The organism is Nocardia niigatensis NBRC 100131 (genome assembly GCF_000308655.1).
GTDB classification, from domain to species: Bacteria; Actinomycetota; Actinomycetes; order Mycobacteriales; family Mycobacteriaceae; genus Nocardia; species Nocardia niigatensis.
This window is the reverse complement of record NZ_BAGC01000009.1, coordinates 115,344-164,808: the sequence shown is the minus strand read 5'-3', so window position 1 is coordinate 164,808 and position 49,465 is coordinate 115,344. Positions and strand designations below refer to the sequence as shown.

Sequence of the window (49,465 nt, the reverse complement as noted above, 5' to 3'; positions counted from 1 at the left end):
CGCGCCCTTGCGCATTCGGATGAATGCACAAGGGCGCGAGAACAGGGTCTCCGCTCAGCCGCGGACGTTCAAACCGACCTTCTGGAACTCTTTCAGGTCGCTGTAACCGGTCTTGGCCATCGAACGACGCAGGCCGCCAACCAGATTCAGCGAACCGAACGGGTCGTTCGACGGACCGTTGAGCACCTGATCCAGCGGAACCCGCTCCTCGTCGACCGCGTACGGCAGCACCGCGCCCCGCGGCACCGAGGGGTGCGCGGCAGCCGACGGCCAGTACCAGCCGTTGCCCGGGGTCTCCCGCGCCATGGCCAGTGGCACACCCAGCATGACCGCGTCCGCGCCACAGGCGATGGCCTTGGCGATGTGACCGGAGGTCAGCGTCTCACCGTCGGCGATGACGTGCACGTAGCGGCCGCCGGTCTCGTCCAGGTAGTCGCGGCGCGCGGCCGCGGCGTCGGCGATGGCGGTCGCCATCGGCACCCCGATGCCGAGCACCTCACCGGTGGTGGTGGCGCCCTGCATGGAGCCGTAGCCGACGATGACGCCCGCCGCGCCCGTACGCATCAGGTGCAGCGCGGTGCGGTGATCGGACACGCCACCCGCCACCACCGGCACATCCAGCTCGGCGATGAAGGTCTTGAGGTTCAACGGCTCGCCGTCGCCCACGTGCTCGGCGGAGATGATGGTGCCGTGCACCACCAGCAGGTCGATGCCCGCCTGCACCAGCGCCGGGGTCAGCGCCCGCGCGTTCTGCGGGCTCACCCGCACCGCGGTGGTGACACCCGCGGCACGCACCTGCGCGACCGCGGCGGCCAGCAGATCGGGCTGCATGGGCGCGGCGTGCAGCTCCTGCAGCATCGCCACCGCGGCCTCGGTGCCCTGCTTCTCGCCGACCTCTGTCAGCTGCTGGATCTTCGCCGCCACATCGGCGTGCCGGGCCCACAGGCCCTCACCGTTGATGACGCCCAGACCGCCGGCCTTGCCCAGCTCGATGGCGAACTCCGGCGACACCAGCGCGTCGGTGGGGTGCGCCAGGAACGGGATCTCGAAGCGGTACGCGTCCAGCTGCCACGACAGCGACACCTGCTTGGACGAACGGGTCCGCCGGGACGGAACGATGTCGATATCGTCCAGTTCGTAGGTGCGCCGGGCGGTCCGGCCCATGCCGATCTCGACCATATCGCGCATCGTCAGTCCTCCTGTGTCTGATATGCCCGCCGCGTCGCTCCGGGCGGGCTCGCGGCGCTGGAGGTCTGGCTCTTCCTCCCTCCGCTCCTCCGCTTCGCTCGCCCGCTCCACTCAGTCCAGAACGAGACGCGCCGCGAACCCTGTGGGCGTTGGTATTTGCCGGTTATGTCCGGCTATGAACGGGTGGTGTAGTTGGGAGCCTCGACGGTCATGGTGATGTCGTGCGGGTGCGACTCCTTCAGGCCCGCCGCCGTGATCTGGACGAACTGCGCCGCCTGCAGATCGGTGATGCTCTGCGAACCGGTGTAGCCCATGGCCGCGCGCAGACCGCCCACCAGCTGGTGGATGACCTGATCCAGCGGGCCGCGGAAGGGCACCCGGCCCTCGATGCCCTCGGGCACCAGCTTCTTCTCCGACAGCACGTCGTCCTGGAAGTAGCGGTCCTTGGAGTACGACTTGGCCTCGCCGCGACCCTGCATGGCGCCCAGCGAACCCATACCGCGATAGCTCTTGAACTGCTTGCCGCCCACCAGAATCAGATCGCCCGGCGACTCGGCCGTACCGGCCAGCAGCGAACCCAGCATGACGGTCGACGCGCCGGCCGCGATGGCCTTGGCGATGTCACCGGAGTACTGCACACCGCCGTCGGCGATGACCGGCACACCATGCGGCTTGCAGGCCGCGACCGCCTCGAGGATCGCGGTGATCTGCGGCGCGCCGACACCGGCGACCACGCGGGTGGTGCAGATGGAGCCGGGGCCCACACCCACCTTCACCGCGTCCACGCCCGCCTCGACCAGCGCCAGCGCGCCGGCGCGGGTCGCGATATTGCCGCCGACGATCTGGACCCGGTCACCGACCTCGGCCTTGACCTTGGACACCATCTGCAGCACGCCCGACTGGTGACCGTGCGCGGTGTCCACGACGAGCACGTCCACACCGACCTCGGCCAGCGTCATGGCGCGCGCCCACGCGTCCTCGCCGACACCGACGGCCGCGCCGACGAGAAGTCGGCCGTCGCGGTCCTTGGTGGCGTTCGGGTACTGCTCGGTCTTGACGAAGTCCTTGACCGTGATGAGGCCGCGCAGCTTGCCGCTGCCGTCCACGATCGGGAGCTTCTCGATCTTGTGGCGGCGCAGCAGGCCCAGCGCGGCCTCGGCGGTGACGCCCTCCTGTGCGGTGATCAGCGGCGCCTTGGTCATCACCTCGGCGACCTTGCGATCCTGATCCACCTCGAACCGCATATCGCGGTTGGTGATGATGCCGACCAGCATGCCGCGCTCATCCACCACCGGCAGACCGGAGATGCGGAAGCGGGCACACATGGCGTCGACCTCGGCCAGCGTGTCATCGGGGCGGCAGGTCACCGGATCGGTCACCATGCCCGCCTCGGACCGCTTCACCGTCTCGGCCTGCGCGGCCTGCGCCTCCACCGACAGATTGCGGTGCAGCACGCCCATACCGCCCGCACGCGCCATGGCGATGGCCATGCGCGCCTCGGTGACGGTGTCCATGGCCGAACTCACCAGCGGGGTGCGCAGCGAGATGTCACGGGTCAGCTTGCTCGAAGTGTCGACCGAACTCGGGATCAGATCCGACGCGGCGGGCAACAACAGCACGTCGTCGAAGGTGAGGCCGAGCATGGCGATCTTGTTGGGATCGTCGCCGCCCGTATGGGGGCGGCCAGCGTTTCGTTCGCCCGTCACGGGACTGCTCATTCGGATCGACCCCTCCTGGACCTCGGCAACATCCACCGGACCGGGCACCGGTGGACGCGTGGATGAATGGCAATGCCGGCGATTGCTACCCGGCCTTTGGTCAACCATGGTATCGGTCCGCGAATTCCGGACCGCACCCGCGCCCGACCCGCCGTCAGCGGGGCTTACGGCCGGGTCTCCCGGGCCACGACCGCGGTGTCCGCACGGCCACAACGGCTGCGATTTGCCCGCCGTGCCATTACTGTGACGGCAGCCACGACATCCCCCGCGCCCGGTTCCGGCAACACCGTGACCGCTTGCGACAAGACTGTGCGCCGCACCACCAGCGAAGTGAGGGCAAATACCCTTCAGCGCTGGCGCACAGGGGGTGGTTCTGCGTACCGTGGGACTGTGCGTGACCATCTACCACCTGGCTTGCCGCCGGATCCGTTCGCCGGAGACCCCTCCGACCCGTCGGCCGCGCTCGATGCCATCGAGCCGGGGGAGCCGCTGGATCCTCATGAGCGCCTAGCGGTCGAAGAGGATCTCGCCGACCTCGCGGTCTACGAGGCGCTGCTGGCCCACCGCGGCATCCGCGGTCTCGTGGTCAGCTGCGAGGACTGCCGGCAGGATCATTACCACGACTGGGACATGTTGCGCGCCAACCTCCTCCAACTGCTGGTGGACGGCACGGTGCGACCGCACGAGCCCGCCTACGACCCGACGCCCGAGGCCTACGTCACCTGGGACTACTGCCGCGGTTACGCGGACGCTTCCATGAACGAGGCATTGCACGGCGACGGATTCGACGGGTTCGACGTCTGATTCATCGAAAAGGGCCTGCATCCCAAGGATGCAGGCCCTTTTCGCATGTGCCGTGAACGCTCGGTCCGCCCCGCGGACGTGAAAACCCGACCGGCGCACGACGATCGGGTGAAGCGGGGTGTGCTAGTGCGTTCCTGGCGCCGGGGCCGGCGGCACGACGGGGCCGCCGGTCGGCAGGATCGTCGGGATGACAGGCACCACGGCCGAGGGCTTTTCGGCCGTCGGCTGCTGGGTCGGCTGCACGCCACCACCAGTCGTGCCGCCACCGGTATTGCCTCCGGTCGGAACGGCCACGCTCGTGTTCCCGCCGCCACCGGTCGGGGGCACGACCGGCGATTCGGTTTCCTGCGGCAGGGACGGCAGCGTGGTCACCGGCGGAATGACCGGCACGGTCGAAACACCGCCTCCGGTGCCCGGATTCGGGCTGGGCGGAGTCTCGGCCGACCGCGGATCGAAGGTCGTCGACGGCGTGCCGTCCGCCTTGGTCGGCGGAACCACCGGCGGCACCGGCGCATTCGACGTGGCCGTCACGACCGGCACCTTGGTGGTGGTGCTGGCCGGGGCGATCGACGCCAAGGAGTTGGCGACCTCGGGAGCCTTCTGCTGCAGCACCGCGTACAGCTGCTGCCAGCGGTCGGTCAGACTGTCCTTCTTGCCGGAGTCGTTGACCTGGGACGCGTTATCGGCCGCACGCTCCATCAGCGGCTTGGCCTCCTCGGCCTTGCCCTGCGCGATGAGCTGCTGCGCCTGCTCCAGATCGTTGTCCGCACGCGAGACAACCGTGGACTGGGCCTGCTCGCTGAACACGACCTCCTTGACCCGCCACAGCGGATCACCGGGACTCGCATTGTAGGAGAACGCCGTCAGACCTCCGATGACCAATGCCATGGCCGCCGCCGCACCCAGAATGGGCCGGACGAGCCGCAGTCGCCCACGATTCGACGCGCCGATTCTCGCTTGGCGCGCGCCGATCTCCTGGTTGACCGCGGCGACAATGACATCCAGGTCCGGTCCGGCCGGCAACGGCTCGGCCATGATCTCCGCGCGCCAGTCCGCCAGCAAGGCGGCGAGCTGATACTCCTCCGAAGTGCCCGTCTGTACGGGACCATCGCCGGAGATGGCGTCGATCAGGGCATCGTCGCGTCGCACCGCGGCGATGTCCACCGGCCCGGTTTCACCGGACGCCTCGGCGTAGGGACCGCTGTTCTGCGATCCAGGTCGCGCCTTCCAGTCGCCCCGACCGCGCTCGCCATCCCTAGCCATACATTTCACCTGCCCTCGCCACTTGAGACTTGAGTTTCGCGAGTGCCCGGTGCTGGGCGACTCGTATAGCACCCGCCGTACTGCCCACGGCGACTGCAGTTTCTTCAGCCGACAGACCCATGACCAGGCGAAGGATCAGGATTTCTCGATGCTTCTCCGGCAATGTCGCCAACAGAGCGTTCATCTGTCGGCTCGTTTCGGATTCGAGAGCTCGCTGCTCCGGTCCCTGGTCGGTGGATATGACATCCGGTACTTCGGCCATGGCGTCCGCCTTGTTACGGGCGGAATTTCTGTGGGCGTCCGCGACCTTGTGCGAGGCGATGCCGTAGACGAAAGCCATGAACGGCCGACCCTGATCCTGGTACCTGGGGAGGGCGGTCATGACGGCCAGGCAAACCTCCTGCGCGACGTCGTCAGCGGAGAGTTGGCCGCGTTCGGCCGATCCGATGCGCGCACGGCAATACCGCACCACGAGGGGGCGGATGCTCACCAGTACCTGGGAAAGGGCCGCCCGGTCGCCCTGCGCTGCGGCAGCGACGACTGCGGGATCCAACTCCTCACCCGTTGTGTTCATCGTCAGAGCTGTTCCTGGCGTTTACGAGAGTGGCACGGCGGCGGGAGAGCCGGTGCTTCCGCGGAGGGGCGGAACGGTCCAACAATAGCGGCTGACGCATTCATGCCAGGCGTTACGGGGTCGTTCTCGGGGACGACTCAGGGAAGTCCCGGGGGGCGCTCAGGGATGACCGAGAAGGCCGCTGGCCGAACGCAATCGCCCACCGCGAGCAGCCAGCAACCGCGCGCACTCGGCGGCCACGATCGCGCCGTCACCACCGGGTTCGACGCCGGAGCGGAGCATGGCGCAGGCCCAGCGCAACGGCAGCAGCTCGTGTTCGACGCAGGCGCGATCGACTTCGGTTGCGAGAGCCCGGGATCGATCGAGGTCGCCCGCGGCGGCGCTGGCGGCGGCCAGAAGTAGCCGGGATTTCACTCGATGCCGCAGCGAGGGCGAGTTTTCCGCCAGCGCGAGAGCGGCCTCGGCGTGCGCCAGAGCGGGATCGGCCGGGGCCGGGCGAGCGCCGGCGGCGAAGTCCGCCCCGGGGACGGAGATCAAACCGGAGCCGGGAGCCGACAGCGCCGTCTCGGCAGCCACCCAGTGCAGCCGGACACGCGGGCGCCACGCGGTCGCGGCATCTGTCAGATGAACGTCGAGATATTTGCGGCAACGATCCAGCAGCCGGGCGGCAAGCGCCGGGCGGAGGGTGCCGAGAGCGTCGGCGGCGAGTCCGGTCAACGCATCGCAAACCGCTTCGGCGCGCCGGATTTCCGCCGGGGTGCGGGCGGGAACGGAGACCGCGCCGCGCGAATGCGAGGGATCGGCGGCGACCGCGGGCAGGGCGAGGGCGGCCGCGCGGCCGTCGGCGACCGAGGCGTCGCCGTGCCAGCCGAGCTGGCGCAGCAGGGAGGCCTCGGTGCTGTGGGTGAGCGAGAGCAGAGCGGGGTCGGCGGTCCAACGGCGGGCGCGCCGGAGCTCGACGCGCGCGGCGGCATAGTGCCCGATTCCACTGAGCGAGACTGATCGCAGCCAGGATTCGGCGGCATCGGTGGCGGCGGGCAACCCGGTGGCAGCGCGTTCGGGGGTGGAACCGAAGGCGGCGTCGGCGAGTTCGGAGTTCACTTCGAGCACAGGCACAGCCGCACTGTAACCAGTGCCGGGACGAGTGCGGGCAGCTGCCATACCACAGCGAGTCAGCTACCTATCAGCATTCACCAGCGCCATTGTGTTTCCACTCCGTAAATCTGTTCTCGCTATCGCCTAGCACGCCCGTAAAGAATTCGTATGGCGTTTCCCGCTATTAACCAGATCGCCGCGAGGCGGCCATCTGTACCCTACTCAGGGTGAGATGTCCAATGGCTGAGATCACTCTGATCGAGAGGCTTGCATAGATCGGGCGACGGGCGCCGATCCCCGAAAAGCCGCTGCTACCTGGTGTTTTATCCAGTCCGATGGGCTATCACAGGTTGGTCACGATGCTGGGCAACCGATCAGTATCACCACAGGCAGGGGGCTTTGTAAATAGCGAGGATGTTAATTCTCTAATGTGCAGGTATTCGGCTCGAGTCGAATGAAGCTATTGACTCGAATTCGTTGTCCGACCTAACGTACGTCATCGCCGTCGTTGGCGTCGTGTTGAATTGCGGAGCCTACGAAGTGCGATCGCCGGGCCACGGCGATGCGGCCACCTGTTTGCCACCAGCACCGCTCGACAATGCCGACGAGCTCGCACCATGAGGAGTTCACCTTGCCTATGCCGACCCACCTCCCAGGTCCGAACGCCGATGTCTGGGATTGGCAGATGCGCGGATCCTGCCGCGGCCAGGACTCCGCGGTGTTCTTCCACCCCGACGGCGAACGCGGCCGTGCCCGGGCGCAACGCGAGCTACGCGCCAAGGAGATCTGCAAGTCCTGCCCGGTGCTGCTGCAGTGCCGGTCGCACGCCCTGAAGGTCAGCGAGCCGTACGGCATCTGGGGCGGAATGTCCGAGACCGAGCGCGAGCTACACGCGCGTCGCAATCGCCGGCGGATCGTCGCCTGATCCACCTCTTCCGCGTTCCGGGCAAACTCGCGTGACTGGTGCTCACCAGCGGTGTCACTGAGGCGAGCGACTGGGCGGGCTCGAGATTCCTCCCATCCGACCGCGATGGCGTGCCGAATGTCTAGCAAACACCCGGCACCGTTCCGGGGGTCAACTGGAACCGGCACGTCATGGCATGTCTCGCATGTCGCGAATGCGACGTTTCGGTCAAACTGGAAAGCCCCTGTGCCACAGTCTCTTTGCCGATACCCCCACGCGAGAGGAGGTTATAGCGGCACGCTACCCTCGTGGCCGATGACACAGAACGGAGCGTTGTGACAACGCGGCCGCCTGCCGCAGAGGGCGACTCGTTCCAGAGTTCGAGGGACGGACGGGCGGATACGCCCAGCGTGGACTCTGCGGTGACGGCGCGCGCAGCCGAAAGTCTCGAACTCGCCGCACTTCTCGAGCGTTGCGGGCAGTCGGATCAGCAGGCGTTCGCCGAGCTGTACGACCGCACCAGCGCACGAGTGTTCGGCCTCGTCCTACGCGTGCTCCATGATCCGGGCTACGCGGAGGAGACCACGCAGGAGGTCTACCTCCAGATCTGGCGTACGGCAGCCAACTTCGATCCCGCCAAGGGTTCGGCCGTCACCTGGTTGATGACGCTGGCCCATCGGCGCGCGGTCGACCGGGTTCGCGCCGAGCAGGCTCATGCCCTGCGCGAAGTCGCTTACGGGACCAGCACGCTCGGCAACGAGTTCGACGAGGTCACCGAGGAGGTCGGGCGGCGGCTGGAACAGCAGGCGGTGCTCGCCGGCTTGGCGACGTTGACGGAGACGCAACGGGAAGCCATCTCCCTCGCGTACTTCGGCGGACGGACGTATGCCGAGGTCGCGGCCCATTTGGGCGTAGGGCTACCTACCGTTAAGTCCCGTATACGGGATGGATTGACACGACTCAAGAAAAGTTTGGGAGTGACGTGAGATGAACGAAAGCCAGATCGATCTCGCGCACACTGTCGCGCTCGGATCGATCGGCGACGAAGATCAGCGCGCAGTGGCGGACCTTTTGGCTACCGACAACCCCGTACTGCGCGCCGCCTTCACCCAGGAAGTGCAGCAGACCCGAGAAGCTCTCACGCTGGCTGCGTCCGCGGTGGCCGTACCGCCACCGCCCGCGCTCCGCGATCGTCTTCTCGCCGCGATAGCCACGGACCAGGCAACGCCGAACACGATTCACCGCTCCCACCCCGATCTCCACCACGGAAACGACCTCTCCGCCAGTCCGATTCACGACTGAGAGCTCATTTCCCGAGGTAAGAGTCCAGAACCCGTCACGCCCGCGAGACCTCGTCGCCTGGCACCTTTTCAGGTCGCCCGACCGGTTTCGGTTGCACGCTTTGCCGGTAAGGACCGATTCGAATGCGATTCCTCAGCATCCTCGTCCGCCCTTACCTGCGAGGAGTCCTCGCGGGCCTGGCCGCCATCACCCTGGTGATCGCGGGCCTCTACGTCTTCGCCGACTCCCGCACCGGCGACCTCCGGGACCTCTCCCCCGCGACCCCGCTCCCGCCGGTCTCCGGCCCGCTCGGCCCGAACTGGCTGACGCCGTCACCGGCCGACCCCTACCTCGCGCCCACGGCGACCATCTCCCCGTCGCGCTGACCCGCGCCCGAAAACCGGTGCGGCCCCGGATGTCCGGGCTGATACGGTGCGACGGACGGATTCGGTTCGGGGGACGGAACTTTCATGGAAATGCGGGCATTGCGCGAATTCGCGCGGGGGCTGACGACTGCCGCGGAGGTCGAGTCGTTCACCTCCGGTGACGGCGTGTGGCTGCCACCCGAGGTGCGGGCCGAGATCGCCGAGGTGCAATCCGGGACAACGCCTTCGGACCTGACCGCGGGCGTGGTGTCACTCCGCAATCTGATGCCGGGCGGGGATCTCTTCCACAGCGGGCTGCTGGCGCTGCTGTGCGGCACCATGGTCGAGCGTGGGGCCGATCCCGGCGCGGCCATCGACGCCACGCTGGAACTGCTGATCCGGCAACTGGACGCGCTCGCGGCCGAGCCGGACGAATCGACGCGCGCCGCAGCCCAATTGACCATCCCCGCCGCCATGACCATGCTGGCCCGCTCCAAGGAGACCCGGAAACGCTGGCATGCCCGGCCGGAGCTGATGGACCGGCTCGATCGGCTCGAGGCGGACGACCTCGTCCCCGGCTGGCTGCGCGAGGTCTTCACCCTGCACGACGATCAGCCCCTGCTGGTCCTGGACCCGAAGACCCGGCGCGCCTTCGAATTCCGGCTGACCGGCGTCCGCGATGTCCTCTACCACGTCTACGCGCTGCTGCAGGACGCCCTGCTGCGGCACACGGGCCCCGGCTATCTCGACGCCGAACCCGTGGACCCGCTGGCGGTCCGCTACGCCCGCAACGACCGGCTCGGGCCCGAGGACTACGCGGTCGCCGCCGCCCTCGGCGACCATCAGCGCTTCGGCTTCGGGTATCCCGGCGTCGCCTACATGCCCGGCTCCGGCTGCCTGGACGAGCTGCCCACCCTGGACGGCGTCCCGCTGCTCACCGTGGCCCCCAAGGGAATCCACGTCGGATGGCGGCCGTCGAACATGTACGGCGTCATTCACGAGGCCCTCACCTCCTCGGTGGACCTGACCCGCGAACTGCCCACCCCGGAAGCCGCGAGCCTGCTCGCCCGCTGCGGTCTCGGCTGATCCGCGGCGGGTCCGCGTGGCCCGAAAAGGACAGCGGCGCAATGCGGTCCGGCCGGAGAAACGACTCGGAGAAACGGCAGGCCCCCGGACACCTGGTGTCCGGGGGCCTGATCCGACGTCAGCGAAGCTGGGTCAGTGGGCGTGGCCGTGGTGCGCGTCGGCCGGCTCCTCGACGGGCTTCTCGACGATCGCGGACTCGGTGGTGAGCACCATCCGCGCCACCGAGGTGGCGTTCTCCACCGCGGAGCGGGTGACCTTCACCGGGTCGATGACGCCCTCGGCGACCAGGTCGCCGTAGGTGAGGGTGGCGGCGTTGAAGCCGTCCTTGCCATCGGACACCTTGGACACGACGACCGCGCCGTCGACGCCGGCGTTGCTGGCGATCCAGAACAGCGGCGACAGCAGGGCCTGACGCACGACCTCGACGCCGACCGCCTCGTCACCGGAGAGCGAGTCGCGCAGAGCGGGCAACGTGGCCGCAGCCTGCACCAGGGCGGTGCCGCCGCCGGGGACGATGCCCTCGGCGACCGCGGCCTTGGCCGAGGCGACCGCGTCCTCGACGCGGTACTTGCGCTCCTTGAGCTCGGTCTCGGTGGCAGCGCCGACCCTGATGACGGCGACGCCGCCGGCCAGCTTGGCCAGGCGCTCTTCCAGCTTCTCGCGGTCCCAGTCGGAGTCGGTGTTCTCGATCTCCTTGCGCAGCTGCGCAACCCGGCCGTCGATGTCGGCCTGTGAGCCGGCGCCCTCGACGATGGTGGTCTCGTCCTTGGTGACCACGATGCGGCGGGCCTTGCCCAGCACGTCCAGGCCGGCGTCACGCAGGGTGATGCCCAGGTCCGGGTTGACCACGGTGCCGCCGGTGACGATGGCCAGGTCGTCCAGGAACGCCTTGCGGCGATCACCGAAGAACGGGGCCTTCACGGCGACGACCTTGAGGGTCTTGCGGATCGCGTTGACCACCAGGGTGGACAGCGCCTCGCCGTCGACGTCCTCGGCGATGATGACGACCGGCTTGCCCGACTCGGCGATCTTCTCCAGCAGCGGCAGCAGGTCCGGCAGGGAGCTGATCTTCTCGCGGTTCAGCAGGATCCACACGTCCTCGTAGACCGCCTGCATGGTCTCCGGGTCGGTGACGAAATACGGGGACAGGTAGCCCTTGTCGAACTGCACGCCCTCGGTGATGGCGACCTCGGTCTGCAGACCCGAGGACTCCTCGATGGTGACGACGCCGTCCTTGCCGACCTTGGTCAGCGCCTCGGCGACCAGCGCGCCGATCTCCTCGTCGCGCGAGGACACGGTGGCGACCTGCGCGATGGACTTCTCGCCGGACACCGGGGTGGCGGCGGCGTGCAGGGCGGCGGCGACCGCGTCGGCGGCCTTGCTCATACCCCTGCCCAGGGTCATCGGGTTGGCGCCCGCTGCGATGTTCTTCAGGCCGCCCTTGATGAGGGCCTGCGCCAGCACGGTGGCGGTGGTGGTGCCGTCACCGGCGACATCGTTGGTCTTGGTGGCGACGCTCTTGACCAGCTGCGCACCGAGGTTCTCGAACGGGTCCTCGAGGTCGATGTCGCGGGCGATGGTCACGCCGTCGTTGGTGACGGTCGGGCCGCCGAAGGCCTTGGCCAGCACCACGTGCCGGCCGCGCGGGCCGAGGGTGACCTTGACGGCGTCGGCGAGCTTGTCGACGCCGCGCTCCATCGCGCGACGTGCCCTCTCGTCGAATTCGATCTGCTTTGCCATGTACCTACTCCTGTGAAGGTCCGGGGCGAACGCACTCCGCCCCGGGTCGGTTGCTGTTGTTCGCAGCGGCGACGCCGGGGCGGAAAAGCGTTGGCCTGTCGACTACTTGGTGACGACGGCCAGCAGGTCGCGCGCCGAGAGGATCAGGTACTCGGCGCCGTTGTACTTGATCTCGGTGCCGCCGTACTTGCTGTAGATGACGACGTCGCCTTCCTTGACGTCCAGCGGAATCCGCTTCTCGCCGTCCTCGTCCCAGCGACCCGGGCCCACGGCGATGACGGTGCCCTCCTGGGGCTTCTCCTTCGCCGTGTCGGGGATGACCAGGCCGGAGGCGGTCGTCGTCTCGGCCTCGTTGGCCTGGACGAGGATCTTGTCCTCGAGCGGCTTGATGTTCACGCTCGCCACGTTGAGCCCTCCACTTTCAGGGGATTCTTCGCGCCCGGGGCTGTTCCCCGGACTCACGGTTTCGGTCATGTGTGACCCTGCGCAATCAGCCCCGTCGTCGCGGGTGCCGGGACCCCTGCGTAGTAGTCGAAACTGGCACCTGAACACGCACAGTGCCAACTAGCACTCTATACATGGGAGTGCCAGCGCTCAAGGCAAGGGGCTGCTACAAGACCACCCGTGTTCGCGGCCCGCCTCGGCCTGGACCGACGGAGTGGGGAGCGAAGCGGAGGAGCGGAGCCTGGAAGGCCGCGGTACCGGCTCCATCGACCTGCATCTTTGGCCGCGAACCCGCCCGGAGCGAAGGTGCGGGCGAACCGAACACGACTCGCCGACGCGACGGCCCGGGAATCTGAGGGCTTCCAAAGAAATCCGAAAATCTGTAACGTTCGGATAACGGATTGTGACACCATTGACGACGGCCACGCGGCGAGACCGAATCGGACCCGTCACGCGCCCCGTCGAGAGTTTCATAACTGCTTCACCCCACTAACCGTGCGGCAACCAGTGCGCGCGGGCTCGAGAAGAGAGCAAGACCCCAAGTGATCAGTGGCAGGTCCGGATGCCCCATCGGACAAGGGCCCGCCGCGATCCGTAGCTCGGAGACGTCCGCTACCCATTGGGCGCGTCCGGAGTCCGTTCGAGATGGTCGTCTCCACCCGGACCATCCGCTCGAAGGGAGGTGAACATGCGAACATCCCTCGGTATCTCCGCCGGGAGCGAGGTGGTGTGCTCGGCGACGGTCGCCACCGCGCCCAATGGCGCCCAGCACTTCGACTACCGCGTCGTCACGGCCGACACCGCCCACTCCGACCTCGGTGATCTGGTGGCGTCCTCGATCGAATTGATGACCACCCAGATTCCGCGCGACAGCGTACATCCGGTCGGCGCCCATCCGGTCGCCCGCACCAACGGCCACCGCGAGCCCGACTCGACGCCGCCCGGTGACATCGCAGTCGCCTACCGGGACCGGGAGCAGGCCCAGATCATCCGCTCGGCCATCGGCCGCCAGCGGCACGGCGTGCAGCTCATCCCGGAGAGCATCGCGGCCCTGGCCTATCTGCGGCACACGGGCCTGCTGGACCGCTGGAACACGATCGCCGTCATCGACATCGGGGCCACCGGCACCACGGTCACCGTGGCCGACCACGCCGACGACTCGGTGCTGCGCAGCGAGCGCACCACCGCCATCAGCGGCAACGCCATCGACGAACTGATCCTGCAGCACCTGCTGGACTGCCACCTGTCCCGCCGCGGCATCCGCCCCAACCGGGGCATCCTGCTCAACCGCAGCCGGGCCGCCAAGGAGCACCTGTCGGTGGTCCCGGCGGTCACCATCGACCATGTGGCCGGGCAGCCGCTCAAGTTGACCCGGGTGGACTTCGAGGAGATCGTCGCCGACCTGCTGCACGAGCTGGCGGTGTTCTCCCGCGCGGTGTTCGCGCGCGCCCCGAAGTTCCCGGAAGCGGTCGCCGTGATCGGTGGCGGCGCCAATGTGCCGATCATGGTGGTCGGGCTGGAACGCCAGCTCGACGTGCCGGTCGTCACCGTGCCGGAACCGGAGGCCGCGATCGCGAAAGGCGCGGCGCTGGTGGCGGATTCGACCACGTCGAGCAGTGCCTTCCCGGTGATCGGCCTGGGCTCGGACGCGCCGATCGGCACCTTCACCAAGCTGGCCGGCACCCTCGCCGGCGCGATCGTGGTGGTCGGCCTGATCGTCGGGTACGGGGTCAAGGAGTTCGTGATCCCGGAGCCGCAGCAGACGCACTACTCGCCCTCCACCACCGGCCCACAGCAGCCGAGCACTACAGCCACCATGCCGCCGGGCACCTCCAAGGGCTCGCTCAGCCCGACACCCGGGCAGACCAGCCGCACCACGGCCGCCGCGCCGCCGGCCCAGAGCGGTTCGGCCACCGGCGCTCCCGCGGTGCCGGGCAGCAGTATCGCGCCGCCGCCGCTGCGTCCCGATCCGGACCTACCCCAGATCCCGTTCCCGGCGGATTTCCCCCGCCTGCTCGGCCCGCTGCTCGGCACCTCCCTGCCGACGGTGGAAGCGGAGCCGCACGGCTCGGTCACCCCGCGCACGCCGACGAAGTCGGGCAGCGCGAACGGCGGTGGCACAGGCACACTGGTCCGCCCCGCGAACTAGACGACAACACCTACTCACCGCGACCGGAGTCGAAACACCGGTCGCGGTCGCGTTTTCCGGGCTCTCAGAGGTGGCTGGTGGAGACCGGGAGGCCCGGGTCGGTGGCGACGGTGAGTTCGGAAGGCTCTGTGCCGCCGGCGATCACGTGGGCGCCGAGGGTGGCGATCATGACGCCGTTGTCGGTGCACAGGCGCGGTTTCGGGACGCGCAGGGTGATACCGGCCGCGGTGCAGCGTTCCTCGGCCATCGAGCGAATGCGAGAGTTGGCGGTCGCGCCGCCGCCGAGCACCAGGGTATCGACGCCGATGTCCTGGACCGCGCGCACCGCCTTCATGGTGAGAACGTCCGCCACGGCCTCCTGGAAGGACGCTGCGATATCGGGGATGGGCAGTTCGCGGCCTTCCCGTTGCGCCGCTTCGACATAGCGGGCGACGGCGGTCTTGAGGCCGGAGAAGGAGAAGTCGTAGCGCGGGTCGCGAGGGCCGGTCATGCCACGCGGGAAGGCAATGGCGGCCGGATCGCCCTCGGTGGCAATGGAATCCAGCACCGGGCCGCCCGGGTAGCCGAGGCCGAGCAGGCGGGCCACCTTGTCGAAGGCCTCGCCGGCGGCGTCGTCGACGGTGCTGCCCAGTTCGGTGATGGGGTGGGCGAGATCGGTGACCTGCAGCAGATGGGTGTGCCCGCCGGACACCAGCAGCGCGACCGCCGGTGGCATCGGCCCATGCTCGAGGGTGTCCACGGCGACGTGCCCGCCCAGATGGTTGAGCGCGTAGAACGGGATATCCCAGGCCGCCGCATAGGCTTTCGCGGCCGCCACGCCCACCAGCAACGCGCCCGCGAGACCGGGGCCGATGGTGACGGCGAGGGCGTCGGGCTTGCTGATGCCGGCCGTGGCCAGCGCCCGGCGCATGGCGGGCACGATGGCCTCGAGGTGCGCGCGGGAGGCGATCTCGGGCACCACGCCACCGAAGCGGGCGTGCTGATCGACGCTGGAGGCGACCTCGTCGGCGAGCAGTTCGCAGCTGCCGTCGGGCAGTCGGCGCACGATGCCGACTCCCGTTTCGTCGCAGGAGCTTTCGATACCCATGACGATCATGACGAGACCTCGGCGTCGGTGGTGAATCCGTCCTGCGGGAAGCCGGCCATGGCGGGCCGGCGCATGGTGTACGCGTCGGCGCCGCTGGGCTGGTAGTAGTTCTTGCGCAAGCCGATGATGTGGAAGCCGTGCTTCTCGTACAGCGTGATGGCGGGCGCGTTGTCGGTGCGGACCTCGAGGAACACCGGTCCGCCGCGGCGGCCGGCCTCCAGCAGCAGCGCCTCCAGCAACAGGGTGCCGACGCCGCGCCGGTGCCGGGCGGGGTCGACGCCGATGGTGTGGACCTCGGCCTCCGGATGTTCGGCGGTGCCCAGCAGCGCGATGCCCGCGTAGCCGATCATGCGGCCGTCTGCGTCGCGCGCGGTGATGTAGCGGTTGTGCGGTCCGGCCAGCTCCGACAGGAACGAAACCTCGTGCCAGGGATCGTCCTCCGGGAACAGCACCTGCTCGAGTTCGGCACAGCGGGAGACGTCGGCAGGCCGCATCGGTTCGATGCGGATGGTCATCGGCCCACCTGCGCGTAACTCTTCTCGACGGCGTCGGGGCGGCGCAGGTACATCGGCACCAGTGGCGCGGGCACGGCCCCGGCCAGGATGTCGGCGGCGGCGCAGTGCACCAGGCCCGCCGGGGAGGGCGTCTCGACCGGCAGCACCGGCAGATCGAAATAGTCGACGTGCGAGGCGGATCCGGCGATCACGGTGGCGCCGGCCTGATCCAGATCGGCGGGCTTGCTCACCTCGGGCCCCTCGGACCGGGTCAGGATACGGCCCCCGGCCTCGGTGCGGTAGCGCGCCCAGTACACCTCGCGGCGGCGGGCGTCGGTGACGACCAGCAGCTCGATCGGGTCGGCGGTCTCGCGCAGATAGCTCTCGGTGTCGGCGGCGACGGCGTCCAGGCTGCACACCCCGTACACCGGAACGCCCAGCGCGTCACCGAAGGCGGCCGCGGTGGCCATGCCGACGCGCAGTCCGGTGAACGGCCCCGGCCCGACACCGGCCACGACCGCGGCGATATCGGCACGGGAGCGCCCGGATTCGGCGAGGCAGGCCAGAATCTGCGGGGTCAGCACCTCGTTGTGCGCGCGAGCGTCCACGGTCACCTTGGCGGTGATCGTGGTGATGCGCGGTGCGTTCGACCCGGGTTGCGCCGGTTCCAGTTCCACCAGTCCCGCTGTGACGGCAGGGGTCGCGGTGTCGACAGCCAATATCAGCATGATTGCCTTTACGATACCGGGTGGTACAGCCCACTCGGCGTGGTGTCTGCCTGCGGGAACCTACCGGCGGATCCGGAAGTTCCGGCCGGCGTCAATTCGCGGCGACCCATTCCCATTCGGCGGTACGCACATCGGACTCGGGTTCGCGGCGCAGCTGCACGCGCAAATGACGATCGGTGAGGTGTTCGGCCACGCCCAGACCCCATTCGACGACCACCACGGCATGATCGAGATCGGTGTCCAGATCGAGGGCGTCGAGTTCGTCGAGGTCGCCGCCGAGCCGGTAGGCGTCCACGTGCACCAGCGCGACCGCGCCCGGGTGCGTTCCGGCGCGGTGCTGGCGGGCGATGATGAAAGTCGGTGAGCTGACCCGTCCTTCGACGCCCAGCCCGGCAGCGATGCCACGGGTGAGCGCGGTCTTGCCCGCGCCCAGCGGGCCGTCGAGGATGACGAGATCCCCGGCGTGCAGTTGTTCGGCGAGCTCGCGGCCCAGCGCCTCGGTGTCCTCGACGGTGGCGAGCATGCGGTGATCGGTCACCGGTCACCGCCGATGTGGGTGCGGACGACGCGGCCGCGCGGATAGCAGACGATCTCGTAGTTGATGGTGCCGAGGGCGTCGGCCCACTCCTGGGCGTGCGGTTCGCCGGGCGCGCCGCCGAACAGGACCGCGGTGTCGCCCGCCCGGACCCCGGCTTCGTTCTCGCCCAGGTTCACCACGATCTGGTCCATGCAGACCCGGCCGATCTGCGGGTAGCGGACCCCGCCCAGCGCCACCGAGAACCGGCCGCCGAGCGGGCGCGGCACGCCGTCGGCGTAGCCGGCCGGGACGAGGGCGACGGTGGTGTCGCGGTCGGCGACCCACTGATGGCCGTAGGAGACGCCCTCCCCCGCGGCGACCCGCTTCACGCGGAGTACCCGGGCGCGGAAGGTCATGGCCGGGCGCAGACCGAAATCGGAGAGCTCCGGGATGGGTGACAGGCCGTACACGGCGATACCGGGACGCACCATGTCGAAGGCGAGGTCCGGACGGGTCAGTGCGGCAGCGGAATTCGCCAGGTGCGCGAGTTCCGGCTGCAGGCCGTGTTCCTTGGCGGTGGCGATGAATTCCAGGAAGCGTTCGCGCTGCAGGTCGTTGACCGGATGGCGCGGCTCGTCGGCGAGCGCGAGGTGGGAGAAGATGGCGCGGAATCGCGCGGTGCCCGCCTCGACGAGTTGCCCGAGCAAGCCGAGCACTTCCGGGAATTCGGCGGCGGGGATGCCGTTGCGATTGAGCCCGGTGTCCACCTTGAGACTGACGGTGGCGGTCCGGCCGAGCTGCCGGGCCGCCGCCGCCACGCCCTCGAGCTGTGCGAGCGCGGAGACGCCGATCTCGATGTCGGCGGCGATGGCGCTCGCGTAGTCGGCGTCGGAGGTGTTGAGCCAGCACAGGATCGGCGCGGCGATGCCCGCCGCCCGCAGCCGCACCGCCTCGTCGACGGTGGTGGTGCCGAGTTCCCGCGCGCCCGCGGCCAGGGCCGCCCGCGCCACCTCGGCGGCACCGTGGTTGTACCCGTCCGCCTTGACGACGACCATGACCGCGGCGTCTCCGGCGTGCTCGACCAGGATGCGCACATTGTGGGCGATGGCGTCCAGGTCGACGAGGGCTTCCACCTGTGGGTCGGGCTTGTTCACGACCTCGATACTGCCATCACGACCACGGAGATTCGGATCACACCCGAATCCCGGCGGGCTGTGCGGGCAGGGCGGCCAGCGCCGCGGTGAGCGCCTCGCGGCTTGCCGGGAGCAGCGGAAGTCGCACGTCAGGGGTCGGGATACGGCCCTGCGCGGCCAGAACCGCCTTCACCACAACAGGATTGGGTTCGGTGAACAGGGCGGCGGCCAGCGGCGCCAGACGGTTGCCGAGTTCGCGGCCGGACTCCAGTTCGCCCCGGCGCCAGGCCGCGACCAGCTCGGCGTAGGCGGCGGGTGCCACATTGGCGCAGGCGAGAATCGCGCCCGAGGCGCCGAGCGCGAGCAGCGGGGCCGCGTACAGATCGTCACCCGCCAGCACCGCGGTGTGCTCGGGCACGCGGGACAGGAACGAGATCGTGGTGTCGTCGATGCCGCCCGCTGTGTATTTGAAGCCGGCCACATTCGGCAGTTCGGCCAGGCGCAGGAGAGTGTCGGCGCTGAGGGTCAGGGCCGTGCGGTACGGGATGTGGTAGATCAGCACCGGCACGGGGCTGGTGGCGGCGAGAGTCCGGAAGTGTTCCACCACACCGGCTTCCGAGGGACGCAGGTAGTAGGGGACGACGGCGAGGGCGGCGGTGGCGCGCGGGTCGAGGGCGGCGAGGGCGCGCGCCGCGTCGAGGGTGGTGTTGGAGCCCGCGCCGACGATGAGGGCGGCGGCGCGCTCGCGGCAGACGGTCGCGCAGATGTCGATGACCCGCGCTTGTTCGTCCGCGGTCAGGGTGGCGGGTTCGCCGGTGGTGCCGAGCGCGACCAGACCCGCCGCACCCGCGTCGAGGGCCTCGTGGGCGAGCGCTGCCAGGGCGTCGGCGGCCACGTCGCCGTCGGCGGTGAAGGGCGTGACCAAGGGCACGTACAGGCCGGTGAATGTCATACGACCAGCGTGATCGACACCCGGATTCAGGTCAATTTCACGTTTCTTCGCCCGAGCATAAGATCAACTGATGCTGGATGTCCGCCGACTGCGCCTGCTCCGCGAACTGGCGCACCGCACCACCATCGCCGCGGTCGCCGAAGCGCTGACCTACACGCCCTCAGCGGTGTCCCAGCAGCTGACCGCGCTGGAGCGGGAGGCCGGGGTGCCGCTGCTGGAACGGACCGGGCGCAGCGTCACCCTCACGCCGGCGGCGCTGCGGCTGGTCGAGCACACCGAGACCATCCTGGCCGTGCTGGAGCAGGCCACCGCCGAACTGGCCTCCGCCCGGGACGAACTCACGGGCACCCTGCGGATCGGCGCGTTCCCGACCGCCGTGCACACCATCGTGTCCCCCGCGCTGGTGGCGCTCAGCCGCGACCATCCGCGGCTGGAACTCCTTGTCACCGAACTGGATCCGGCCGCCGCCCCCGCCGCGCTGCGGGCCGAGACACTGGACGTCGCGCTGCTGCAGGAGTACGACTACGTTCCCCTCGCCACGGAACCCGGCCTCGACACCGAGCCCCTGTTCGAGGAGACCATCCACCTGGCCGCACTCCACCCCGGACCGCTGGCCGCACAGGCCGATTCGCCGTGGATCGCGGGCACTCCCGGCACCCTCTGCCACGAGATGACGGTCCGCGCCTGTCTCGCCGCCGGATTCACCCCGCGCATCCGCCACCATGCCGACGACTTCGGCACCGTACTGGCACTCGTCGCCGCGGGCCAGGGCGTAGCACTCGTCCCCGACCTCGGCGCCCGCTCGACACCCCCCGGCGTCACCCTCACCGCCCTGCCGGCCCGCCGCCACACCCACCTCGCCTACCGCCGCGGCACCGGCACCCACCCGATCGTCACCGCCGCACGCACCGCCCTCCGCGCCGCCGCTACCGGCACTGCCGAGTGAAGTCGTGGCCGGAGGGTCAGGCGGCGAGCTCGCGGAGGGTGCCGATGGCCTCGCGGACGTGGGAGAGCAAGGGGGAGGCGGAGATCGGGGCTCCAGCGGAAGTAGTGGCGTGGGCCGCGAGATTGGCGGCCAGGGAGTGGGCGCGGGCGGCGGCCGCGGCGGCCCAGGACGGGTGGAGGCCGCGGGCCAGGAGAGCGCCGATGATGCCGGAGAGGACGTCACCGGAGCCGGCGGTGGCGGCCCATGAGCCCCCCGCCTCGTTGACGAAGACCGGGACGCCGGGGCCCGCGATCAGGGTGGCGCGGCCCTTCAAAAGCACTGTCACCTGCCAGGATTCGGCGAGTTTGCGGACGGCGGCGACACGGTCGGGGCCGGGTTCGGCGCCGGTCAGGCGGGCGAATTCGCCGGCGTGCGGGGTGAGGAGGGTCGGGGCGGCGCGGCCGGTGACGAGACCGGGTTCGGCGGCGAGCAAGGTGAGGCCGTCGGCGTCGACCACCACGGGCAGATCGGTGGCGAGGATCTCGGCCAGCCGGTCGTGGGCGGCGGCGTCGGTGCCCGCGCCCGGGCCGAAGACCCAGGACTGGACCCGCCCGGTCGCGGAAATGGTCTCGGCGGCAATCACTTCCGGGAAATGGGCGAGGACCTGTTCCGCGCCGGTGCCCGCGTAGCGCACCATGCCCGAGGCGGCGGCGATCGCGCCGCCCGTGCACAATACGGCAGCACCCGGGTAGGTGGCGCTGCCCGCGCAGACGCCGGTCACGCCCTGGGTGTACTTGTCGTCGGCGGGGCCGGGGACCGGCCAGCCCGCGCCGGCCGCCCGCGGCTCCAGCGCGATCAGCGCCGCCTCGGGCAGCCGTAATCCGATGGGCACCAGCTCGATTCGGCCGCAGTGCGACGCGGCGAGCGCGTGCACCGGCTTCAACGCGCCGAAGGTCACGGTGACGTCCGCACGGACCGCCGGGCCGGTCACTGCCCCCGTATCGGGATCGACGCCGGAGGGCAGGTCGACCGCGATGATCGGGCAGCGCACGCCCGCAACCAGTTCCGCGGCCACCGGTCGCAGCGGGCCACGGCCGGAGATGCCGACGATGCCGTCCACCACCAGATCCGGCGCGCCGAGCGGGCTCGAATTCGGTTCCCGCAGCTCCTCGGCGGTGGCGGTGACCGCGACGGCCCGGCCGCCCGTCCGGCGCAGTGCCGCCAGGCCCGCCGCGTGGGCGCGCTCCGGCGCCAGCAGGAGCGCCCGCACCGCGACGCCACGCCGGCGCAGGAACGAGCCCGCCCACAGCGCGTCGCCGCCATTGTCGCCGGACCCGACCAGCAGCGTCACCGCGCGACCGGCCACGCCCCCGGTCCGTTCCCGCAGTTCCCGCGCCACCACGTCGGCAAGGCCGAAGGCGGCCCGTCGCATGGGCATGCCCTCGGGAACCCTGGTGAAGAGCTCGGCCTCCGCGGCCCGGACCTCGTCGACCGTGTAGTACCCGCGCACCGCCGGTGCGGTCATCGTCGCCTCCCGGATGTGATTGCCTGGCGTGAAGGACACTACGCCGCCGGAATCGCCGTGCAGGTCAGCGCGGGTGCCCGCGAAGTGTCCGCGGTGGGCGAGTACTAACCTGGCTGGCATGTCGATCCGTCGCCAGTCGTCTTCGCGTGTCCTGCTTCTCGTCGCCGTCGTGGCCGGAGCGCTGGTGGCCGGGGGCTGCTCGTCGGACAACTCGAAGAGCGCGGCCACCTCCACCACGGCCGCTCCGGCGTCCTCCGCCGCGGCCACCTCCACCGGTCCGGCCGCGGCCGCCGCGGTCACCGTCGAGGTGAAGGACATGAAGTTCTCCCCCGCCGACATCACCGTCAAGGCCGGGGACACGGTCAGCTGGAAGTTCGACGACAAGGCCCCGCACGCCGTGCAGGGCATCGGCGATGTCGCGCTGGGCATCAACAGCCCGATCATCCACAAGGGCGAGTGGAGCCACACCTTCACCACACCCGGCACCTACCGCTACCTGTGCCCGCTGCACCCCGATATGAAGGGCACCGTCACCGTCCAGTAGACGGACACCCCTCGACACGGGAATGCCCGCAACCCGGATCCGGGCTGCGGGCATCTGTCGTCCAGGGACTATTCGACCGTGACCGACTTCGCCAGGTTGCGGGGCTTGTCGACGTCGTAGCCGCGGGCCTGCGCCACCTCGGCGGCGAAGATCTGCAGCGGCACCGTGGCCAGCAGCGGCTGATACAGCGTTGGGGCCGAAGGGATTTCGATCAAATAGTCGGCGAACGGGCGCACGGTGTCGTCGCCCTCCTCGGCGATGACGATGGTGCGCGCGCCGCGGGCCTGGATCTCGCGGATATTGCTGAGCAGCTTGGAGTGCAGGACCGCGCGGCCCTTCGGGGACGGCATGACCACGAAGACCGGCAGCCCGTCCTCGATGAGTGCGATCGGACCGTGCTTGAGCTCGCCCGCCGCGAAACCCTCGGCGTGCATGTACGCCAATTCCTTGAGTTTCAGCGCGCCCTCCAGCGCGACGGGGTAGCCGACATGCCGGCCCAGGAACAACACCGTCGGGACATGCGCGAACTGGCGGGCGATCTCGCGCACCCGATCCGCCGACTCCAGCACCTGGGCAACGAGTTTCGGCATCGACTCCAGTTCGGCGAACTCGCGGGCCACCTCGTCCGGATACTTGGTGCCGCGCGCCTGCGCCAGCGCCAGGCCGACCAGGTAGTTGGCGGTGATCTGGGCCAGGAACGCCTTGGTCGAGGCCACGCCGATCTCCGGTCCGGTCCGGGTGTAGAGCACGGCGTCGGACTCGCGCGGGATCTGCGCGCCATTGGTATTGCAGATGGCCAGGACTCGCGCCTTCTGCTCCTTGGCGTGGCGCACGGCCTCCAGTGTGTCGGCGGTCTCGCCGGACTGGGAGATGGCGACCACCAGGGTGGAGCGGTCCAGAACCGGGTCGCGGTAACGGAATTCGCTGGCCAGCTCGACCTCGACGGGCAGCCGGGTCCAGTGCTCGATGGCGTATTTGGCCAGCAGGCCCGCGTGATACGAACTGCCGCAGGCGACCACGAACACCTTGTCGAACTCGCGCAGTTCCTGATCGGCCAGCCGCTGCTCGTCCAGGATGATCCGGCCGCCCGCGTAATGGCCGATGAGGGTGTCCGCGACGCCGGCGGGCTGCTCCTGAATCTCCTTCAGCATGAAGTAGTCGTGGCCGCCCTTCTCGGCGGCGGCCAGATCCCAGTCGATGGTGAACGGCCGGAACCGGACACCCTCGGTGTCGCCGGCGAAGTCGGTGACCCGGTAACCGTCGGCGGTGATGACCACCGCCTGATCCTGGCCGAGTTCGACTGCCTCCCGGGTGTGTTCGATGAAGGCGGTCACGTCGGAGGCGATGAACATCTCGCCCTGGCCGACACCCACCACCAGCGGGGTCGAGCGGCGGGCGGCCACGATCGTGCCCGGGTGGTCGGCGTGCGAGAAGACCAGGGTGAACGCGCCCTCCAGACGGCGCACCACCGCGAGCGCGGAGGCCACGAAATCACCAGCGGTGTCGCCGGTCGCGTAGGCGCGGGCCACCAGGTGCACCGCCACCTCGGTGTCGGTGTCACTGCACAGCTCGACCCCCGCCCCCTCCAGCTCACGGCGCAGCGGGGCGAAGTTCTCGATGATGCCGTTGTGCACCACCGCGACCCGGCCGGTGTCATCGCGATGCGGGTGCGCATTGCGGTCGGTCGGCGCGCCGTGTGTGGCCCAGCGGGTGTGCCCCATGCCGGTCGATCCGGCGAAACGATCGCGGCCGGTCTCGGCGAGCTCCGCCTCCAGATTGGCCAGACGTCCCGCCTTGCGCTCCACCGCGAGGCCGCCCGCGCCGTTCAGGATCGCCACTCCCGCGGAGTCGTAACCTCGATATTCCATGCGGCGCAACGCATCGACCACCACGCCGAGCGCATCCCGGTACCCCACATACCCAACGATTCCGCACATGGGCCCCTAGCCTAACGGGATAGCCGTGATCGATGAATCCGAGTCGATGTCCGGCCGGGCGAAGCAGCGCCCAATCTGCCCTCCGCTTCGCTCCGGGCGGGCTCGCGGCCCCGAGGTCTCGCTTCGTCCCTCCGCCGCTTCGTTCCTCCGCTCCAAGGCGGAGGTCCATCAAAAGCCGCGGTCCAGAATCGAGACGGCCGCGATCCTTTGGGTGGGCTCAAAGCATCTCATCCGAATTCCGGCTAAGTTCTACACCGTGTCGGCGTCTGTGAAATCGCTTCTGAGCACTCTGACCCTGCGTGGCCCGCACGAGGTGCTGCGCGGGAATCTCGGCATCGCCGGGCTGCCCGGTGTGGTGTACACACCCGGGAAGGGGCTCAACCTGCCCGCGGTGGCGTTCGGGCACGGGTGGCTGACCGGGGTGGGCAACTATCGCCGGCTGCTGGAGCATCTGGCCTCCTGGGGCTATGTGGCCGCGGCGCCCGACACCGAGCGCGGACCGATTCCGTCGCATCTGAACCTGGCCACCGATCTGCTGACCACCCTGGACATCTGCGCCGGGGTGCGGCTGGGCGCGGGCAATATCAGCGTGGATCCGAAGAAGCTGACGCTGGCCGGGCACGGCATGGGGGCGGGCGCGGCCGTCATCGCCGCCTCCCAGCGTGATGTCGCCGCCGTCGCGGCCCTGTACCCGTCCCCCACCGCGCCCTCCGCCGAGGCCCTGGCCCCCAAGATCGACGCCCCGGCCCTGATCCTGGCCGGCGCCACCGACATCGCCTCGGTCAGCTCCGACGCCATCCCGCTGGCCTCCGCCTGGGGCGAGGGCGCCATCCTGCGCTCTCTCGACAAGGCCGGCCACAACGGCATGGTCGAGGGCCGCCGCGCCCTGGCCGCACTCGGCGCCGGCAAGCACGAGCCCAAGACCGAACGCCTCACCCGAGCCCTCCTCGTCGGCTACCTGAATTACACCGTCCTGGGCGACAAGAAGTACAAGCCCTTCGCCGACCCCGAAACCGCCATCCCCCACACCCAGCTGGTGGACCCCGACGCCATCGAGGAAGAGCCCGAACACCCCCAGAAGCTCCCGGTCCTCCAGCTCATCCAGGCGCTTCGCAAGTAGCACCGGGTACGCAGGCGACTACGACGTGGCCAGTGGCGTGGTCTCGGGGATTTCGACACCTCCCTCCGGGATCTCCATCGGCATATCCGGTTCCGCCAATGAGGGGGCGGGGGCAGCGGGCGGCGCGCCCGGCCCCGGTTGACCCGTCGCGGTGGGCGGGGCGGGATTCTCCAGCGGCTGCGGGCCCAATAGTTCGGTCGGTGTGGGCGAGGGTAAGGGACAACCGCTGACCGGTTCCGGGGTGGGATCGGGAGTGGACGGCTGGGCACACGAGGGCTTACCGTCGTCGACCGCTGGTGGCAGGGACGAAACCTGCGGCGGTGCAGGCTGATCCGGGCCGTTGTCGGGGCAGGGATCCGGCGACGGAGCGACCGCCGGGGCGGGAACCGTGCAGGTGTGGGGTTCACAGCTGGGTTGTCGAGGTGGTTCCGTATCGGGGCTCGTAGCCCCGGCCGGGTCGGGCTGGGTGTTCTTCGGCGTATCGGTCGCTTCACCACCGGCTGCCGTGGGTGGCGAGTCCGCCGGGGTCGGCGAGGTCGGTTCGGAAGCATCACCGGCGGGCTCGGTTGGGGTGTGCGCTGGGTCGCCGGTAGCCAGCGCAGGGGTGCCGTTCTGATCGAAAGACACGGTGTAGGTGTGGGTTTGGCCGGATTCGTCGGTGACGGCGAGGGTCAGATCACCATCTGGCGTGCGTTCGAGAAAGAAATGCTTTCCGGCGACGTCGAATTCGAGTCGGCCCGAGGGAAGAGCCGAGGGCGATGGGGGATCCGATTCGGACTTGGGATCGGTCTCGGTCCCCAGGTCGGCGGACGACGGTGGCGTCTGGTCGGCGAGGGAGCCGAGCTTCTCGACGGCGGCGGAAATTCCCTGCTGGAGACTGGTTTCGAGTTGATCGAGGGTGTCTTTCAGGGTCCGGGCGAATTGGTCGGACCGGGGTTGGGACGTTTCCGGGGTTCCTGCCTGTGCGGATTCCATCGGCAGCGCGGCACCTCCAGGTTCCGCGGCACCGGTCGATTGCGTGGTTGCGGCCGGTGCGGTGGCATCCGCTCCGCCGGGTGAGGTCCCCGGCGGGGCGTCGGAGGGCCGGCCCTGTGACTGGGTCCGGCGCGGGCCGGGGATGGTGTCATCGGCCGATGGTGGCGAGGACTCGGGCGCGGCCGCCGGGTACTGGGACGGCTGGGGGCGCATCGTGGGCGGAGGCGTTGTCGCGGGGCACGCCGGAGCTGGAAGAGGCTGGGGCGCAGGCATACTCGTGGCCGGACTCGTCTCGGGCTGGGGCAGCAGCGCCTGAGCTGGTTGCGGGTAGGGGTGATCGATGACCTGGGCCAGGGCCGTGACGATGGTGCGGTAATGGGATTCGAAGGTCTCGTTGGTGGCGGCGCACGCGGCGGTGAAGGCCGCGAGTTTGCGATCGACGTCGGCGCGGAAGGTGCCGGTGAGCCACGGATCGTCGGTGTCGAGCTCTTCGATATCGCCGGGGGTCTTGCCACCGATGGCGACGCGGCCCAGGCCGTCCGGAGTCGGTTCGAGCAGGGCGAGGGCGTGTTCGGCCTTGGCGAGGACTGATTGCCGGAGCGGGCCGAGGGCGGCTTCGATGGCGGTCGAGGCGGTGCGGATGGTGTCGAGATCGTCGCGCGCTCGGCGCAGTTGGGAATTCACGATGGTCAACGCCTCGCCCCCGGTGGCGCCGGTCCAAGCGGTGGGCAGAGTTTGCGCAATGGCCTGGTGGGACGACCAGCGACTCTCGGCATCCGTCAGTGCCTTGTCCAGTTCGGTTCGGGCGGTGTCGAATTCGTCGAGATCAGCACCGCGCTGCTCGTCGTAGCGGGCGCAGAGGTCAGCGAGCTCATGACCCTCCGGCGCACCGAATGCCCTGGCGTACAGAGGCAGAAAATGTTCCCAGTACTGGAGACCGGGAGCGCCGTAATCGAGAATCTGGTCGATGCTCTTGCCCACGGGGTCGAAACTCATCGACCCACCCCGGCGAGCGCGGCGGCGCGTTCACGGTCCAGGCGCGCGTATTCGGCGGCGGCACGGTCGAATACCTCGGCGGTGGCGGAGGCGGCCGCACCCCAGTACCGCAGGCAGGCGGCCGCACGCTCGAACCCCTGATGCACCGCGATGCCCTGTGCGGAGTAGTTGCGCCCGGCTTCGTCCCGGCCGATGCCGAACGCGTTGTCACCGACAGCGCGAGCATGCTGCCCCAGCGCCGCCGCGTTGTCGCGCAAGGTGGTGGCCCCGGCGCGCAGAGCCGCGATGCGCACGCCGAAATCCCCGGATTCACTCACTGCTCCCCCTCGAATCCCGATGCCGTGAAACCCCCGCCGCCCCGGCTATTTGCCGCCGAGGTGTCCTTCGTCCATGCGCACCCATTCGGTGGTGCCGTCCGGATTGTGGTGGAACTCCCAGCCCGAGTAATCCCCGCCGCTGTCCACCACGGTCACATGATCGGCGTACCCGTCGTGATCGAGATCCGTCCACACCTGCATGGCGTGCTCGGTGGTCGTGGTCACCGTATCCAGCAGACCGTCACCATCGAGATCCTGTGTGGGGTGTGCTAACTCGACCGCCCCGAGCCCTCCGAGCTCGGTATGCGCGTCGAGATCCGGCAACTCCAACCCCGGCAGATCACCCGATGTGACCATGATGTGCACTCCTCCGCTGTGACGTGCCTCTCATCCTGTCACTCCGGGAGATCCCGTGCAGCACCTTGATTCGGATTGTGGATAACTCCGGCACATGTGAACACCGCCCACTCCACGCGTGCGAGGCGGAACATCGGCCGACGACTCACTTCTTCGGGATCAGGATCCACAGAGCGATGTAGATGAGGAACTGCGGGCCGGGGAGCAGGCAGGACAGGACGAACAGGGCGCGGATGAGGTTGGCGTTCCAGCCGAAGTATTCGGCGAGGCCGCCGCACACGCCGCCGATCCAGCTGTCGGTGCTGGACCGGGTCAGTCGCTTGGGGGCGGGGGTAGGAAACTGTGTGGTCATGTCTCCACTGTGCCGAGTTCGATCTCGGCGCACATCGGTCGCGTGCCCCATTCCGACCCTGAACTTTCCGAGGGCCGGAGTCAGGGTGTCACCCCGAGCACGGCAGAATCGCCCAGGTGAGCACCACTCTGCATGCGCGCGGCCTGGCCGCCGGACACGGTGAGCGGATTCTGTTCTCCGACCTGGATCTGATCCTCGCCCCGGGCGATGTGATCGGGCTGGTCGGGGTGAACGGGGCCGGCAAGTCCACCCTGCTGCGCATGCTCGCCGACGGTGACGCCCACGAGGGCGAGATCGTGCTGAGCCCGCCCGACGCCACCGTCGGCTACCTCGCCCAGGAGCCCGAACGCATCGCGGGCGAGACCGTGCTCGAATTCCTGCGCCGCCGAACGGGTGTGGCCGCCGCCCAGCGCACCATGGACGCGGCCGCCGAGCGCCTCGCGGACGGCGGCGAGGACGAATACTCGCCCGCCCTGGAGCGCTGGCTCGCCCTCGGCGGCGCGGACCTGGAACAGCGCGCAGAGGAGGTGGCCGCGGATCTCGGGCTGGCCGTGAGCCTCCCGCACGGCCTCGACACCCCGATGACGGTGCTCTCCGGAGGTCAGGCGGCCCGCGCCGGGCTGGCCTCGGTCCTGTTGTCGCGCTTCGACATCCTGCTGCTCGACGAGCCGACCAATGACCTCGACCTCGACGGCCTGGCCCGGCTCGAGCAGTTCGTGACCGGCGTCCGCGAGCCCCTCATGGTGATCAGCCATGACCGGGAGTTCTTGGCGCGCACCGTGAATCGCATCGTGGAACTGGATCTCGCTCAGCAGCAGGTCGGTGTCTACGACGGCGGCTACGAGTCCTATCTGGAGGAGCGGGCAATCGCCCGCCGCCATTCCCGCGAGGCCTACGACGAGTTCGCCGACACCAAGGCCGGGCTGGAAGCGCGGGCCAATATGCAGCGCAACTGGATGGAACACGGCGTGCGCAACGCCCGCCGCAAGTCGAAGGCGGACTCCGACAAGATGGGTCGCAAGGCCCGCGCGGAATCCACCGAGAAGCAGGCGTCCAAGGTCAAGCAGACGCTCAAGCGCATCGAACGCCTGGACGCGGTGGAGGAACCTCGCAAGGAATGGGAGCTGCGCATGTCCATCGCCGCCGCGCCCCGCAGCGGTTCGGTGGTCGCCACCCTGTCCGCCGCCTGCGTGACCCGCGGCGACTTCACCCTGGGACCGGTGACGGTGCAGGTGGATTGGGGTGACCGCATCGTCCTGACAGGCGCCAACGGCTCCGGCAAGTCCACCCTGCTGTCCCTGCTGCTGGGAAAGACGAAGCCGGACAACGGATCAGCGGCCCTCGGCTCGGGCGTCGCCATCGGCGAGGTCGATCAGGCCCGCGGCCTGTTCCGCGGAAGCGGCACCCTCGCGGACACTTTCAGCGCCGAGATCCCCGACTGGAACGAATCCGACGTCCGCACCCTGCTCGCCAAGTTCGGCTTGCGCGGCCCACATGTGCTGCGCCCCAACGACACTCTCTCCCCCGGCGAGCGCACCCGTGCCGCCCTGGCCCTGCTCCAGGCCCGCGGCGTGAACCTGCTGGTCCTGGACGAGCCCACCAACCACCTGGACCTGCCCGCCATCGAGCAGCTGGAGCAGGCGGTCGAGTCCTTCGAGGGCACGGTCCTGCTGGTCACCCACGACCGCCGCATGCTCGACAATGTCCGGGCCACCCGCCGCTGGCACATGGACGGCGGGCGGCTCACCGAGACGCTCTGATCAGACGGCGGCGACCAGTTTGGCGAGATTGTCGGCCAGGTCGTGCGCCTGGGTCGGGTCGGTCGCCTCCACCATGACGCGGACCAGCTGTTCGGTTCCACTGGGGCGCAGCAGGATTCGGCCGGTGTCGCCCAGCAGGCGCTCGGCCTCGGCGACGGCCTCCAGCACCGACGGCGCGACCGCGACCGCCGCCTTGTCGGAGACCGGGACGTTCACCAGCACCTGCGGGACGGTCCGCACGATGCTCGCCAATTCCGCCAGGCCGCGGCCGGTCTCGGCCATGCGGGCCATCAGCTTCAGGCCGGTCAGGACACCGTCGCCGGTGGTGCCGAAGCGGGGGAAGACCACATGGCCGGACTGCTCGCCGCCCAGGGTGTAGCCGCCCGCGCGCAGATCCTCGAGGACGTAGCGGTCGCCGACGGCGGTGGTGCGCATGGTGATTCCGGCCTCGCGCATGGCGATGTGCAGTCCGAGATTGCTCATGACGGTGGCGACCAGGGTGTTCTGCACGAGTTCGCCGGAGTCCCGCATGGCCAGGGCGAGGATGGCCATGATGGCGTCGCCGTCGACGATCGTGCCGGTGGCGTCCACGGCCAGGCAGCGGTCGGCGTCGCCGTCGTGGGCGAGGCCCAGATCCGCGCCGTGCTCGCGGACGGCACGCTGGATCTGCTCCAGATGCGTGGAGCCGCAACCGTCATTGATGTTCAGGCCGTCGGGTTCGGCATTGATGGCGATGACCGTCGCGCCCGCCTCGCGGTAGGCGGTCGGCCCGACCTCGGAGGCCGCGCCGTGCGCGCAGTCCACCACCACGGTGAGCCCGCGCAGATCGCGGCCGGTGGCCTGGACCAGGTGCTCGACGTAGCGTTCGTGGGTGCCCTCCAGGCTGTACCGGTCGTGCACGTCGAAGACGTGGCCGCCCAGCCCGGTGTTGCCCAGCACGCGGCCGATGCCGGCGCCGGTGGGCCGGGTGTAGGTTCCCTCGGCCATGAGCGCCTCGATGCGGTCCTCGACGGCGTCGTCCAGCTTGTGCCCGCCCGCGGCGAAGATCTTGATGCCGTTGTCCGGCATGGGATTGTGCGAGGCGGAGATCATGACGCCGAGGCAGGCGTCGTACAGGCCGGTCAGATACGCGACCGCCGGCGTCGGCAGCACGCCGACCGACAGCACGTCCACGCCCGCCGAGGTCAGGCCGGCGGTGACCGCGGCCTCCAGCATCTCGCCGCTGGCCCGCGGATCACGACCCACGACGGCCAGCGCGCGCTTCTTCCCCCGGCTCAGAACCTGCGCGGCTGCGGCCGAGATCCGCAGCGCCAACTCCGGACTCAGCGATTCGTTGGCGAGCCCGCGCACACCGTCGGTGCCGAACAAACGTCCCATTACCTCAACACCCCTGCCGGTAGGTCGATACAGCACGAGAGCAGGCTTCCGGCCCTCTCCAGGACTCTCGCATGTCGCCGCGTTCCGCGGCGACATGCGTCCAGGAAATAAGGGGCAACGGTTGTGAAAACCGTTGCTGGGAGCCTGCTCTCGTACAGGTTGCCGTGTTGACCGTACCGTGCCCGGCCCCCATGAGGGCCGGGCACGATAGAGCCGTACGGCGCAATATCAGCGCTTCGAGTACTGAGGCGCCTTGCGGGCCTTCTTGAGGCCGTACTTCTTGCGCTCGGTGGCACGCGGGTCACGGGTCAGGAAGCCGGCACGCTTGAGGGCGGGACGGTCGTCCGGGGTGACCTCGATGAGGGCACGCGCGATGGCCAGGCGCAGGGCGCCGGCCTGACCCGACGGGCCGCCGCCGACGAGACGAGCGTGGATGTCGAAGGTCTCGGTGCGCTCGACGGTGACGAGCGGGGACTTCACCAGCTGCTGGTGCACCTTGTTCGGGAAGTAGTCCTCGATGGTGCGGCCGTTCAGCACGAAGTTGCCGGAACCCGGCACCAGACGCACGCGGACCACGGCCTCCTTGCGGCGGCCGACGGTCTGCACCGGGCGGTCGATGACGACCGGGGCGGAGAAGGTCTCGGTGTACTCGGCCTCGGCCTCGTAACCGTCACCCTCCTCGACGACCTCCACGGCGGTGTCCTCGACGACGTAGTCGTCGTTGAATTCCTCAGGAGCGGTCACTGGGCCACCTGCTTGATCTCGAAGGGGATGGGCTGCTGGGCGGCGTGCGGGTGGTTCGGGCCCGCGTAGACCTTCAGCTTGCGAATGATCTGGTTGCCCAGCTTGTTCTTCGGGATCATGCCCTTGACGGCACGCTCGACCAGACGGTCGGGGCGGGTGTCCAGAATCTGGCCCACGGTACGGCCCTTCAGACCACCCGGGTGACCGGAGTGGGTGTAGAGGACCTTGTCGTCGCGCTTGTTGCCCGAGACGGCGACCTTGTCGGCGTTGATGATGATGACGAAATCGCCACCATCGACGTTCGGCGCGTAGGTCGGCTTGGTCTTGCCGCGCAGCAGGTTCGCAGCCTGCACGGAAAGACGGCCGAGCACTACGTCAGTGGCGTCGATGACGTACCACTTGCGGGTCACGTCACCGCCCTTGGGGCTGTACGTAGGCACAGTGCATCCCTGTCTGTCGTAGGTTTTGCCAGCACAAGCGTGAGGTCGAGCTGATTCCCGGCGGCCGGTGGAGACCCGGGGCTCGTGCGCCGATCGGTTTCCCGGCCGGACCGCACGCCAGCGAGCAACCTTACCAGCGGGGGTAGGCGCACCTCGAATCCGGTCCCGGCGGGCAATCGGACCACAGATCTCGAGTGAGTTACATCACCCAATAACCGGAATAGGTTCCTCCGCTACGGGCATTGTCACAGACGAACGGCAACCGTCGTCACGGTTGATCACTCGCTCTGCCAATGGAGGCCGCCATGGCGATCACCATTCCGTCGTACCACCCGCGGGCGGCCGCGATGCGCCGGATCCTGCTCACCGTGGTGACCGGCAGCCTGGTCTTCCTCATCCCCTGGATCGCGTATCTATCGGTCAGCCTGCCGTCCGAACGGCAGGTGGATCAATGGGATATCGCCTGGGTCGGATTCGACTTCGCGCTGGTCGGGGCGATCGGCATGACCGCGTGGACGGCCTGGCGGCGACGGCAGATCTTCATTCCGTGGGCGATGGTCACCGGCACCCTGCTCATCTGCGACGCCTGGTTCGACATCGTCCTCGACTGGAACACCCCGGATCTGTGGTTCGCGGTGCTCTCGGCGGTCGTCGGCGAGCTGCCGCTGGCCGCGCTGCTGTTCTACGCGGCCCGCCGGCTGCTGCGGCTCACCGTCGAACGCGCCTGGGCGCTGACCGGTCACACCGGACCCGCGCCCCGCGTGTCCCGGGTCGAGCTGCTGACCGTCACCAACTGGCTGCGGCTCGACGACCTCGAACCGAACGGATCAGATGTGCAGGGGCGGACCCGGATCGACCCCGCGCGCGGGGCCGGGAATGGTGTAGCGCAGCGTGTCGATGCCGAAGCGTAAGCAGTCCTGATCCCGGGGATCACCGATGGTGGCGATGCCCGCGTGCGGGATCCCGGAGACGAACGGGGTCAGGGCGCAGGATTCGTTGACCGGGCGCACCTGCCCGCCGCCGTTCTGAATCACGGTGTCGCCGGGCGTGGTTGAGGCGACCGGGTCGGCCCGCTGGCCGGAGTGCGCGCCCAGGAGCGACAGCGCCGCCGCGCCGACGATGATCGGCGCGCCGAAGGGCTTGCGCATCTTGTTCCACAGCTTGCCCTTGCGCTGTTTGCGCTCGCCCTCGGAGCCGGATTCCGAATCCGACTGCCCAGCCGCATCTTCCGGCGTTTGCGGATTCGATCCACGGGCCCCCGTCGACATCGACCCACCGTACATCGAGCCGGACTGGCCAGGGGCATTTCCACCGGATCCAGCAAAACTCCCGCGACCCGAACCGGACGTATCTCCCTCGGGCCCATAGGGACCGGACGGGTAGCCGCCCGTGTTGTATCCGCCCTGCTGCCCGTAGCCGCCGGAGCCGTATCCGCCCTGACCGTACTGCCCGCCGGCGCCGTGCTGCGGCCCGTACTGACCACCGGCCCCCGGCTGCGCGCCGCCCGGACCATAGCCGCCCTGGGCGGCAGTCTCGGAGCCGGGAGCATTCGCCGAACCGTAGCCGGCACTACCCGGATAGCCCGACGACCCGGCGCCCGGCCCGGACTGGGCGGAACCGTAGGAACCGCCGGGCCCGTACGCGCCGCCCTGCTGTCCACCGGACTGGCTGTAGCCGGGCTGCCCGCCCTGGCCGTAGCCGCCCTGGCCGTAACCGTACGAACCCTGTTGCGCGCCCGCGGAACCCGATCCGTACCCGCCGTCGGCGGGCGCGACGGGCTGACCCAACCGCTGCTGCCCCGGCCCGGCGCCCTGCTCACCCGGGCCCATGACCGTGGTCATCTGATCGTCCGCGGGCGAACCCGGCGGCCGCATGAACCGGCCGCCCACGCCCTCCAACCCGGGTGGCAACGTGCCGCGCGCCGCGGCCTGCGGCCCGGTGGCCGGGCCCTCCGCGCCCAGCGGAACCCCTTGCCCCGCATCGCCACCCGGCGACTGCCCCGGGGCCTCGTGCCGGCCCTGACCGGCCGCGGCCTGTGCGGTGAGCCGCGCGACCTCCTCGGCCGTCATGCGCTGGGTCAGGCCCCCGGGCTTGGTCGGAGCCGGCCCGCCGGCGCCCTGCGCGACGGGATCGACGACGGGCTGCGAGCCCGTCCCGGCTGCCCGCGCGGCGTTGGCGGCGGCCGCCATGGCCGCGGCCTCCTCGGCGGTGATCCGGACGGTCGCGCCGGCCGGATCGTCGCCCGAGTGATCCGGCGCGGCGGCCGGGTCGACGGCGGGTTGCGGGCCGGTGCCGCGCCCGGAATCCGGCCGCTGCGTGGCGGATTCGGGTGCGGGCGGTGAATCCATGTGCCGGGGAATCAATTCCGGCTGGTGGGCCAGCGGTTCGGGCTGGCGCTGCAGGGGCTGCCCGGCGGCCGGGCCACCGGTGACATGACGCGGACCCTGTTCGATCGGGCGCGCCTCCGCGCCCGCCCGCTGCGGCGCGACGGGCGGGCGGTCGTAGGCCGGGTCGCCCTCGCTGTCGGCCACCAGCAGATGCGTCGCGCCCAGGACCAGGGCGTGCATCGGGTGATCGGCGACCTGGAAGCGGTGGCCGAGATGGTTCTGGAAGGCCAGGCGCAGCGCGTCGTTGAAGCACACATTGCCGGTGAGCAGCACCGTCGAGGTGTCGGCATTGATGGCGCGGGCGGCGGCCATCACCTCGATGACCACATTGTCGGCGGCGTGGGCCTCGTGCAGCGCCTCGGCGGTGATGCCGACGCTGACCGACTCGGTGGGCTGATCGTCATTGCCGTGGACGGCCACCACCAGGCATTCACGGCCGTCGGAGTAGACGCCGACCGCGCCGACCGCAGGACCGCGGCCGGGTGCGCGCACCAGACCGAGGGCGCGCACATAGCCGGAGAGCGCGACCGATTCGGGCAGCGGCTCGGCGGGCACGCCGAGTTGCTCGACCAGCCGCACGAATTCGTCGACCTTGGGGTCGGGCCATTCGTCGGGGAAGGGCAGCGCGAGCACATCCGGCGTCCCGCCCAGGTGCTCGACGATGGCCGCGAGGGGATTGTGCATGCGGGCCCGGAAAACCAGTTCGGCCGGCCAGGTCGCCCCGGCCACCACGATCTGCGGGTGCCCGATGATGTCGCGCACGTCGGAGATGGCGATGCCGACGTCGGGACGCCGATCCACGCCGGCGGTGTGCAGCCGGCCGGACGAATCCGCCAGCAGGTATGCGGGCGGTGTGTATGTGCTTTCGACCTGGACCGGGCGGATGGGCGAACCGCCGCCACCGGCGGCAACCGACACCACGTCCCAGCCGAGATGCACTGCCCCAACTCGAGCCGTCACAGCCATCAGTCTGCCTGCTCGTCTCGCCGCGCGCGCGACCGAATCCACACTTCGCACCCCTGCCTGCGCGAATGGCCGATCACGCCGCCGACTTCTTCAAGCGCAGTCGCGACCAGGTGAACAGGGCGAGCAGCACGGCGATACCGGCCAGCACGGACACATCCAGTGCCCAGGCGCCGACCGTGTGCTTCCAGAAGTGATCCTGCTGCGCCGCGGCCGAGGCCGACAGATCCGGAAGATCGACCGTGGACGCGCCCGCGGAATAGCCCCAGCGCGACGGGAACAACCAGGAAATCTGGTCCAGCACAACGCGGCCCGTCACCGGGATCATGCCGCCGGCCATCACCAGCTGCGCCATGATGATCACCACCAGCAGCGGCATCACCTGCTCGTTGGATTTGGCCAGCGCCGACAGCGCCAGGCCGAGCACCACACAGGTCACCGCGGTCAGGGCGACATCGAGGTAGAGCTCCGCGGGGCCGTAAGGGATCACCGCGCCCTTGCTCGGCGGCTTCTTGACCGCCAGCACGATGCCGATCATCACGGCCGACTGCAGCAGCGCCGCAAGGCTGAAGACGACGACCTTCGACATCAGGTATGCGCCGGAACGCAATCCGACGGCGCGCTCGCGGTGGTAGATGGCCCGCTCGCCGACCAGGTCACGCACGGTCAGCGTGGCGCCCATGAAGCACGCGCCGAGGATGAGCACCACCAGCAGCTGCTGGGCCTCGCCATTGTTCGCGCGCACGAAGCTGCCGTCGGGCGCCTGCACGAAGCCGACCGACTCGAATCCGCTCTTGCCCTGCACGACCAGCGACAGGCCGCCCAGCACGAACGGCAGGATGGCGAGGAACGCCAGATAGCCGCGGTCGGCGAAGATGAGCCGCAGCTGGCGTCGCGACAGCGTCGAGAACTGTTTGAGCGGACTGGATTTCGGCGCCTTCGCCCGCTCCACCGGTTTGACCGGCGCGGGCGGCTCCGCGAAGGCTTGGCGGGAGCGGAAATTCGCGAAGGCCCCATCCGGATCTGCGGCCACGCGCCCGAAGATCTCGGCCCAGTCGGCGGTCCCCATGATGTGCCCGACACTGCCCGGGTGCCCGCAGAAGGCGGTCTTGCCGCCGGGCGCGAGCAGCAGCACCTGATCGCACATGTCCAGGCAGGCCACCGAGTGGGTGACCACGATGACGGTGCGCCCGGCGTCGGCCAGTTCCCGCAGCATGGTCATGACCTGGCGGTCCAGCGCCGGGTCCAGGCCCGAGGTGGGCTCGTCCAGGATGAGCAGCGAGGGACCGGTGAGCAGCTCCATGGCCACCGAGGCGCGCTTGCGCTGACCGCCGGAGAGCCGGTCCACGCGGGTGTCGGCGTGCTGGGTGAGCGAAAGCTCCTTCAGCACATCGGCGATCACCTGCTGGCGGTCGGCCTTGCTGGTGTCCGGCGGCAGCCGCAGCTGGGCGGCGAAGTTGAGCGCCTGCTTGACGGTCAGCTGCCGGTGCAGCACGTCGTCCTGGGGCACCATGCCGATTCGGGAGCGCAGCGCCTCGTACTCGGCGTGCAGGTTGCGGCCCTCGAAGGTGACCACGCCCGCGGACGGATGCGTCGTTCCCGCAATGAGTTTCGACAACGTCGACTTGCCGGCGCCGGAGGGGCCGATGAGGGCGGTCAGCGAACCGCGCCCGGCCTGCATGTTCACATCGATGAGCAGTTGCTTGTTGCCCTCGACGGTGAACGAGACGCCGTGCACGTGCAGTCCCTGCTCGGCGACCGGCCGCTGGCGATGAACCAGCGTGCCCTCCTGCACGACGAAGTCGATGTTACCGATGGTGACGATGTCGCGTTCGCGCAGCAGCGTCCGCTGTTCGCGGCGGCCGTTGACGAAGGTGCCGTTGGCCGACCCCAGGTCCTCGAGGGCCAGGCCCTGCTGGTCCGGCACCAGACGGGCGTGCCGGCGCGAGGCCATCGGGTCGTTGACCACGATCTGGTTGTCGCTGGTGCGGCCGATGTTCAGGCCGTCGCGCGGAATTCGGTCGGCGCGCGCGATGGCGGCGGTCGAGGCGCGGGCGCGAACCGGCGGCAACGCGGAGGTGGTCGCCTTGGTGGTCATGTTGATGGCGTCGCCGGTCGCGGGCGGCGTATTCACCGGCGGGCGAGGCACATTCGGCGTCGCGGAGGTAGCGGCGGGCGGATTCTGCCGCTGCGGCACGGGATTCGGCTGCTGATGCGGTGCCGGAGTCTGCTGCTGGGGCCCGGACATCGGCCGGTTCATGTTCGGCCGCTGCGCGAGATTCGGGTTGGGCTGGACCGGGTTCGGCCAGGACTGCTGCGGATTCGGCTGCTGCACCGGCGGGCGCTGCGCGAAGGGCTGCACCAGCGGCTGCTGGGCATGCGGTGGCTGCTGGACCGGCTGCGGCCGAGCGGCCTGCGGCATCGGCCGGGACGGCGGCCGATTCGGCGGCGGCATCATGCCCGGGCGCTGCTGTTGCTGCGGTTGCGGCGGCGTCCCCCCGGCCCGGCCGGTCTGTGGCAACAGGTGCAGCAGCGGCCCGCTGATGGCATCGCCGAGCCGCACCTGGGTGGGCCGGTTGATGACCAATGGCGTGGTCAGGCGGCGGGCGTCCACGAAGACGCCGTTGGTGCTGCCGTTGTCGCTGAGCATCCACGACCCGGCCTCGTAGCTGAGCGTCGCGTGCACCCGGGACACCAGCGGGCTGTCGACGAACAGCATCACCTCCGGCGCCCTGCCCATGGTGATCTGCTGGGTCGCGTCGAAGACCCGATCGGTTCCTTCATGACGCACGGTGATCTGCTGCGCCCCCGGTGAAGACATGGCTGGATAATAAGCGAAGCCCCCGGAGTCCGGCGTTGCGCTCATCGGCCGCAAGCCCGATAACGGGACTGAGATCGAATCGGCCTGCGAGGGAGTGCACGTGGCGAGACGCCAGGGGGAGGCGGTGCGCACGCGCCGGTCCGGCGGGATTCGCCGCATGTTCGTGGCGGCGGGTGTGCTGGCGCTGGCGGTCACACTCTTGTCCGGATGTACACGAATTGTTCACGGTCGCGCGGTTTCCATCTACGACGACCCTTTCAAGGTGGCCGGTCTGCCCACCACCAGCGGACCCAGCGGCCCGCGCGCGGGCGCCCCGGACGCGATGCTCACCGCGCAGGACTCCGACGGCGGTCAGGTCGACCATCTGGTGCTCAACGCGCTCGACGACATCCAGACCTATTGGCAGGGCGAGTTCCCGCTGGAGTTCGGCGGCACCTTCACTCCGGTCGGCAAGTTCATCTCGTGGAGCGCCAAGACGCCGCGCTCGCAGGCCGGGCAGTTCTGCGGGGAGTCCAGCTACCGGCTGGTCAATGCCGCCTACTGCCGGCTGGACGGATCGGTCGGCTGGGATCGCGGGGTACTGCTGCCCGCGGTGGCCGACGAGTTCGGGAAGATGTCGGTGGTGATGGTGTTGGCCCACGAGTACGGGCACGCCATCCAGGAGATGGCCAAGCTCGTCGGCCGCCGCACCCCGACCATCGTCAAGGAGCAGCAGGCCGACTGCTTCGCGGGCGCGTTCATCCGGAATGTGGCCGAGGGCAAGTCCAAGCACTTCACCATCAACACCTCCGACGGGTTGAACGCGGTGCTGGCCGCCACCGTCGCCTTCCGGGACGCGGATCCCGACGATCCGCAGAATGTGCACGGTTCGGCGTTCGAGCGGGTGACCGCGGTGCAGATCGGTTTCACCGACGGACCCAAGGGCTGTAAGGCCATCGACCAGAACGAGATCGACCGCCGCCGCGGCGATCTGCCGCAGACGCTGAACAACGACTCCGGCCACGGCCAGTCCGAGGTGAACAAGGCCAATCTGCAGGAACTGTCCAAGGCGATGGCCGCCATCATGCCGATCCCGGACGAGCCCAAATACAACTACGACTCGGCGAAACTGAACTGCCGCAACGGCGCCGACACCGTTCCGGTCACCTACTGCCCCGCCACCAACCTGATCGGCACCGACGTGCCCGCGCTGCACGATCGCGGCGTCTCCAACGCCGACGACCAGGATGCCCTGCCCGCCGATGTGACCGGCGATTTCACCGCGTACATCGTGTTCATCTCGCGCTACACCCTGGCCGTGCAGCATGCCGCGGGGCTGCCGCTGACGGGCGCGAAGACCGGCCTGCGCGCGGCCTGTCTGTCGGGCGTGATCTCCGGAAAGCTGGCCGACCCCAATCGCGGCAAGTCCCAGGGCGATATCGCGCTGTCGGCGGGCGATCTCGACGAGGCGGTCTCCGGTCTGCTCTCCGACGGCCTGGCCGCCAGCGACACCGACGGCAAGACCGTGCCCAGCGGATTCTCCCGCGTGGACGCCTTCCGCGCGGGTGTCCTGGGCACCCAGGACACCTGCTACTCGCGCTACACATAGAGCTCCCCCGCCGCCCCGGGCCTGTTGCGGACGGCTGGGTGCCGCGGGCGGTTGTGCGCCCGTGCCGGCGGTTGGGTGGCGAACCGATTTCGGACGTACCGGGTGAGTTACCCGGACGGTGCGAAATCACTTGTCACGTCTGATTCGAAAGACCGGTACTCGAAGGCTGTCGGTGCGACCGGCTCCGGGCGGGGTACCCGGTTGAGACCATCACCCGAAGGGCGGAGGCGCCACCGGCTCCAGGCGCAGCACCCGGTTGCCGAGCATGATCTCGGTGCCGGGAGCCAGGGTGAACGGCTGATTCGGTTGCAGCCGAATCCAATCCCGGTAGCCCGGCGGGCGGACCCGGGTGCCGTTGGTGGAGCCGTGGTCGACGATGGTGATATCCCAGTTCACCAGGCGGATCTCGGCGTGCACGCGGGACATGCCGCCGGAGTTGTCGTCGATCCGCAAGGGCAGCAGGCCCGCTCGCACCGGATCGGAGTGCTCGGGGTCGCGGCCGACCACGGCGTCGGCGGCCACCATGTAGGTCATGCCGTCGTCGAGCACCAGCATGCCCAGCGGCGGCCGGATCACCTCGGCCGGCGGCTGGGTCTGATCCACCGGCATACCGCACACGGTGCAGAAGGCCGCGCGCGGATCGCTGGGATGCGCACGCGCGCACTTGAATCCGAGCACCTTCACGGTGAGCGCGGTGGCCTTGGCGGTGGCCTCCAGGCGGCGCTGCAGATCCGGATCGGGTTTGGGCGCGGGGTTGGTGCCGCTCGCCTCCCCCGCCCGGCCCATCTCGGTGGGCGCGCGGTGCAGGTCGATGCCCTCGGTGTCCGGATCCGCCGCGACGGGTGCCGGCTCCGGATCCAGGCTCGCCGGAATGCGATTGGAGGTGCGCGTGGGAATCAGGTTGGGGTCCAGCGAAATCGCTTCCGGCTCCGGGTGCCGTTCGGCGTCGAAGGCCGCGGTGGGCGGTGGCGGTTCCACGACCCGGTGCCGGATTCCGGCCGGCGGCGCCGGGCGTCGCGGCACCACCGGCTCGCCCTCGAACCACACCACCGCGCCGGTCGCGGGCGCGAGTCCCTCGACGAGGGAACCGATTCCGCGTCCGGGCAGCTCCGGCGGCCGGTGCCGGTTGTCGTCGATGAACAGGGCGGCGGCCCGCGCCGGCCGCTCGGCCACCCGGTCCACGGTGAAGGCGGCGTCGCTGCCGCGGTAGTACTCGACCCCGGATCCGGCGAGCAGCGCCGTCACCGATCCGTGCAGGAAGATCGCCAGGCCGCCGGTGTCGGCGCCGGTCAGGATGCCGAACTCGAGGGGCTCGCCGGGCGAGATGTGCTCGGCCTCCCGCATCAGCCAGCGGGTGGCGTGCCGCGCGACCAGCCGCCCCGGCCCGTCCGGGGCCTGATCGGTAGCGTCGGCGACCAGTTCGCTCAACGCCCGCGCCGCCATCACCGCCCGTGATTCGGGCCTCGGCGCCCCCGGCTCCCGATGCGCCACCAGGATGACAGCGCCCGCCACCCGGCTCAGCACATGGTCGCCCGCGACCACCTCGACCTGCCGATCCATCAAGGGAACCGGCCCCCGAGGAGTACGCGGCAGGGGTTGTTCAACACAGCACCAGGTTACGTCCCGCCTCGGGACCACTCGGTCGCCGATCCCGTCTATTCGACTGACGAGTCTTCGTATGCCAAAGTGACCAGTGATCCAGTACCGACGGGGGTGACTCGCCGGGTACGTCCGAAATCGGTTCGGCACCGAGCCGCCGGCACAGGTGCAGTGCGGCCCACGGCTCCCAGCCGCCCGCTGAAGTCCCGGGGAGGCGGCTTGTTGAGTCCCGGCACCATCGTCGGTGGCTACCGGATTGTTCGGGTCCTCGGATCCGGTGGCATGGGCACGGTCTATCTGGCCAAGCATCCCGAACTGCCGCGCATGGACGCGCTCAAGGTGCTCTCCTCCGACCTGACCCGCAACGAGGAGTTCCGGGGGCGCTTCGAACGCGAGGCGAATGTGGTTGCGGGCATGGACCACCCGAATATCGTCTCGGTCCACAATCGCGGCGAGGAGAGCGGCCAGCTGTGGATCGCCATGCAGTACGTCGAAGGCACCGACGCCTCGGCCGAGCTCAAGCGTGACCCGGCAGCGGTGCCGCCGCTGCGCGCGCTGTCCATCGTCACCCAGATCGGCCGCGGCCTGGACTACGCGCACCGCCGCGGCCTGCTGCACCGCGATGTGAAGCCCGCCAACTTCCTGCTCTCCAGCGTCGACGGCGAGGACGAGCGCGCCCTGCTCGCCGACTTCGGCGTCGCCAAGTCCACCGAGGACACCACCGAGCTCACCCAGACCGGCAGCTTCGTGGCGACCATCGCCTACGCTCCGCCGGAGCAGCTCTCGGGCCGGCCGCTGGACCACCGCGCCGACATCTACAGCCTGGGCTGCTCCTTCTTCAAGCTGCTGACCGGCCGGAACCCTTATCCCGCAACGCAACCGGCGCTGGTCATGATGGGCCACCTGCACGAGCCGCCGCCGCGCGCCACCGACGTCAACCCGCATCTGCCCGCGACACTGGACGAGATCTTCGCCCGGGTCATGGCGAAGAACCCGGCCGAGCGCTACAACTCCTGCCGCGAGTTCACCGAGGCCGCCACGGCCGCACTGGTTCCCGGCTACAACCCGGTGTCCACCACCACCTCGCCGACCTATCCGATCGAGGTCGCGCCGCCGGGTAGCATGCTGCTACCCGGCGGCGGCACCCAGGGCGGCATCCCGGTGTCCGCCTCCGAGCCCACCGAGACCGGCGAGACCCCGCGCAACCGCAACCGGCTCTACATCGGAATCGGCGCGGCGGTGGTGGCGGTCGCGCTGGCCGTGGGCATCGGGATCGTGGCCACCGGTGGCCACGATCCCAAAACCGCCACAACGACTTCCAGCACCGCTGCCGCAACGCCGACCTCGGTGGATCCGAATCTGAGCCCGGTGGACAAGGCGCGCAAGGACAATCCCGTTTTCGCGGGCAAGACCGTCACCATGGTCGACGTGACCGGCGCCCAGTTCAACACCAAATACAGCATCTACCTGGCCGGTACGCCGCAGGCGAAGTTCCTGGAGAGCCTCGGTTTCGTCTACAACGCCGAGTACCAGCCCAAGGGCGACGAGACCTCGCCCCGACCCTCCGACGGCTACGGATCGCTGACCGTGCCCGACAATTCGTACATCATCGCGGTACGCAGCGATGAGAAGGCCGGTGGCGGCGGGCTGCTCGGCCTGCCGAACGAGATCACCAGCTCGCGCGCGGTCGTCATTCCGCTCGACGATGCGGCCGCGGTGGCCGCGTTGCGCGGCTGGACCCCGGATTCGTCGCAGACGCTGGTCGACAAGCTGGTTCCGGTGCTGCACACCAGAATCAAGTAGGGTAGCGACCGACAGTTCGTTTTCCGGGGGGATCATGCGCAAGCTCGCACGCGCGATCGTGTCCGTGGCGGCCGCCGTGGCGGTGGCGGGCACCGCCGCCTGCGGATCCGACGCCGCACCCGGACCGGTCGAGCCCGTCGAACCCGCCGTCGACCTGTCCAAGCTGGTCACCGGCAATCTCGACACCAAGCCCGCGACCTACGGCAGGGCCGTCGATCTGGACCAGGCCAAGGCGCTCGAGATGGAACGGCTGGCCAACTACCTGCCGCTGCCCTCGGAGATCGAGCCCGAGGTGAAATACCCTGCCAATCCCTATGATTCGGCCGTGCGACCCTTCGTGGACTTCGGCTCCGCCGCGATGGTGCAGGCGGCCCGCAAGCTGTGGTCCGCGATCCTGGATCCCGCCTATCCGAGTCGGGTCGACGCGCCGCCGAAGGTTCCCGACACGCGCTGCGGAGAGGCGCCTGCCGTCAACGTCGACGGCTATAGCGGCAGCGACGTGAAACGGTATCGCCGCGCGATCCGCTACCGCCGCCATGTGGCGACGGTCGACTCCGACCAGTTCACCGACGTGTATCAGCGCGCGGCCGCCCAGTACGCGCTCATGGCGAACAGCATGTGGTAACCGCTAGGGTGTTGCCCGATTGTTTGCTGATGGAGGGGGAAGCATGCGCACGGTGAGACGGGCGGCCGTGGCCGTCGCCCTGACGTTATCGGTGGCACTGACGGCCGCCTGCGGCTCGGATACCGAATCGGCTCCGGCGACGCCCGCCGAACCGGTGATCGACCTGAGCAAGCTCGATACCGGCAATCTGCCCACCCAGCCAAAGCACTACGACAAGGCAGACAACCCCGACCTTGCGCGGGTCGTGCAGGCCGAACGGCTGGCCAACTACATTCCGCTGCCGTCCGAGGTCAATCCGCAGGTCAGATACCCCGCGGCCGCGATGAACGGCGCCATCCGTCCATTCATCGACTTCGGCTCGAGCGCCATGAAGATGCGCGTGAACGCCAAGTCCGATGTCCTGAAGACGGCGGCGCCGGGCTTCATTTCAGGGTTCGTCACCACCGGCAACTCCGACGCAAAAAATACCCTCGCCTACGAGTACTCGAACGTCGTGCTGCTGTTCTCCGACGACGCTGCGGCGAAAGCCGCCGCCCAGGCCCTCGGCCAGGCCGACTTCGACGCCGTCGCAGGCAGTCAGCGCCTGCGGATTGACAAGTACCCGGACGCGTTCGTCTACCTCGACACCCAGTACGACTACAACGCCACCGTCCGATCCTGGTATGCCACAGGCAGATTCGTGCTCTTCACCTACGTCTGGGACGGTGTGATGGCACAGACCGGGGTCAGCGATCCGGCAAAACTCACCGCCCGGGCGCAGCTCGGCCTCGACGTGATCCCACCCACGCTCGCCAAGATCCCGCTGGTTCCGCAGGACCAACTGACCCAGCAGCCCATCGACATGGACGGCGTCCTCGGGCGCACCCTGCCGACCGTGGTCGACGATCAGTCCGAGCGCGGCATTCCCGGCGTCTACGACCGGCACGGCGGACTTCAACTCTTCCCCGGCGACGACAACGCGGCACTGTTCGACAAGGCGGGCGTCGACCGGGTGGCGTTCAACGGCGGCACCGTCTTCCGCGCCCGCGACGCCACGGGCGCCGACGCGATCATCGCGGCGCGCAGCGAGACCTCACGCACCTTCCGACCCGCCGACTCTCCCGCCGATCTGCCGAATGCCAAGTGCCGCAAGTACACCGGCCCCCAGAAGTTCGCGATCCTCCACTACTGCTACGTCACCCACGGGCGCTTCGCCGCCGAGGTGTCGGCGAATCAGCTCCTCGACGCCCAGCAGCGCATCTCGGCGCAGTACGCCCTGCTGGTCAACGCGGACAAGTAAGGGAGAAGGGAAAACCATGCTCTCGCACAGACTTCGGGTGGCCGCCCTGCTCGCACTGACCGCCGCCATGGCGACGGGGTGCGGCGCCACCGTCCAGGGCAGCACGCACCCCGGGGAAATCGATGTCCGCACACTGGATGTCGGAACGTATTCCACCGATCCGCTGGAGATGCGCTACGAGTACTACCCCGACATGTCAAAGGGTTTCGAACTGGCCGAGCAGCGGCTGGCCGACCACGTGGTCAACGCCGCGGACGTCGACCCGGAATTCAAGTACAGCACCGGTGTTCATGCCTTCAAGGATTCCGACGGAGCCACCACCGTCCTGGCCAAGGTCACCGCGCCGATCCTCGATACCGCCAAGCTGATGTTCGGTGTCGCGGTGGGGCACAGTGTGAAACAGCCGGACGCGTTCGGCAAGACGCCCGACGACAGCCCGTTCACCACGGTGACGGTGATGCAGTTCCCCGATGCCGCGACGGCGTCGAAGGCGGCCGTGGACCTGGAGAACGCCGATTTCGGGGTGGCGGCCGATGTGAATCAGCACGTGTCGCTGTCGAAATACCCCGACGCCCACAGCCATTGGCGGCCCGGTGTCGCCAGCATCGGGTCGACCCTGGCGCACGGCAATTATGTCGTGGACACCTATCTCGGGGTGCGCGATCCGGACCTGTCGAAATTGACGGCCCTGGCCGAGAAGGTCTACGACGCCCAAGTGCCCCTGTTGGATTCGCTGCCGCCGCTGGACCGCGAGGGCGTCCTGCGGCTGCCCTTCGACGCGGACGGAATGCTGCGCAGGACCCTCGCGACGCAGGTCTATTTCGCGCCCGACTTCACCAATCAGGCCGTCGCTGAGCCGCGCGGATTCCTGAATCGGGTGAGCGACCAGGATTTCTGGCGTGGGGCGGTCACCGACAGCGGGATGGATCGCTTCGCCACCTCCGGGGCGTCGTACGACGGCATCAGCATGCTCTTCCGAACGCGGGACGCGCAGGCGGCCGAGCGCTTGTCCGCGGCCGTGCTCGAGCGCGGTTATTCCGGCGTCGCGGACGCGCCCCCCGGGGTTCCGAACGCGAAGTGCGGGCAGACCTCCGACAAGAACCGGAGCATTGGCGCCAAGCGCTTCCGGTGCATGGTCAGCTACCGCCGCTACACGGCCGCGGTGGAGTCGAATCAGCTCGCGGACGCTCACCAGCGGGCGGCCGCCCAGTACGCCCTGCTGGCGAACAGCACCTGGTAGTCGGTTTGTGCGCTGCTCTCACCGGGAACCGGCGGGCCATGACCTACGTCCAATTGCACTGAGAGGTCGTCCCGCCCGCGAAACGAGAGGAGGCACCGTGGCCGGTGCATTCGAAGCCAGTAATGAGCTCATCCAGGCCAAGGCGCAGGAGTTCCAGCAGACCCACGACATGCTGATGCATGCCATCGCCGATCTCAAGCGCGATGAGGACACCATGGTCGCCGGCGCGAACTGGCGGGGCGGCGCCGCCGATGCCTTCAATGCGTTCATGCAGCGGTACTACTTCCAGGCCGACAAGCTCAACGACAAGCTGATGCACACCACCGAGACCCTGATCAAGGTCGGCTCCCACTACGAAGAGCACGACAAGGATTACGAATCCAAGGTCGACGCGCAGATCTCGAGCCTGGACCTCCCGGCTGTCTAGCCGATTCGGCTCCCCCCGCTATTCGGACCTGTGGCAAAGGAATTCACCATGGCAGCAGTAGACGGCCAGATCATCTCCGCCCATTTCGAAGGCGTCGCCGACGGCGCGAATTCGATCATCCGCCGCGCGGAGGCCATCCGCGACCAGCTCGAGGCCTTCCACCGGAATGTGGAGGACTTCGTGCAGAACCACTGGAAGGGCGACGCCAACGACGCGTTCGCCGACCTCCAGCGCCGGTGGAACCAGCACGTCCTCCAGCTCAACACCACCCTCAACGGCGCGGCCACCCTGGTCCGCACCGGCAACGCCGAACTCCAGGCCAAGGACACCGCCCTCGCCGGTCTGTTCTGACAGCGACCAGAGTTCATCGAGCGGGCCCCGGCGAAAATGCCGGGGCCGCTTCGTTTCCATGCCCCGGCCTCAGGGTTCCGCGGTCGAAGCCCAGGCGGTTTGGATCAGTTCTTCGCCGGCGCGGGTGCCATAGGTGCCCCGGCCCGGGCGCATGGGGGCGGGGCGGGTATTCCCGAAGAGAATGCCCTCGTCGCGGCTGCAGCTCATGAGCAGGGAGGCGGAGTTCAGCTCCTTCAAGCGGTTGAGGGTGGCCTCGTACATGGCTCGGCCCGCGCCGCCGGAGCGGCGGGCCAGGATGAGGTGGAAGCCGAGGTCGCGGGCGTGGGCCAGGTGGTCGACCAAGGCGTGCAGCGGGTTTCCGCCGGCATTGGCGACCAGGTCGTAGTCGTCGACGACGACATAGAGTTCGGGGCCCTGCCACCAGGAGCGGTCCTTGAGCTGCTGCGGCGTCACGTCGGGGCCGGGCATGCGCTGGGTGACGTAGGCGGCCAGGTCCGCCATGTTCTGGGTGAACTGCGGCGCGGTGGTGCCGTACCCGGCGAGATAGCCCTGCGGCACGGTGCCGAGCATGGTGCGCCGGTAGTCGCCCATGATGACGCGCGCCTGATCGGGCGTATTGGACGCGCAGATGGACTGCACCAGTGAACGCAGCAAGGTGGTCTTGCCGCACTCGGAATCACCGATGACGACGAAGTGCTGACTCGCCGCCAGATCCAGATATACCGGGCCCAGCCCGGATTCGTTGATGCCGAGAGGAAAGCGCAGGCACGCCCGGGTGCGATCCACCTCGGTCGGCCAGTCCCCCGCCAGCCGCAGCAGCTCGGCGCGCGGCAGACGCGCGGGCAGCATGCGCACCGCTGGTGCGGGACGTCCCGGCGTGAACTGGGCGATGACCGAAACAGCCTGGGCTACGCCGATTCCCAGCGTCGCCGGATCCGATTCGCCGTCGACGCGCGGCAGTGCCGCCAGCATGTGCAGCCCGTCGGCGGTCATGCCGCGGCCCGGGCGGCCCATGGGCACCAGCGCCGCGAACTTGCGCCCCAGATCGGAGTCCATGGGGTCGCCCAGCCGCAGTTCGACGCGGGTGCCGATCTGGTCCTTGAGCGCGGGTCGCGCCTCGGCCCAGCGGTTCAGCGACAGGACCACGTGCACGCCGTACGAAAGTCCCTGCACCGCAAGGTTCATGACGGTCTGATCCAGCAGTTCGAACTCCTGCCGGAACGCGCCGTACCCGTCGATCACCAGGAACACGTCGCCGAACGGATCCTCGTGCACACCCGCGGCGGTCGGACCGCTCCCCGGGTCGGTGGCACGGATGCGCCGGAACTCGGCCATGGACTCCACGCCGAGCCGCCGGAAGGTGGCCTCGCGGCGGCGCACGATGCCGACCATCTCGGCCACGGTGCGCCGCACCTTGTCCTCCTCCATGCGGCTGGCGACCACGCCCACGTGCGGCAGTCCCTCCAGGCCGACCAGGGTGCCGCCACCGAA

45 protein-coding genes (1 of these 45 running past the window's edge) are annotated in these 49,465 nt (G+C 69.3%); 19 read left to right on the top strand and 26 right to left on the bottom strand.

Features of this window, described 5'->3' with window-relative positions; all coding sequences use genetic code 11:
* Positions 1–54: 54 nt before the first annotated feature.
* Complete coding sequence (locus ON33_RS04860) at positions 55–1,188, bottom strand: GuaB3 family IMP dehydrogenase-related protein (RefSeq protein WP_040855556.1); 1,134 nt, start codon at positions 1,186–1,188, stop codon at positions 55–57.
* Positions 1,189–1,361: 173 nt separating this feature from the next.
* Complete coding sequence (gene guaB / locus ON33_RS04855; RefSeq protein ID WP_051151639.1) at positions 1,362–2,906, bottom strand: IMP dehydrogenase; 1,545 nt, start codon at positions 2,904–2,906, stop codon at positions 1,362–1,364.
* 390 nt (positions 2,907–3,296) lie between these two features.
* Between guaB and ON33_RS04850 the strand changes: the two genes are divergently transcribed.
* On the top strand, positions 3,297–3,710 hold the full coding sequence (locus ON33_RS04850) for a DUF5319 domain-containing protein (RefSeq protein WP_029923780.1): 414 nt from the start codon (positions 3,297–3,299) through the stop codon (positions 3,708–3,710).
* A gap of 123 nt (positions 3,711–3,833) precedes the next feature.
* Here ON33_RS04850 and ON33_RS04845 read toward each other — a convergent pair whose 3' ends face one another.
* The 3 genes from ON33_RS04845 to ON33_RS04835 form a co-directional block, all read right to left on the bottom strand.
* Positions 3,834–4,973: an anti-sigma-D factor RsdA gene (locus ON33_RS04845; RefSeq protein ID WP_040855553.1), complete on the bottom strand. Its 1,140-nt coding sequence runs from the start codon at positions 4,971–4,973 to the stop codon at positions 3,834–3,836.
* Positions 4,966–5,547, bottom strand: a complete 582-nt coding sequence (locus ON33_RS04840) for a sigma-70 family RNA polymerase sigma factor (protein ID WP_040855551.1) — start codon at positions 5,545–5,547, stop codon at positions 4,966–4,968. The genes ON33_RS04845 and ON33_RS04840 overlap by 8 nt, the downstream gene beginning before the upstream one ends.
* A gap of 159 nt (positions 5,548–5,706) precedes the next feature.
* Complete coding sequence (locus tag ON33_RS04835; protein ID WP_085996671.1) at positions 5,707–6,663, bottom strand: hypothetical protein; 957 nt, start codon at positions 6,661–6,663, stop codon at positions 5,707–5,709.
* 610 nt (positions 6,664–7,273) lie between these two features.
* On the opposite strand from ON33_RS04835, the gene ON33_RS04830 reads away from it, so the two are divergent.
* From ON33_RS04830 to ON33_RS04810, 5 genes are all read left to right on the top strand, one after another.
* Complete coding sequence (locus ON33_RS04830) at positions 7,274–7,567, top strand: WhiB family transcriptional regulator (protein WP_040855647.1); 294 nt, start codon at positions 7,274–7,276, stop codon at positions 7,565–7,567.
* A 389-nt stretch (positions 7,568–7,956) separates the two neighbouring features.
* Positions 7,957–8,532, top strand: coding sequence for a sigma-70 family RNA polymerase sigma factor (locus tag ON33_RS04825; protein ID WP_040855547.1), 576 nt, complete (start codon positions 7,957–7,959; stop codon positions 8,530–8,532).
* A 1-nt stretch (position 8,533) separates the two neighbouring features.
* The gene (locus ON33_RS04820) at positions 8,534–8,848 is read left to right on the top strand and encodes an RskA family anti-sigma factor (protein WP_245550303.1); all 315 of its coding nucleotides are present in this window, start codon (positions 8,534–8,536) and stop codon (positions 8,846–8,848) included.
* Positions 8,849–8,970: 122 nt separating this feature from the next.
* Positions 8,971–9,213 carry a hypothetical protein gene (locus ON33_RS04815; protein WP_040855544.1) on the top strand — a complete coding sequence of 81 codons (243 nt, stop codon included), beginning with the start codon at positions 8,971–8,973 and terminating at the stop codon, positions 9,211–9,213.
* An 84-nt stretch (positions 9,214–9,297) separates the two neighbouring features.
* Positions 9,298–10,278: a hypothetical protein gene (locus tag ON33_RS04810; protein WP_040855541.1), complete on the top strand. Its 981-nt coding sequence runs from the start codon at positions 9,298–9,300 to the stop codon at positions 10,276–10,278.
* Between the two features lie 132 nt (positions 10,279–10,410).
* Here the strand turns inward: ON33_RS04810 and groL are convergent, their stop codons facing one another.
* Both groL and groES read right to left on the bottom strand, forming a co-directional pair.
* Positions 10,411–12,018 (bottom strand): chaperonin GroEL, encoded by a 1,608-nt coding sequence (groL, locus tag ON33_RS04805; RefSeq protein ID WP_040855539.1) that lies wholly within the window; start codon positions 12,016–12,018, stop codon positions 10,411–10,413.
* Between the two features lie 102 nt (positions 12,019–12,120).
* Complete coding sequence (groES, locus tag ON33_RS04800) at positions 12,121–12,423, bottom strand: co-chaperone GroES (RefSeq protein ID WP_040855536.1); 303 nt, start codon at positions 12,421–12,423, stop codon at positions 12,121–12,123.
* 727 nt (positions 12,424–13,150) lie between these two features.
* On the opposite strand from groES, the gene ON33_RS04795 reads away from it, so the two are divergent.
* Positions 13,151–14,611: a DUF7159 family protein gene (locus tag ON33_RS04795; RefSeq protein WP_051151637.1), complete on the top strand. Its 1,461-nt coding sequence runs from the start codon at positions 13,151–13,153 to the stop codon at positions 14,609–14,611.
* A gap of 64 nt (positions 14,612–14,675) precedes the next feature.
* Here the strand turns inward: ON33_RS04795 and tsaD are convergent, their stop codons facing one another.
* The 6 genes from tsaD to dapA all read right to left on the bottom strand — a co-directional run bounded on the left by tsaD (position 14,676) and on the right by dapA (position 19,522).
* Positions 14,676–15,707 (bottom strand): tRNA (adenosine(37)-N6)-threonylcarbamoyltransferase complex transferase subunit TsaD, encoded by a 1,032-nt coding sequence (gene tsaD, locus ON33_RS04790; protein WP_040855533.1) that lies wholly within the window; start codon positions 15,705–15,707, stop codon positions 14,676–14,678.
* Complete coding sequence (gene rimI, locus ON33_RS04785) at positions 15,704–16,213, bottom strand: ribosomal protein S18-alanine N-acetyltransferase (RefSeq protein WP_051151636.1); 510 nt, start codon at positions 16,211–16,213, stop codon at positions 15,704–15,706. The genes tsaD and rimI overlap by 4 nt, the downstream gene beginning before the upstream one ends.
* The gene (gene tsaB / locus ON33_RS04780) at positions 16,210–16,920 is read right to left on the bottom strand and encodes a tRNA (adenosine(37)-N6)-threonylcarbamoyltransferase complex dimerization subunit type 1 TsaB (protein WP_040855532.1); all 711 of its coding nucleotides are present in this window, start codon (positions 16,918–16,920) and stop codon (positions 16,210–16,212) included. Before tsaB ends, rimI begins: the two co-directional genes overlap by 4 nt.
* A gap of 91 nt (positions 16,921–17,011) precedes the next feature.
* Positions 17,012–17,443 (bottom strand): tRNA (adenosine(37)-N6)-threonylcarbamoyltransferase complex ATPase subunit type 1 TsaE, encoded by a 432-nt coding sequence (tsaE, locus tag ON33_RS04775; protein ID WP_051151647.1) that lies wholly within the window; start codon positions 17,441–17,443, stop codon positions 17,012–17,014.
* Positions 17,444–17,454: 11 nt separating this feature from the next.
* The gene (gene alr / locus ON33_RS04770; RefSeq protein WP_306307503.1) at positions 17,455–18,591 is read right to left on the bottom strand and encodes an alanine racemase; all 1,137 of its coding nucleotides are present in this window, start codon (positions 18,589–18,591) and stop codon (positions 17,455–17,457) included.
* A gap of 37 nt (positions 18,592–18,628) precedes the next feature.
* Complete coding sequence (gene dapA / locus ON33_RS04765; protein WP_040855526.1) at positions 18,629–19,522, bottom strand: 4-hydroxy-tetrahydrodipicolinate synthase; 894 nt, start codon at positions 19,520–19,522, stop codon at positions 18,629–18,631.
* A 70-nt stretch (positions 19,523–19,592) separates the two neighbouring features.
* Here dapA and ON33_RS04760 point away from each other — a divergent pair, with 70 nt between their 5' ends.
* A complete protein-coding gene (locus tag ON33_RS04760; RefSeq protein WP_040855524.1) occupies positions 19,593–20,468 on the top strand; it encodes a LysR family transcriptional regulator in 876 nt (291 codons plus the stop codon).
* Positions 20,469–20,484: 16 nt separating this feature from the next.
* On the opposite strand, the gene ON33_RS04755 is transcribed toward ON33_RS04760, so the two are convergent.
* Complete coding sequence (locus ON33_RS04755; protein ID WP_040855639.1) at positions 20,485–21,957, bottom strand: NAD(P)H-hydrate dehydratase; 1,473 nt, start codon at positions 21,955–21,957, stop codon at positions 20,485–20,487.
* A gap of 133 nt (positions 21,958–22,090) precedes the next feature.
* On the opposite strand from ON33_RS04755, the gene ON33_RS04750 reads away from it, so the two are divergent.
* Positions 22,091–22,516, top strand: coding sequence for a cupredoxin domain-containing protein (locus ON33_RS04750; RefSeq protein WP_040855521.1), 426 nt, complete (start codon positions 22,091–22,093; stop codon positions 22,514–22,516).
* Between the two features lie 68 nt (positions 22,517–22,584).
* Here the strand turns inward: ON33_RS04750 and glmS are convergent, their stop codons facing one another.
* On the bottom strand, positions 22,585–24,453 hold the full coding sequence (glmS, locus tag ON33_RS04745; RefSeq protein ID WP_040855520.1) for a glutamine--fructose-6-phosphate transaminase (isomerizing): 1,869 nt from the start codon (positions 24,451–24,453) through the stop codon (positions 22,585–22,587).
* Between the two features lie 256 nt (positions 24,454–24,709).
* Between glmS and ON33_RS04740 the strand changes: the two genes are divergently transcribed.
* Positions 24,710–25,573, top strand: coding sequence for a dienelactone hydrolase family protein (locus tag ON33_RS04740; protein WP_040855637.1), 864 nt, complete (start codon positions 24,710–24,712; stop codon positions 25,571–25,573).
* An 18-nt stretch (positions 25,574–25,591) separates the two neighbouring features.
* Here ON33_RS04740 and ON33_RS04735 read toward each other — a convergent pair whose 3' ends face one another.
* The 4 genes from ON33_RS04735 to ON33_RS04720 form a co-directional block, all read right to left on the bottom strand.
* Positions 25,592–27,544 carry a hypothetical protein gene (locus tag ON33_RS04735; protein WP_157184412.1) on the bottom strand — a complete coding sequence of 651 codons (1,953 nt, stop codon included), beginning with the start codon at positions 27,542–27,544 and terminating at the stop codon, positions 25,592–25,594.
* Positions 27,541–27,861 (bottom strand): hypothetical protein, encoded by a 321-nt coding sequence (locus tag ON33_RS04730; protein WP_040855515.1) that lies wholly within the window; start codon positions 27,859–27,861, stop codon positions 27,541–27,543. The genes ON33_RS04735 and ON33_RS04730 overlap by 4 nt, the downstream gene beginning before the upstream one ends.
* Positions 27,862–27,906: 45 nt before the next feature.
* Positions 27,907–28,218: a DUF6802 family protein gene (locus ON33_RS04725; protein WP_040855634.1), complete on the bottom strand. Its 312-nt coding sequence runs from the start codon at positions 28,216–28,218 to the stop codon at positions 27,907–27,909.
* A 145-nt stretch (positions 28,219–28,363) separates the two neighbouring features.
* The gene (locus ON33_RS04720; RefSeq protein WP_040855513.1) at positions 28,364–28,570 is read right to left on the bottom strand and encodes a PspC domain-containing protein; all 207 of its coding nucleotides are present in this window, start codon (positions 28,568–28,570) and stop codon (positions 28,364–28,366) included.
* A 116-nt stretch (positions 28,571–28,686) separates the two neighbouring features.
* Here ON33_RS04720 and ON33_RS04715 point away from each other — a divergent pair, with 116 nt between their 5' ends.
* Positions 28,687–30,330, top strand: coding sequence for an ABC-F family ATP-binding cassette domain-containing protein (locus ON33_RS04715; protein ID WP_040855510.1), 1,644 nt, complete (start codon positions 28,687–28,689; stop codon positions 30,328–30,330).
* On the opposite strand, the gene glmM is transcribed toward ON33_RS04715, so the two are convergent.
* The 3 genes from glmM to rplM all read right to left on the bottom strand — a co-directional run bounded on the left by glmM (position 30,331) and on the right by rplM (position 32,891).
* Positions 30,331–31,707, bottom strand: a complete 1,377-nt coding sequence (glmM, locus tag ON33_RS04710; RefSeq protein WP_040855507.1) for a phosphoglucosamine mutase — start codon at positions 31,705–31,707, stop codon at positions 30,331–30,333.
* Positions 31,708–31,935: 228 nt separating this feature from the next.
* Positions 31,936–32,451, bottom strand: a complete 516-nt coding sequence (rpsI, locus tag ON33_RS04705; RefSeq protein ID WP_040855504.1) for a 30S ribosomal protein S9 — start codon at positions 32,449–32,451, stop codon at positions 31,936–31,938.
* Complete coding sequence (gene rplM, locus ON33_RS04700) at positions 32,448–32,891, bottom strand: 50S ribosomal protein L13 (protein ID WP_033086000.1); 444 nt, start codon at positions 32,889–32,891, stop codon at positions 32,448–32,450. The genes rpsI and rplM overlap by 4 nt, the downstream gene beginning before the upstream one ends.
* Positions 32,892–33,196: 305 nt before the next feature.
* Here rplM and ON33_RS04695 point away from each other — a divergent pair, with 305 nt between their 5' ends.
* Positions 33,197–33,802 (top strand): hypothetical protein, encoded by a 606-nt coding sequence (locus ON33_RS04695; RefSeq protein ID WP_157184411.1) that lies wholly within the window; start codon positions 33,197–33,199, stop codon positions 33,800–33,802.
* Here the strand turns inward: ON33_RS04695 and ON33_RS43060 are convergent.
* Positions 33,719–36,238, bottom strand: coding sequence for a hypothetical protein (locus tag ON33_RS43060; RefSeq protein ID WP_245550302.1), 2,520 nt, complete (start codon positions 36,236–36,238; stop codon positions 33,719–33,721). The genes ON33_RS04695 and ON33_RS43060 overlap by 84 nt on opposite strands.
* Before the next feature lie 79 nt (positions 36,239–36,317).
* A complete protein-coding gene (locus tag ON33_RS04680) occupies positions 36,318–39,062 on the bottom strand; it encodes an ATP-binding cassette domain-containing protein (protein ID WP_040855502.1) in 2,745 nt (914 codons plus the stop codon).
* Between the two features lie 157 nt (positions 39,063–39,219).
* Here ON33_RS04680 and ON33_RS04675 point away from each other — a divergent pair, with 157 nt between their 5' ends.
* Entirely contained in the window at positions 39,220–40,650 is a 1,431-nt protein-coding gene (locus ON33_RS04675; RefSeq protein WP_051151646.1) for a neutral zinc metallopeptidase, read from the top strand.
* 210 nt (positions 40,651–40,860) lie between these two features.
* On the opposite strand, the gene ON33_RS04670 is transcribed toward ON33_RS04675, so the two are convergent.
* Positions 40,861–42,210 (bottom strand): FHA domain-containing protein, encoded by a 1,350-nt coding sequence (locus tag ON33_RS04670; protein WP_040855499.1) that lies wholly within the window; start codon positions 42,208–42,210, stop codon positions 40,861–40,863.
* A gap of 258 nt (positions 42,211–42,468) precedes the next feature.
* On the opposite strand from ON33_RS04670, the gene ON33_RS04665 reads away from it, so the two are divergent.
* The 6 genes from ON33_RS04665 to ON33_RS04640 all read left to right on the top strand — a co-directional run bounded on the left by ON33_RS04665 (position 42,469) and on the right by ON33_RS04640 (position 47,974).
* A complete protein-coding gene (locus tag ON33_RS04665; protein WP_040855618.1) occupies positions 42,469–44,052 on the top strand; it encodes a serine/threonine-protein kinase in 1,584 nt (527 codons plus the stop codon).
* Positions 44,053–44,086: 34 nt separating this feature from the next.
* Positions 44,087–44,677 carry a DUF7373 family lipoprotein gene (locus ON33_RS04660; protein ID WP_040855497.1) on the top strand — a complete coding sequence of 197 codons (591 nt, stop codon included), beginning with the start codon at positions 44,087–44,089 and terminating at the stop codon, positions 44,675–44,677.
* 43 nt (positions 44,678–44,720) lie between these two features.
* Positions 44,721–45,956, top strand: a complete 1,236-nt coding sequence (locus tag ON33_RS04655; RefSeq protein WP_040855496.1) for a DUF7373 family lipoprotein — start codon at positions 44,721–44,723, stop codon at positions 45,954–45,956.
* 16 nt (positions 45,957–45,972) lie between these two features.
* Complete coding sequence (locus ON33_RS40940; RefSeq protein WP_157184410.1) at positions 45,973–47,196, top strand: DUF7373 family lipoprotein; 1,224 nt, start codon at positions 45,973–45,975, stop codon at positions 47,194–47,196.
* A 97-nt stretch (positions 47,197–47,293) separates the two neighbouring features.
* Entirely contained in the window at positions 47,294–47,623 is a 330-nt protein-coding gene (locus ON33_RS40935; protein WP_040855493.1) for a WXG100 family type VII secretion target, read from the top strand.
* A gap of 48 nt (positions 47,624–47,671) precedes the next feature.
* Positions 47,672–47,974: a WXG100 family type VII secretion target gene (locus ON33_RS04640; RefSeq protein WP_040855615.1), complete on the top strand. Its 303-nt coding sequence runs from the start codon at positions 47,672–47,674 to the stop codon at positions 47,972–47,974.
* A gap of 69 nt (positions 47,975–48,043) precedes the next feature.
* On the opposite strand, the gene ON33_RS04635 is transcribed toward ON33_RS04640, so the two are convergent.
* On the bottom strand, positions 48,044–49,465 hold the end of the coding sequence (locus tag ON33_RS04635) for a type VII secretion protein EccC (protein ID WP_040855491.1). The gene runs 2,610 nt beyond the window's last position; the window shows 1,422 of its 4,032 coding nt (coding positions 2,611–4,032); the start codon falls outside the window, past its right edge — the gene reads right to left on this strand; its stop codon occupies positions 48,044–48,046.

Excerpts from the sequence above, each read along its gene's own strand:
- glmM (WP_040855507.1), bottom strand. The coding sequence starts at position 31,707 with ATGGGACGTTTGTTCGGCACCGACGGTGTGCGCGGGCTCGCCAACGAA.
- tsaB (WP_040855532.1), bottom strand. The coding sequence starts at position 16,920 with ATGCTGATATTGGCTGTCGACACCGCGACCCCTGCCGTCACAGCGGGA.
- ON33_RS04655 (WP_040855496.1), top strand. The coding sequence starts at position 44,721 with ATGCGCACGGTGAGACGGGCGGCCGTGGCCGTCGCCCTGACGTTATCG.
- ON33_RS04810 (WP_040855541.1), top strand. The coding sequence starts at position 9,298 with ATGGAAATGCGGGCATTGCGCGAATTCGCGCGGGGGCTGACGACTGCC.
- groL (WP_040855539.1), bottom strand. The coding sequence starts at position 12,018 with ATGGCAAAGCAGATCGAATTCGACGAGAGGGCACGTCGCGCGATGGAG.
- ON33_RS04695 (WP_157184411.1), top strand. The coding sequence starts at position 33,197 with ATGGCGATCACCATTCCGTCGTACCACCCGCGGGCGGCCGCGATGCGC.
- tsaE (WP_051151647.1), bottom strand. The coding sequence starts at position 17,443 with ATGCTCGCCACCGTCGAGGACACCGAGGCGCTGGGCCGCGAGCTCGCC.
- ON33_RS40940 (WP_157184410.1), top strand. The coding sequence starts at position 45,973 with ATGCTCTCGCACAGACTTCGGGTGGCCGCCCTGCTCGCACTGACCGCC.
- ON33_RS04840 (WP_040855551.1), bottom strand. The coding sequence starts at position 5,547 with ATGAACACAACGGGTGAGGAGTTGGATCCCGCAGTCGTCGCTGCCGCA.
- dapA (WP_040855526.1), bottom strand. The coding sequence starts at position 19,522 with ATGACATTCACCGGCCTGTACGTGCCCTTGGTCACGCCCTTCACCGCC.
- ON33_RS04675 (WP_051151646.1), top strand. The coding sequence starts at position 39,220 with ATGTTCGTGGCGGCGGGTGTGCTGGCGCTGGCGGTCACACTCTTGTCC.
- ON33_RS04795 (WP_051151637.1), top strand. The coding sequence starts at position 13,151 with ATGCGAACATCCCTCGGTATCTCCGCCGGGAGCGAGGTGGTGTGCTCG.
- ON33_RS04660 (WP_040855497.1), top strand. The coding sequence starts at position 44,087 with ATGCGCAAGCTCGCACGCGCGATCGTGTCCGTGGCGGCCGCCGTGGCG.
- glmS (WP_040855520.1), bottom strand. The coding sequence starts at position 24,453 with ATGTGCGGAATCGTTGGGTATGTGGGGTACCGGGATGCGCTCGGCGTG.
- rimI (WP_051151636.1), bottom strand. The coding sequence starts at position 16,213 with ATGACCATCCGCATCGAACCGATGCGGCCTGCCGACGTCTCCCGCTGT.
- guaB (WP_051151639.1), bottom strand. The coding sequence starts at position 2,906 with ATGAGCAGTCCCGTGACGGGCGAACGAAACGCTGGCCGCCCCCATACG.
- ON33_RS04670 (WP_040855499.1), bottom strand. The coding sequence starts at position 42,210 with ATGGATCGGCAGGTCGAGGTGGTCGCGGGCGACCATGTGCTGAGCCGG.
- ON33_RS04860 (WP_040855556.1), bottom strand. The coding sequence starts at position 1,188 with ATGCGCGATATGGTCGAGATCGGCATGGGCCGGACCGCCCGGCGCACC.
- ON33_RS04750 (WP_040855521.1), top strand. The coding sequence starts at position 22,091 with ATGTCGATCCGTCGCCAGTCGTCTTCGCGTGTCCTGCTTCTCGTCGCC.
- tsaD (WP_040855533.1), bottom strand. The coding sequence starts at position 15,707 with ATGATCGTCATGGGTATCGAAAGCTCCTGCGACGAAACGGGAGTCGGC.
- ON33_RS04820 (WP_245550303.1), top strand. The coding sequence starts at position 8,534 with ATGAACGAAAGCCAGATCGATCTCGCGCACACTGTCGCGCTCGGATCG.
- ON33_RS04720 (WP_040855513.1), bottom strand. The coding sequence starts at position 28,570 with ATGACCACACAGTTTCCTACCCCCGCCCCCAAGCGACTGACCCGGTCC.
- ON33_RS04760 (WP_040855524.1), top strand. The coding sequence starts at position 19,593 with ATGCTGGATGTCCGCCGACTGCGCCTGCTCCGCGAACTGGCGCACCGC.
- ON33_RS04735 (WP_157184412.1), bottom strand. The coding sequence starts at position 27,544 with ATGAGTTTCGACCCCGTGGGCAAGAGCATCGACCAGATTCTCGATTAC.
- ON33_RS04815 (WP_040855544.1), top strand. The coding sequence starts at position 8,971 with ATGCGATTCCTCAGCATCCTCGTCCGCCCTTACCTGCGAGGAGTCCTC.
- ON33_RS04680 (WP_040855502.1), bottom strand. The coding sequence starts at position 39,062 with ATGTCTTCACCGGGGGCGCAGCAGATCACCGTGCGTCATGAAGGAACC.
- ON33_RS04845 (WP_040855553.1), bottom strand. The coding sequence starts at position 4,973 with ATGGCTAGGGATGGCGAGCGCGGTCGGGGCGACTGGAAGGCGCGACCT.
- ON33_RS04640 (WP_040855615.1), top strand. The coding sequence starts at position 47,672 with ATGGCAGCAGTAGACGGCCAGATCATCTCCGCCCATTTCGAAGGCGTC.
- ON33_RS04725 (WP_040855634.1), bottom strand. The coding sequence starts at position 28,218 with ATGGTCACATCGGGTGATCTGCCGGGGTTGGAGTTGCCGGATCTCGAC.